This window comes from Chryseobacterium sp. HNCC26DJ240, assembly GCF_057180485.1.
Genome location: NZ_JBXUGK010000005.1, coordinates 229,459 through 287,129 on the forward strand (window position 1 = coordinate 229,459; position 57,671 = coordinate 287,129).

General features: G+C 35.9%; 51 protein-coding genes and 1 pseudogene (2 of these 52 only partly in view). 11 read left to right on the forward strand and 41 right to left on the reverse strand.

Features of this window, described 5'->3' with window-relative positions; translation table 11 throughout:
- Together AC2A1G_RS11665 and AC2A1G_RS11670 are read right to left on the reverse strand one after the other, a co-directional pair.
- Positions 1-410 carry the 5' portion of a hypothetical protein gene (locus tag AC2A1G_RS11665; RefSeq protein ID WP_484047090.1) on the reverse strand. Its footprint begins 499 nt before the window's first position, so 410 of the gene's 909 nt are visible here — the first part of the coding sequence; the start codon lies at positions 408-410; its stop codon lies off the left edge, out of view.
- A complete protein-coding gene (locus tag AC2A1G_RS11670) occupies positions 400-969 on the reverse strand; it encodes a cob(I)yrinic acid a,c-diamide adenosyltransferase (RefSeq protein ID WP_484047091.1) in 570 nt (189 codons plus the stop codon). The genes AC2A1G_RS11665 and AC2A1G_RS11670 overlap by 11 nt, the downstream gene beginning before the upstream one ends.
- A gap of 751 nt (positions 970-1,720) precedes the next feature.
- On the opposite strand from AC2A1G_RS11670, the gene AC2A1G_RS11675 reads away from it, so the two are divergent.
- Complete coding sequence (locus AC2A1G_RS11675; RefSeq protein ID WP_484047092.1) at positions 1,721-2,212, forward strand: DinB family protein; 492 nt, start codon at positions 1,721-1,723, stop codon at positions 2,210-2,212.
- A 396-nt stretch (positions 2,213-2,608) separates the two neighbouring features.
- On the opposite strand, the gene AC2A1G_RS11680 is transcribed toward AC2A1G_RS11675, so the two are convergent.
- The 9 genes and pseudogenes from AC2A1G_RS11680 to AC2A1G_RS11720 form a co-directional block, all read right to left on the reverse strand.
- The gene (locus AC2A1G_RS11680) at positions 2,609-3,562 is read right to left on the reverse strand and encodes a helix-turn-helix transcriptional regulator (RefSeq protein ID WP_484047093.1); all 954 of its coding nucleotides are present in this window, start codon (positions 3,560-3,562) and stop codon (positions 2,609-2,611) included.
- A gap of 148 nt (positions 3,563-3,710) precedes the next feature.
- Positions 3,711-5,438, reverse strand: coding sequence for an ABC transporter ATP-binding protein (locus AC2A1G_RS11685; protein WP_484047248.1), 1,728 nt, complete (start codon positions 5,436-5,438; stop codon positions 3,711-3,713).
- Between the two features lie 207 nt (positions 5,439-5,645).
- Positions 5,646-6,224 carry a hypothetical protein gene (locus AC2A1G_RS11690; protein WP_484047094.1) on the reverse strand — a complete coding sequence of 193 codons (579 nt, stop codon included), beginning with the start codon at positions 6,222-6,224 and terminating at the stop codon, positions 5,646-5,648.
- Positions 6,225-6,670: 446 nt separating this feature from the next.
- Positions 6,671-7,396 (reverse strand): annotated as a pseudogene (gene lptB, locus AC2A1G_RS11695) (LPS export ABC transporter ATP-binding protein); the annotation flags it as partial.
- A 99-nt stretch (positions 7,397-7,495) separates the two neighbouring features.
- On the reverse strand, positions 7,496-8,809 hold the full coding sequence (locus tag AC2A1G_RS11700) for an alkaline phosphatase family protein (RefSeq protein ID WP_484047095.1): 1,314 nt from the start codon (positions 8,807-8,809) through the stop codon (positions 7,496-7,498).
- A 12-nt stretch (positions 8,810-8,821) separates the two neighbouring features.
- Entirely contained in the window at positions 8,822-10,243 is a 1,422-nt protein-coding gene (locus AC2A1G_RS11705; protein WP_484047096.1) for a RagB/SusD family nutrient uptake outer membrane protein, read from the reverse strand.
- A 5-nt stretch (positions 10,244-10,248) separates the two neighbouring features.
- Entirely contained in the window at positions 10,249-13,188 is a 2,940-nt protein-coding gene (locus tag AC2A1G_RS11710) for a TonB-dependent receptor domain-containing protein (RefSeq protein WP_484047097.1), read from the reverse strand.
- Positions 13,189-13,263: 75 nt separating this feature from the next.
- A complete protein-coding gene (locus tag AC2A1G_RS11715; protein ID WP_484047098.1) occupies positions 13,264-14,073 on the reverse strand; it encodes a FecR family protein in 810 nt (269 codons plus the stop codon).
- A gap of 95 nt (positions 14,074-14,168) precedes the next feature.
- Complete coding sequence (locus AC2A1G_RS11720) at positions 14,169-14,657, reverse strand: sigma-70 family RNA polymerase sigma factor (protein WP_484047099.1); 489 nt, start codon at positions 14,655-14,657, stop codon at positions 14,169-14,171.
- A 359-nt stretch (positions 14,658-15,016) separates the two neighbouring features.
- On the opposite strand from AC2A1G_RS11720, the gene AC2A1G_RS11725 reads away from it, so the two are divergent.
- On the forward strand, positions 15,017-15,184 hold the full coding sequence (locus AC2A1G_RS11725; protein WP_484047100.1) for a hypothetical protein: 168 nt from the start codon (positions 15,017-15,019) through the stop codon (positions 15,182-15,184).
- A gap of 58 nt (positions 15,185-15,242) precedes the next feature.
- Here AC2A1G_RS11725 and AC2A1G_RS11730 read toward each other — a convergent pair whose 3' ends face one another.
- The 9 genes from AC2A1G_RS11730 to AC2A1G_RS11770 all read right to left on the reverse strand — a co-directional run bounded on the left by AC2A1G_RS11730 (position 15,243) and on the right by AC2A1G_RS11770 (position 25,950).
- Positions 15,243-16,586 carry a hypothetical protein gene (locus AC2A1G_RS11730; protein ID WP_484047101.1) on the reverse strand — a complete coding sequence of 448 codons (1,344 nt, stop codon included), beginning with the start codon at positions 16,584-16,586 and terminating at the stop codon, positions 15,243-15,245.
- A gap of 77 nt (positions 16,587-16,663) precedes the next feature.
- Positions 16,664-17,062: a hypothetical protein gene (locus AC2A1G_RS11735; RefSeq protein WP_484047102.1), complete on the reverse strand. Its 399-nt coding sequence runs from the start codon at positions 17,060-17,062 to the stop codon at positions 16,664-16,666.
- A gap of 194 nt (positions 17,063-17,256) precedes the next feature.
- On the reverse strand, positions 17,257-17,712 hold the full coding sequence (locus AC2A1G_RS11740) for a hypothetical protein (protein WP_484047103.1): 456 nt from the start codon (positions 17,710-17,712) through the stop codon (positions 17,257-17,259).
- Positions 17,690-18,967, reverse strand: a complete 1,278-nt coding sequence (locus AC2A1G_RS11745; RefSeq protein WP_484047104.1) for a hypothetical protein — start codon at positions 18,965-18,967, stop codon at positions 17,690-17,692. The genes AC2A1G_RS11740 and AC2A1G_RS11745 overlap by 23 nt, the downstream gene beginning before the upstream one ends.
- Before the next feature lie 11 nt (positions 18,968-18,978).
- On the reverse strand, positions 18,979-20,931 hold the full coding sequence (locus AC2A1G_RS11750; protein WP_484047105.1) for a type VI secretion system Vgr family protein: 1,953 nt from the start codon (positions 20,929-20,931) through the stop codon (positions 18,979-18,981).
- A gap of 185 nt (positions 20,932-21,116) precedes the next feature.
- Complete coding sequence (tssD, locus tag AC2A1G_RS11755) at positions 21,117-21,521, reverse strand: type VI secretion system tube protein TssD (protein WP_056035938.1); 405 nt, start codon at positions 21,519-21,521, stop codon at positions 21,117-21,119.
- A 498-nt stretch (positions 21,522-22,019) separates the two neighbouring features.
- Positions 22,020-22,424, reverse strand: a complete 405-nt coding sequence (gene tssD / locus AC2A1G_RS11760) for a type VI secretion system tube protein TssD (RefSeq protein ID WP_262148483.1) — start codon at positions 22,422-22,424, stop codon at positions 22,020-22,022.
- Between the two features lie 143 nt (positions 22,425-22,567).
- Positions 22,568-23,434, reverse strand: a complete 867-nt coding sequence (locus AC2A1G_RS11765) for a lytic transglycosylase domain-containing protein (protein ID WP_484047106.1) — start codon at positions 23,432-23,434, stop codon at positions 22,568-22,570.
- A gap of 23 nt (positions 23,435-23,457) precedes the next feature.
- Positions 23,458-25,950, reverse strand: a complete 2,493-nt coding sequence (locus AC2A1G_RS11770; protein WP_484047107.1) for an ATP-dependent Clp protease ATP-binding subunit — start codon at positions 25,948-25,950, stop codon at positions 23,458-23,460.
- Between the two features lie 160 nt (positions 25,951-26,110).
- Here AC2A1G_RS11770 and AC2A1G_RS11775 point away from each other — a divergent pair, with 160 nt between their 5' ends.
- A complete protein-coding gene (locus AC2A1G_RS11775; protein WP_484047108.1) occupies positions 26,111-26,839 on the forward strand; it encodes a hypothetical protein in 729 nt (242 codons plus the stop codon).
- A gap of 91 nt (positions 26,840-26,930) precedes the next feature.
- On the opposite strand, the gene hemB is transcribed toward AC2A1G_RS11775, so the two are convergent.
- Positions 26,931-27,920, reverse strand: coding sequence for a porphobilinogen synthase (gene hemB, locus AC2A1G_RS11780; protein WP_484047109.1), 990 nt, complete (start codon positions 27,918-27,920; stop codon positions 26,931-26,933).
- A 119-nt stretch (positions 27,921-28,039) separates the two neighbouring features.
- Between hemB and AC2A1G_RS11785 the strand changes: the two genes are divergently transcribed.
- From AC2A1G_RS11785 to AC2A1G_RS11795, 3 genes are all read left to right on the forward strand, one after another.
- On the forward strand, positions 28,040-28,390 hold the full coding sequence (locus AC2A1G_RS11785) for a T9SS type A sorting domain-containing protein (RefSeq protein ID WP_484047110.1): 351 nt from the start codon (positions 28,040-28,042) through the stop codon (positions 28,388-28,390).
- A gap of 100 nt (positions 28,391-28,490) precedes the next feature.
- On the forward strand, positions 28,491-29,402 hold the full coding sequence (locus tag AC2A1G_RS11790) for an ABC transporter ATP-binding protein (protein WP_484047111.1): 912 nt from the start codon (positions 28,491-28,493) through the stop codon (positions 29,400-29,402).
- A gap of 85 nt (positions 29,403-29,487) precedes the next feature.
- Entirely contained in the window at positions 29,488-30,798 is a 1,311-nt protein-coding gene (locus AC2A1G_RS11795) for an ABC transporter permease (RefSeq protein ID WP_484047112.1), read from the forward strand.
- Positions 30,799-30,894: 96 nt separating this feature from the next.
- On the opposite strand, the gene AC2A1G_RS11800 is transcribed toward AC2A1G_RS11795, so the two are convergent.
- From AC2A1G_RS11800 to AC2A1G_RS11845, 10 genes are all read right to left on the reverse strand, one after another.
- Positions 30,895-31,539, reverse strand: coding sequence for a porin family protein (locus tag AC2A1G_RS11800; protein WP_484047113.1), 645 nt, complete (start codon positions 31,537-31,539; stop codon positions 30,895-30,897).
- A gap of 100 nt (positions 31,540-31,639) precedes the next feature.
- Positions 31,640-32,512, reverse strand: coding sequence for a succinate--CoA ligase subunit alpha (gene sucD / locus AC2A1G_RS11805; RefSeq protein ID WP_484047114.1), 873 nt, complete (start codon positions 32,510-32,512; stop codon positions 31,640-31,642).
- Positions 32,513-32,535: 23 nt separating this feature from the next.
- On the reverse strand, positions 32,536-33,138 hold the full coding sequence (locus AC2A1G_RS11810) for a hypothetical protein (protein WP_484047115.1): 603 nt from the start codon (positions 33,136-33,138) through the stop codon (positions 32,536-32,538).
- 70 nt (positions 33,139-33,208) lie between these two features.
- Positions 33,209-34,111, reverse strand: a complete 903-nt coding sequence (locus AC2A1G_RS11815; RefSeq protein WP_484047116.1) for an LpxD N-terminal domain-containing protein — start codon at positions 34,109-34,111, stop codon at positions 33,209-33,211.
- A gap of 242 nt (positions 34,112-34,353) precedes the next feature.
- Positions 34,354-34,920 (reverse strand): elongation factor P, encoded by a 567-nt coding sequence (gene efp / locus AC2A1G_RS11820; RefSeq protein WP_056035970.1) that lies wholly within the window; start codon positions 34,918-34,920, stop codon positions 34,354-34,356.
- 21 nt (positions 34,921-34,941) lie between these two features.
- Positions 34,942-35,289 (reverse strand): hypothetical protein, encoded by a 348-nt coding sequence (locus AC2A1G_RS11825; RefSeq protein ID WP_484047117.1) that lies wholly within the window; start codon positions 35,287-35,289, stop codon positions 34,942-34,944.
- Between the two features lie 15 nt (positions 35,290-35,304).
- Complete coding sequence (gene lpxA, locus AC2A1G_RS11830) at positions 35,305-36,093, reverse strand: acyl-ACP--UDP-N-acetylglucosamine O-acyltransferase (protein ID WP_484047118.1); 789 nt, start codon at positions 36,091-36,093, stop codon at positions 35,305-35,307.
- The gene (locus AC2A1G_RS11835) at positions 36,094-37,491 is read right to left on the reverse strand and encodes a bifunctional UDP-3-O-[3-hydroxymyristoyl] N-acetylglucosamine deacetylase/3-hydroxyacyl-ACP dehydratase (protein WP_484047119.1); all 1,398 of its coding nucleotides are present in this window, start codon (positions 37,489-37,491) and stop codon (positions 36,094-36,096) included.
- Positions 37,484-38,515 carry a UDP-3-O-(3-hydroxymyristoyl)glucosamine N-acyltransferase gene (gene lpxD / locus AC2A1G_RS11840; protein ID WP_484047120.1) on the reverse strand — a complete coding sequence of 344 codons (1,032 nt, stop codon included), beginning with the start codon at positions 38,513-38,515 and terminating at the stop codon, positions 37,484-37,486. Before lpxD ends, AC2A1G_RS11835 begins: the two co-directional genes overlap by 8 nt.
- Before the next feature lie 84 nt (positions 38,516-38,599).
- Positions 38,600-39,817: an HD domain-containing protein gene (locus AC2A1G_RS11845; RefSeq protein WP_484047121.1), complete on the reverse strand. Its 1,218-nt coding sequence runs from the start codon at positions 39,815-39,817 to the stop codon at positions 38,600-38,602.
- A 297-nt stretch (positions 39,818-40,114) separates the two neighbouring features.
- Between AC2A1G_RS11845 and AC2A1G_RS11850 the strand changes: the two genes are divergently transcribed.
- The 4 genes from AC2A1G_RS11850 to AC2A1G_RS11865 all read left to right on the forward strand — a co-directional run bounded on the left by AC2A1G_RS11850 (position 40,115) and on the right by AC2A1G_RS11865 (position 45,320).
- Complete coding sequence (locus tag AC2A1G_RS11850; protein ID WP_484047122.1) at positions 40,115-41,932, forward strand: T9SS type A sorting domain-containing protein; 1,818 nt, start codon at positions 40,115-40,117, stop codon at positions 41,930-41,932.
- 380 nt (positions 41,933-42,312) lie between these two features.
- Positions 42,313-43,857: a T9SS response regulator signal transducer PorX gene (gene porX, locus AC2A1G_RS11855; RefSeq protein ID WP_484047123.1), complete on the forward strand. Its 1,545-nt coding sequence runs from the start codon at positions 42,313-42,315 to the stop codon at positions 43,855-43,857.
- 131 nt (positions 43,858-43,988) lie between these two features.
- A complete protein-coding gene (locus AC2A1G_RS11860) occupies positions 43,989-44,528 on the forward strand; it encodes a ribosomal protein L7/L12 (protein WP_484047124.1) in 540 nt (179 codons plus the stop codon).
- 27 nt (positions 44,529-44,555) lie between these two features.
- Positions 44,556-45,320 carry an exodeoxyribonuclease III gene (locus AC2A1G_RS11865; RefSeq protein WP_484047125.1) on the forward strand — a complete coding sequence of 255 codons (765 nt, stop codon included), beginning with the start codon at positions 44,556-44,558 and terminating at the stop codon, positions 45,318-45,320.
- A gap of 85 nt (positions 45,321-45,405) precedes the next feature.
- On the opposite strand, the gene AC2A1G_RS11870 is transcribed toward AC2A1G_RS11865, so the two are convergent.
- The 10 genes from AC2A1G_RS11870 to AC2A1G_RS11915 all read right to left on the reverse strand — a co-directional run bounded on the left by AC2A1G_RS11870 (position 45,406) and on the right by AC2A1G_RS11915 (position 56,597).
- Positions 45,406-45,786: a septal ring lytic transglycosylase RlpA family protein gene (locus tag AC2A1G_RS11870; protein ID WP_484047126.1), complete on the reverse strand. Its 381-nt coding sequence runs from the start codon at positions 45,784-45,786 to the stop codon at positions 45,406-45,408.
- Between the two features lie 319 nt (positions 45,787-46,105).
- On the reverse strand, positions 46,106-47,407 hold the full coding sequence (gene rimO / locus AC2A1G_RS11875; protein WP_484047127.1) for a 30S ribosomal protein S12 methylthiotransferase RimO: 1,302 nt from the start codon (positions 47,405-47,407) through the stop codon (positions 46,106-46,108).
- Positions 47,408-47,643: 236 nt separating this feature from the next.
- Positions 47,644-48,189 (reverse strand): dTDP-4-dehydrorhamnose 3,5-epimerase, encoded by a 546-nt coding sequence (gene rfbC / locus AC2A1G_RS11880; RefSeq protein ID WP_484047128.1) that lies wholly within the window; start codon positions 48,187-48,189, stop codon positions 47,644-47,646.
- A 10-nt stretch (positions 48,190-48,199) separates the two neighbouring features.
- Positions 48,200-49,144 carry a sugar transferase gene (locus AC2A1G_RS11885; RefSeq protein WP_484047129.1) on the reverse strand — a complete coding sequence of 315 codons (945 nt, stop codon included), beginning with the start codon at positions 49,142-49,144 and terminating at the stop codon, positions 48,200-48,202.
- A complete protein-coding gene (locus tag AC2A1G_RS11890; protein ID WP_484047130.1) occupies positions 49,141-50,202 on the reverse strand; it encodes a glycosyltransferase in 1,062 nt (353 codons plus the stop codon). Before AC2A1G_RS11890 ends, AC2A1G_RS11885 begins: the two co-directional genes overlap by 4 nt.
- 29 nt (positions 50,203-50,231) lie before the next feature.
- On the reverse strand, positions 50,232-51,044 hold the full coding sequence (locus AC2A1G_RS11895) for a glycosyltransferase family 2 protein (RefSeq protein WP_484047131.1): 813 nt from the start codon (positions 51,042-51,044) through the stop codon (positions 50,232-50,234).
- Positions 51,044-52,135 carry an EpsG family protein gene (locus AC2A1G_RS11900; protein ID WP_484047132.1) on the reverse strand — a complete coding sequence of 364 codons (1,092 nt, stop codon included), beginning with the start codon at positions 52,133-52,135 and terminating at the stop codon, positions 51,044-51,046. The genes AC2A1G_RS11895 and AC2A1G_RS11900 overlap by 1 nt, the downstream gene beginning before the upstream one ends.
- A gap of 20 nt (positions 52,136-52,155) precedes the next feature.
- A complete protein-coding gene (locus AC2A1G_RS11905) occupies positions 52,156-54,531 on the reverse strand; it encodes a GumC family protein (RefSeq protein ID WP_484047133.1) in 2,376 nt (791 codons plus the stop codon).
- Between the two features lie 228 nt (positions 54,532-54,759).
- A complete protein-coding gene (locus AC2A1G_RS11910) occupies positions 54,760-56,010 on the reverse strand; it encodes an O-antigen translocase (protein WP_484047134.1) in 1,251 nt (416 codons plus the stop codon).
- Positions 56,007-56,597 carry a sugar transferase gene (locus tag AC2A1G_RS11915; RefSeq protein ID WP_484047135.1) on the reverse strand — a complete coding sequence of 197 codons (591 nt, stop codon included), beginning with the start codon at positions 56,595-56,597 and terminating at the stop codon, positions 56,007-56,009. Before AC2A1G_RS11915 ends, AC2A1G_RS11910 begins: the two co-directional genes overlap by 4 nt.
- Positions 56,598-57,159: 562 nt before the next feature.
- On the opposite strand from AC2A1G_RS11915, the gene AC2A1G_RS11920 reads away from it, so the two are divergent.
- A protein-coding gene (locus AC2A1G_RS11920) for a prephenate dehydrogenase (protein WP_484047136.1) crosses the window boundary here: on the forward strand, positions 57,160-57,671 show its 5' portion. 331 nt of this gene lie beyond the right edge of the window; the window shows 512 of its 843 coding nt (coding positions 1-512); its start codon is at positions 57,160-57,162; its stop codon lies beyond the right edge, outside the window.

The following is a 57,671-nucleotide window of genomic DNA, read 5'->3' on the forward strand; positions in this document are numbered from 1 at the left end:
TTAGCTAATTCATTATCTATAATTTTATTAACCGAATCTTTGATTTCTGAACTGTTTTCTAAAGATAGATATTGTCCGTGTTCAGATAGCTTTAATCTTAGAGGTTGGTTTAGAATTTTTGTTGTAATTATATTTTCTAAATTACTTTCCTTTAAATCTACTTTTGCTGCAGAATAAATCCATGTAATTTTTATTTCCGTATCGGAAATTTCATTTACAGTAAATTCTGAATCAAATTTTGATTGAGTAAAAATCTTTTGTTTGTTTTTGTAATCAGTTATTTCTGAAACAAACTGAATTGGAAAAACATCATTTACTTTCCACTTGGCAACAATATCTATAGAATTTTGGGCAAAAACAGACGAGTAAAAAAGAACAAAAAGTGCTGTTAGAATTACTTTATCTTTCATTCGGGTTCCAGTATTCTTCGGTTTCGTTGTTGATTTTTGAGATGTATCTTGCTAAAACAAATAAGTAATCTGAAAGTCTGTTTAAATATTTAATCAATTCCGGACGCACCTCTTCAGATTCATTTAAGAAAACTAATGAACGTTCTGCTCTTCTGCAAATCGTTCTTGCAGCATGTAAAAACGTTGCTGACTTTCCACCGCCTGGGAGGATGAAAAATTGAAGTGGCTCGAGTTTTTCTTCAAATGCGTCCATCCAGTTCTCGAGTTCTTCGATTTCAGTGTCGGAAATGATTAATGGAAGTCTTGATTTTCCATTAGCCAACATCAGTTTGTCGACCGGAGTTGCTGCTTCTGAGCCGACTGTAAATAAATCGAATTGAATTTTTTTAAGTTGTTTTAAAACTTCCTCATCCGTGATGTGACTTTTTGAAATTCCGATGAATGAGTTGAGCTCATCGATATTTCCGTAGCTGTCTACTCTTGCGCTGGCTTTGGAAACTCTTGTTCCGCCGTATAATGCGGTTTGGCCTTTATCTCCTGTTTTGGTGTAGATTTTCATTGTTGTTAAGGTTTAAGTTTAGAAAATAATAAAACTGCGAAAACTATTCTAAATATTATTAGCCTGTTTAAACTTCATCAAAATTATTTTTCTGATCCTTCCTTCGACAAGCTCAGGATGACATGGGAGTTCATTTTGATGAAATCTTCGAGACATTTTTCCTCCCTTTAGGGTTGGGGAAAAGAAAAATGTATCGAAAATTTTGTTTTTAATAATTTTAAACAGTCTCTAGGATTTTTCAGATTTAAATGATCATTAAAATTCAGAGAAATCTTAGTTTAGCAACTCATTTCATTTCGCACGACTAAAGTAGTTCTTTTTACAAAAATTTGAAAATGAAATTCAATTGTTCTGAAAAAGCGAACTCCCCTAGCCCTGATAGGAGCGGCATCCTTTTTTGGTGGCGGAAGTAACGAAGTGGAGACCGACACCAAAAAAGATACAGCGGATAGCAGGATTAAGCTCTTAAAAAATAATCGGGATGCGGGATTCGAGGTTCGGGATTCTACTCATCACTTATTGCCCATTAAAAAAGACCAACCTAAAAAAGATTGGCCTCCTTCAAAATTATCTATCTAAACATCATATTTTACCTTCGTAAATTCATCCACATCTTCACAATAACGTGAAGAAATATATTTTATTTTAATGAAATTTAAATTATTTTAAAACTTAAAAATCCTACTGACAAACTGTTGTCATAACCTCGACTTACCTTTGTATCAACATTAACAAACAAAACAAATACGTTATGACAACTACAGCAACAAAAACAAAACAGTTTATCTCTGCAGACCAGATTCTTGAGCACTGGCAAGGGCACAGAAACCTTACCAGAAGGGTGATTGAAGCTTTTCCTGAAAAAGAATTATTCGAGTTTTCCGTGGGCGGAATGAGACCTTTTGCTAATTTGGCAGTAGAGTTAATCAGCATCGCCGGGCCGGCTTTGAGAGGAATTGTAAATGAGCAAATAGAAGCATTTTCTGAAGAGGCTTTTAAACCAAAAACCAAGGAAGAGCTTTTGGCAAAATGGGATTCTGAAACCGATGTTATCAATGAATATTTCCACAAAATTTCTGAGGAGAGATTCCAAGAGACTTTCAATTTGTTCGGACAATATGAATTTCCGGTGTATCAGAATATCTTGTATTTTATTGATAATGAAGTTCATCACCGTGGGCAAGGTTACACGTATTTGAGAGCGCTGGGAATTGAGCCGCCGTTTTTCTGGGAAAGATTTTAGGCATCATTAATCCTTTTATCTTGTAAATCTCTTGCGGATTTTTCGGATGCAGCAGATTAAATTCTGTGATAATCTGTGAAATCTGTGAGAGATTTTTGCATTAACAATTATTTTTATCATTATCCCTATTTGACAATAACTTAGCTTCAACAGTTTGTTTGTCATTCCGCAGGAATCTCAACACCCTGCAAATAAAGCAGTTTAGATTCCTCCGGAATGACAAAACGACTGCTAACTTATTATTATGGTTAAAAACTTAAAATCGTATAATTTTTAACATTTATTTACTTCAATTTTACTCGTTTCTTTGCGCATATATTAGAGCCCCAAAATTTTAGAAATTCAAAGATTTTAATTTATAACTATTTGACAATCTGTTGAATCTATGAGAGATTTTTACTTATAGTTTTTTGAAATTTTTGTGATAAGATCTTTCATCGTGGTTTTTAAAAATTCGGGTTCGATGATCTGGGCGTAATCGAAAAATGTGATCAGCCAGCGTGGGAATCCTTCGTCGATCCATTCGGTTTCGAAGGTCATTTCGGTACCGTTTTCGGTTTCTTTTTCTTCAGTTAATCCGTAATAAATCTTGGAATTATTCAGGTGACCGATAATTTTTTTATCTACCAAAAGTCTGACGATGGTTTTATTTCCGTTTGGGCTCTGGCGGTAGTCGTTGATTTGTCCGTACTCCTGCAGATAAGGATTTTGGGTTTTGGTAATGCTTAAAATCCGGTCGATTCTGAACTGCCTGAAATCATTTCTCAATGTGCAGTACGCAATCATATACCAGTAGCTGAATTCAAAAAATACACCTACCACTTCGAGGGTTCTTGTTGAGATTTTGTCGTCAACAGTTTTATATTCAATTGAAATCTGCTGTTTTTCTGCAATACTTTCTAAGATTGTCGGAATAATATTTTTTATCGTGTCTTCCTTCTTCGGATTGTAATTGTAAATACCAATCTGATTTTCAATATTCTGAATTAAGTTTTTATCTGAATTTCTTAAAACCGAACGCACTTTTTCCATAGCGGTCTGATAATGATTTCCTAAACTTTCGTGCGAGAATTTCTGCATCAGTTTTTCGGCAGTGATAAAACTCAAAACTTCTTCTTTGGTAAACATTACTGGTGGAAGTCTGTAGCCATCCATCAGAGAATAACCGCTCCCCGCTTCGCCAACAATCGGAATTCCGGCGTTTTCCAAGGTTTTCACATCACGGTAAATTGTTCTCACGCTCACTTCAAATTTTTCTGCCAAATCCTGTGCTCTTACAATCGGTTTTGACTGTAATTGCGTGAGAATTGCAGTGACGCGGTCGAGTTTTTTGAGGTAATGATCGTTCATTGAGGGTGAGTTCGAGAGTTTAGTGGTTTAGTGGTTTAGTGGTTTAGTGGTTTAGTGGTTTAGTAAAATTAATTTTTAATTTTTAATTCTTAGAGCCTGTTTAAAAATAATTAAAAAACAAATTTTAAACAGGCTCTTAATTCCTTAATCAATTATCTTTAAACGTATTCATCAGTTTATCCAGATTGAGACTCCTCGCAGATGCATCAAAAATCTCACGGTAAGTTCCGTTCATCTGAACCAGTTCGTCATGCGTTCCGCTTTCCACGACGTGGCCTTTTTTCATAACATAAATCTTATCTGAATCTAAAATCTGGGAAAGTGAATGTGAAATAATCACGACCGTTCTTCCTTCTTTGATCGCATCTAAAGAGTTTTTAATCTGTTCAGTCGCAATCGCATCGAGACTTGCCGTTGGTTCATCAAGGAAAATAATCGGTGGATTTTTGAGGAATAATCTTGCAATCGCAATTCTCTGTTGCTGTCCGCCCGAAAGCTGGGTGGCGTCATGCTGGTATTTTTCAGGCAGATCTGAAATCTGCTCGTGGAGATAGGCTTTTTTGGCGGCTTCTTCAATTTCTTCAAAACTCGCATTCATATTTCCGTACCGAATGTTGTCTTCGATACTTCCCTGAAAAATATGGTTTTTCTGTAAAACTAAACCTAGATCGTTTCTGAGATAAGCGTTTTCAAAATCGTTTAAGTCTACTTTATCAAGCAAAATTTCGCCTGAATCGGGAAGGTGAAATTTACATAAAAGATTGATAATCGTGGATTTTCCGGCTCCACTAAGGCCAACCAATGCTGTGGTTTTTCCGTTTTCGATGATCATTGAAACATTGTGCAACGCTTTTGTACCGTTGGGATAGGTGAAATCGATATTTCTGAGTTCAAAATTTCCTTTGATTTTATTTTCGACAAAAGTTCCGTTCGGCTCAGTCTCTGCGTCGGCATTTAAAATTTCAAAATATCCTTCGGCATAAATCATTGCATCATTCATATCATCATAAATTCTGTGAAGCTGTCTGATCGGCGACGAAACGTTATTAAACAACATGATGTGAAGCATAATCGCTCCCAAAGTCATCTGTTGATTTAAAACGAGATAAACCGTCAGCAAAATAATCAAAACCACCCCAATCTGCTCGATGAATGTTTTTAAACCTTCGTAAATAAAGCTGGTTTTTCGGGTGTACATCTGGCTTTCCATGAGCTGCATCTGGAGATCGTACTGTTTCTTACCTTCAAATTTTTCACGGACAAAACTTTTGATTACCAAAATGGAATTGATTAAATTTAATAATCCTGAAGTTTTCTGTTCACGCTGATTTCGGAGCTGCCTTCTTACGCCACCCAATTTCTTCGCCTGCATTGAAGTGACATAAAAATAAATCGGGACTATAATCGTAGAAACCAAACCGACATACACATTCTGCATGTACATAATCACCAAAGCAATAATGGCGTTGGAGAACATCGGCAAAATATCAATGAAAAAGTTCTGAACAAGTTTGGTTAAACTTTCAATTCCACGGTCGATTCTGGTCTGTAATTTTCCTGAAGCGTGGTTTTCGTCACTGAAATAGGCAACTTTATAGGTTAGAATTTTATCAATCGCTGACTGTGCCAAGACCGAACTTACATTAATCCTGATTTTTTCGCCATAAAATTTCTGTCCGAAACTGATAAAAATATTGGCAATTTCTTTTCCTAAAAGTATTGCGGAAATAATCAAAAGCACATGAATTCCTTCCGACATCGGACTGGGAAGCTTGGTTAATTTTTCAACCTTATCAACAGTATATTTCAAAACAACCGCATTGACCTGCGCCGTGATTGCTCCCAAAAAAGTGAGAAACAGCGTTCCGTAAATCATCAGACGGTAAGGTTTGATGAAGGGTTTCAGCTGTCTGTAGATCCCAAAAATACTGAGTGCGCGTGTGAAAGGTTTAGCCATGAATTGGTTTTAAATGAAAAACGTACCGTTTCTGTGAGAAAAGGTACGTTTTATAATATTTTTTGGCAAGTGAAATTTTACATCAATTGAAAGTGGTGCAACAATTTTCAATGTCAGGCAATACTCTTAATAACTCCATCTATATATTTTATCAATTAGAATCCAATTATCATTAATATTTTCGTACACGTCTAAACTACCACCACTATTTCCACGCTTAATTAAAATCATTGCTAATTTTTTATCGAAACTATAAATAACTTCAGAAAGCGAAATAGGAAAGTGTCGCCATTCGTTTAAATTTTCGTTATATCTATTAACTTTCTTCCAAATATTATTTGTTTCAATTTTCGATAAATTATTTTTTGAAGAATATATTATAATGCTGTCTTTCGAAAGTATATTTTTTTTATCATTTTTTAGAATAAAGAAGTTATTTCCAAGTTCCGTTTTGGTCCAATTTTTATTTTCGAAATTATAATTTTTAATTGCACTTTTCAATTCATCAAATTGATTTTGATTTAGGTTTTCGATTTCATTTTCATTCTCTAAAACTCTTTTGAAATAGTATTCAATATTTAGTTTTTCAGACATTACAATAAATCCATTTTCTTTCTGAACAGTTCCATAAAAATTTTGAGAAAAAATTACGTTAAAAAATAGCAATATTATAATCGCAAATAGTTTCTCTAAATAACGCTTCATATAGCACTGATTAACAATTAAATACACAAACTCCCAGTAACTTTTGAATTTGCCAAAATGGAAATTATTCTCACGAAAAAATCTCTATAAAAAACTTTTAAGATTATAATTTACCCTTCAAAAACATAAGTCGTCAGATAATGCAGTTCAGATTTGCTGGCTGCTTTGGAATCTGCTTCGGCTTGTTCTAATGAATAGTTTAGATTAATTTCTTTTTTCTGGAACACAAAAGAATTGTTGGCGTTTTTATCAACCACTTCACTGAAGATATGTTGAATATCTGAATTTCCTAATGAAGCAAAACTAATATCTTCAAAACCATACATCAGCCTCAAATCATCAAACTGAGCAAAATTTTCATCTACAAACCCCTGAAGCTGAGATTTCGAATCGAAATTTCCCGCCCAGATGTTGTAGGCATAGGTTTTCTTGCTCGGCTTGTCGAAAATACTTTGGTAAACGAAATTTTCTCCCAAATAAGCTTCTCTTACCTGCGGATCGTTTGCCAGTTCCTCGGGAAGACCTTCTTTCAGAATCTTTCCTTCGAACATAATGTAAGTTTTGTTGGTAATCGCCAAAGTCTGCTGTACGTTGTGATCGGTAATCAGAATTCCGATGTTTTTGTCGGTTAAGCTTCGTACAATTTTCTGAATATCTTCTACAGCAATCGGGTCTACTCCGGCAAAAGGCTCATCCAAAAGAATAAAGCTCGGGTCGGTCGCGAGACATCTTGCAATCTCAGTTCTTCGTCTTTCACCTCCTGAAAGTAAGTCTCCACGGTTTTTGCGGACGTGCTGCAGAGAAAATTCTTCAATCAACTCATCACATTTGATCTCCTGCTGCTTTTTTGAAAGTTTTGTGAGCTGTAAAACACCCATGATGTTGTCTTCTACAGACAATTTTCTGAAGATGGAAGCTTCCTGAGCCAGATATCCGATTCCTTTTTGGGCACGGCGATACATCGCATCGGTAGTGATTTCCTGCTTGTCGAGAAAGATTTTTCCTGAAGTAGGCTTAACCAACCCAACAATCATGTAAAATGAAGTGGTTTTTCCTGCTCCGTTCGGACCGAGCAAACCGACAATTTCTCCCTGCTGAACCTGTACCGAAACGCCTTTTACAACTTTCTTCGGGCCATATTCTTTGATTAAGTTTTCTCCGCGTAAAATCATAGAGGCAAAGATAAAGTTTTTTTGGATTGGAATGACAGTACAAAAAAACTGCACAGCCAAAAATTTTGACTGTACAGATTTGTAAAATTAAAGAAACTATTACTTTAGAAAGGGTTTTACCCTCGCCTGACCATCGTTAAGATAATCAAGCTTTAATAAAGATGCGATGATAGCGGGAACATCTTCAAGACCAATCTGATGAACATTCGATCCCGGTTTGAAACCTGCTCCCGAACCGATAAATCCGGTGTAAATATTAAAGAAATCCGGAAAGTATCCGTGCTTTCCGCCTGGTGCTTTTGAAAACAGGTCTCCGTCTTTTTTGTTGCTGAAAGAATATCCATCTTCTGCGGTGATGGCCAAAACAGCATTCGGATCAGGTTGAAATTCTTTCATCTGTTCGTCGCTGATGATTCTGAACATTTGCTTTTGAGCAAAAGGTAAATTATTCAGCATTTGCCTTACCTGAGCGGTTGTTTTCTTATCATTTTTATTTTTTAAATGTAAAAACGCCGAACCTCCGGTACTGAAAAAGAATGCTTTATCTGAAAGTCCTTTTTCTTTTAACCATAAATTAGCTGCAATGGAAGTGTGTGTCGTCACAAAACCATGATCTCCGGTGATGATGATGGCCGTATTTTCCATCATTTTTTCCTGTTCTAAAGTTTCGATGATGGTGGCAATCGCCTGATCAGCTCCTGCAATCGCTCTTTCCACAGGCAAACCTTCTCTTCCTACAGAATGCTGAGCTCCGTCGGTAATCGGTAAGTGAAGCGTAAGCAAATTCGGGTGGTATTTTTTGATGATATGACTGGCAATTCTCCCCAAATTCTGATCCATTCTTCTGGTCTGAAGGTTGAATTCTTTCATTTCCATTTCTCCCGTAGCTTCTTTTACCACTTCTTCAAACAAACCTTTTGGATTGGCATATTTACTCGTTGCTTCTCTTCGGTCTGAAGGATTGTCGAATGACCATATTTCAGGAATATTGTAATCGATATGCGGATTATTCACTGTTACCGGCCATGAAACCGAAGCAGTTGTTAATCCTTTCTTCTTTGCGGCTTCCCAGATTGTGGGAGCTTTTACTTCCTTGAAATCATAAACCCAGCCTTCATTATCGCCATTTTCTCCGATGGTGGTGTTGTAATAAATTCCGTGTTTTGCAGGGAAAACTCCGGTGGTTAAAGTGGTGTGCGAAGGATACGTTACCGATGGAAAAATCGTACGGACCTGATCTGCATACATTCCTTTTTGGGCAAGCATTTTAAGATTTACGGTAGAATATCTTTCTTCTGTGTAAAAATTAGGTCTGAATCCGTCGATGCTAATTAAGATTACATTTTTCACTTCCTGAGCAGACAGACTGATTGCCTGTACACCAAGAATTATTGCTAAAATATATTTTTTCATTTAATTTAAAATTTAAAAAAACGGAACAATATCCTGAGATGTTTTGTTGCTGATAATTACCTTGTTCATGTCATGCTTCATCGTCACCGTTTTTGTTACAGGATCTGTAGTAAAATCGTCGTAAGCTCCGTTTGCAGGTATAAATGTTGGGATTAAAGCTTTCTTGTATTCTGCTGTAACATTAGAATTATTATCGCTTTCAATCTGAGAAATCGGGAATTTTATTCCTAAATCCGTCAATCTTCTTCCTTCTGCAAAGAAAATTTCCTGACGCATCAGATAAATTAAATATAAAACCTCATCCTGTGTAGCTGCTGCCGTAACATCTGCCAAAACCACACTCGTTCCCGAAACTCTTTTCACCGTAATATTTGCCGTCTGTCTGTTTAAAACATGTCCTTGCTTTACCGGACTTGAAGCATCAAAACGAACTCCAACAGCTGTTAGCGGATAATCGGTACGGTTTCCTCCGTTTCTGGTTTCACCTTTATCGCTGATAGATGCGGTTGCTCTTCCCGGAATTACCGTTTGAATCAAAGTCTGAAGCTGGGTTTTTGCTCCAGCGATATTTCCTTCGCTTAGTAAAGCTTCAGCAAGAATTAGGTAAGCTTCTTCTGATTTCGCTAAAGTTACAGGCTTCTGATCTGTTGATGCAGTTCCCTGATAAAAATATTTCGGGTCTAAAAAATCTAATCTTGGAAGTGGAGCCAAACGATTCGGCAATGCATCGAAAGTTCCGTTTTGTATTTCATTTCCGGCTCCGTTTTGTCCGTCGAAGGTAATTTGACTTAAAAAATTAGCACTTTGAGAAATGATTTCATTAGACATTAATTTGGCATTCGCCACATCTCCTAAACCGTAATAGGCTCTGGCTTTTAATAATTTATATTTTAAAATATTGTTCGCATTAGTTTCCAAAGCAATTGCCTGATCCAAATCGCCAACAGCCCTTTCCAACAAACCCTTAGAATTCACCACCGGACCTAAAGAAGATCCTGGAAGTCCTACAAACAATTCTCCACCCAAAAGATTGGCGTAAGCACGGTAAAAATACATCGCTGCTTTATCGGCATTGGTCGTTGCAGGATCAGCCACTGCCACTTTCGTGATTCCGTAATCAGCCATTTCCCTTAAGGCAAGAATTTGCGCCTGTAATGTGTTTACATCCGGATCGAAATAATCGATCTGAAGTCTGTCGAAAACTTTGGTGTACTGCGTGTAATTGTTAAAATAATTATCTGAAGCAATCTCAACATTTATGGTTACGGCATTTGTTGTTAAAGCCAACTGTCTTTGCAAACCGACCATCCAGCTTTTTGCAGAGTTGGGTGTTGAAAGATAAATATCTTCGGTCACATTCGGGTTTTCTATACATGAAACGGCTGTAAGAGCAATTCCGGAAAACAATATGCTTGATAGAATAATTTTTTTCATGATGATTAAAAATTGAATTTTAATGATAAAATAAACTGTCTCGGCGCTGAATAGGTAGCGTAAGAAATACCTCCTGTACTCGCTCCACCCTGACCTTGGGAAGCTCCACTCAAAGTAGCTTCCGGATCAAATGATGAAGAGGTAAAATTGAAAGGATTGGCTGCAGAGAAACCGATATTTAAAGATTTAAAGAAGTTTGTATTTTTAGGAACAAAATCGTAGCTCATCCCGATGTTTCTCACTTTCAGGAAATCTGTTTTTTCCACAAACATATTGGTAAACTGAAGCCAGTTGACTCTTCCGTTGGCAGCAATTTCTCCTGCCGGAATATAATCTTCCGAAGCTCCGTAATTGTATCTGAACTGTGCATCCCAATTGGCTGCATAAGCTCCTGCCTGATAACTTGCGTTGGCAAATAAATTGAATTTTTTATATCTGAAATTCAAACCAAAACTTCCGAAAAGAGTTGGAATGGTATTTCCTAAATTCTGCTGTGGCAAAGATTCTTTCAAAACTCCATTTTCATCAAAAACACCGTAATTTCCTCTGATAAAACCAATCGACTGACCTTCCTGAACGACCGTCTGCAAAGTTCTTTCGCTAAATCCGTTGATGTTGAAAGCCGGAGCTCCTCCGGAATCTAAAACTACGTTATCTAAAGTATTTACTGATGCATTAAAGCTTAAAGTCACATCTTTTGTTTCGATTGGAGTGACATTTAAACTGAATTCAAAACCTTTGTTTTCAATTTTTCCGATGTTGTGAAGCTGGCTCACGTTAAATCCTGTAGAAGGTGCCGATCTGATGTAAAACAAAGCATCTCTGGTAAGTGAACGGTAATATCCTGCCGATAAATTAATTCTGTTTTTTAAGAATGAAATATCAAAACCTCCTTCTGCTGTTTCTGTTTTTTCAGGACGAAGATCATCATTCCCGGGCTGACCGAAAAACGCAGCCTGCTGACCACCAAAACCACCGAATTTAATGGTTCTTTCATTGGCATACGCCGGAGGTAAATTCCCTGCAATACCGTAACTTCCTCTTAATCTCAATGAACTCACGATTTTATTTTCAAACCATGGTTCAGAAGAAATCACATAAGAAACTCCTGCTTTTGGATAAAACTGAGTTCCGATATTTTTACCGAACGCCGGGTTTCTGTCGCCTCTTATCCCCAAATCAAGGAATAATTTGTCTTTGTAGCCAATATTTCCCTGAATATAAGCTCCGTAATTTAAAACCTGTGTTAAAAATTCATCTGATGTTCTTACAGCCGCATCGGTAATGGTCTGCGCCCCGTCTCTAATGTTGGTTCCGCTGAAAAGCACCTGTCTGTCTTCGTTTCTGAACAACTGACCACCAAAACTGGTGATGAATGAAAAATTGTTTAAATCTAATTTATGCTGACCCGTTAGTTCTAAAGTAATCCCAAGATAATTTCTTGAAATATTAGAAATACTTCCTTGATCCAAAATCGGTGTTCCTCTCGTTGCAGTTAGATATTCATTGGTGGTCACTGTATTTTGATCCTGAATTCTGTAATCTAAACCTCCTGTAAATCTGAAATTTAAATTCTTTAATGGTTCATATTTAAAAATCTGAGAAGTCGTGAAACGGTTGACTGTAATCTGATTATCCTGAAGACGTTCTGCATTATCTACAAAAGCTTTCATTGCCTGATATTGTTCTTCCGTCATTTCATCCAGACGGTTGTTGAAGCCAGGACCTGTAATTTTTGAAGCTCCCGATTCTGCAAACCAAAGACCGGTGTAGCCACCCTGATTTCCATTACGGCTTCTTTTGTACTGATTTCTGACGTACATAAATGAACTTTCATACTTTAATTTCTCAGCCAATTTTGCCTGAAAACCTGTGCTGAAATCTATTTTCTGATTTTCGTTCTGATCATGGATCTGTACTCCCGAACTGTTAAAGAAGCTTCCTGAAAAGTTGTATCCAAAATCTTTCTCGCTTTTTCCATTGATGTTTAATCGGTATTTTTGATAATATCCGTTTTCAAAAAGAAGGTCTTTTGTTCTTTTAAAGTGAAGAAAATCGTTGGTAGGCGTTTCAATACCGTTTTCAGCGGTTAATGAAAAGCTGGTTCCTCTTTTTCCTCCTTTTTTAGTAAAAATCTGAATAACTCCGTTGGCGGCATCAGAACCGTACAATGTTGTCGCTGCACCCCCGTTGATGTATTCAATTTTTTCAATGTTATCCATCGGAATATCGGCAATAGCACTCATCGAAGAACCTTGAGCAGAACCGCCCAATGCTGATCTTGTATTGAGGTTATCCATACGTACCCCATCCAGATAAATAATCGGTGTAGAATTTAAAAAGGCAGAATTCACCCCTCTTGCTCTGATGAGAGAGGTAGAACCAGCCTGACCTCCTGTCAAATTAATTTGAGCATTAGGAAGCTGTGTTGCCAAAAGCTGATCAATTCTCTGAGCTGGAAGTTTTTCCAGATCTTCACCATTGATCGTAGTTACTTTGGTAGAGATTCTTTTTTTGCTGATTGCACTACCCTGACCTGTAATCACAACCCCTTCAATCGCCTGTTCTCTCGGTTTGATCGTATCCCTAACAGATTTAAAAGAAAAAATCTGGTTCACATCAATTTTCTTTGATTTCCCTTTTCTGATGGTTACCGTATTATTTTTAATGAAATAATCGATTCCATATTGAGATTTCAGATAAGAAAGTGCAAGATTTAAAGAATTAAAATCTATTTTTCTTTCGTCTACATAGATGTTTCCGACATCCGAAATAGAATAGAAAAATTGTTTCCCTGTGGTTTTACTGAGTCTGTCGAAGACTTTGGGTAAAGAAACGGTAGCGTTTTTTACCTGATTGTTCGTTGTATCATTGTGCGTAGCAGCGTAAGTCTGTTGGAAAAATGCAGCTGCAACAAGCACAACGCTAATTGCTGTTTTTTTCATAAATTAGCGAAAATTAGTTTTTGTTATTACTAGTTTATCATTTTCAGGCATCGGTAATGTGGCGTTATCGATGCTTTATTTTTTCATTTCTATATTTTGATCATCTGTATTTTTAATATTCAGATCAAAAGGAAAACTGATGATGCTGAGTATTTCTTCAAGATTTCCGTTGAATGATCCGTTAACCATTTCATTTTTAAATTCCTGAGGATATTTAATTTTAATCAGATAAACCTCTTCCAAAGTTTCAATTACTTCGCTGTATTTCTGGTTTTCAAATGTGAACTGCTTCTTCACCGAAGGTTCCAGAAAAACGGAATGTTCTCCATCTTCATCCAACTTCCAGATTTGCTTTGGACTCAGAAAAACCTGCTGTTTTTTATAATCGATTTTTACTTTTCCTTCTGTAAGATGTACCGTTTTCTCCGATGATGTCTGGTCTAAATAAAACTGTGTTCCCAAAACCTCAACATCAAATTCTTCAGCATTAATTTTAAAAGGAAGCGCTTTATTTTTAGCAATATTGAAAAAACCTTTACCTCTGAAAACAACATTCCTGTTTTCTTCTCCAAATTTTTCACTGATAATCAGACTGCTTCCGGTTTCAAGCGTAATGATACTTCCATCTTTAAGCTTATAAACTTTCTTCTGTTGATTTGCAGAAATGGTAATCTCGCTATCTTTTTTTCCGAAATCATTTACATTCATCAGAAAAACTCCGGTCATTAGAGGAATTGCAACTGCTGCAGCCCAGTAAAATCTCGTTACTCTTTTTCTTTTCTGAATATACTGATCTACGTTTGCCCAGATTTCCTGATCGGTTTCTTTATCTAATAATTGCTTTTCTTCTGAAACGCTTTTCCAGCGTCTGTGTTCTTTTTCCATAAATTTTGGTGTACATATAGAATTACGCAGAGACAAAAAAAATTCCACCTTAAAAAGATGGAATTCATGATTTGTTTAAACGAATTAATATTGAATTAAAAAACAGACAGGTTTGAACGCAGAAATGTGATGGTTTTATTAATTCTCTTTTCTATTGCGGACTTAGAAAGATTGTAATCATCGCCAATTTCAGTAAGACTTACCTTTTCCACTTTGTTGAGAACGAGCATTTCTTTAGAATCTTCAGGAAGATTATTAAGAAGCAAATTCATTTTGTTGATTTTTTCTTCTTTTAGATTTTCTTCTTCGTCGAAACTTTCAAAATTTTCAGCAGAAATCCCTTCATCAAAAGCATCAAAATCTAATCTGTTTTTGCGGTAAAAGTTTGAAATTTCCTGATTGCAGGTTTTAAAAATTACAGATTCTAAAGTGTTTCTGTTTTTGAGCGAATCTCTGTGCTTCCAGAGATGGATGAAAATTTCCTGGGTAATATCGTTGATGTCGTCGCCGTTTTTAATGCTTTTCTTTATGTAGAAATAGACTTGGTGTTTGTAAAGGTCATATATTTCTTTAAAGGAACTCATTTTAAAGCATATCGATTGATGATAATGCTGCAAAATTATCCAAACTAATGTCGGCTAAAGAATGTTATGTATTAAATAAAAGTAAAATATTTTGAAATTTTTAGTTAAAAACAGGTTGTTTTCTTTTGATTTTTTTGAAAAGTACAATTTAAAGTTTATTTTTCTCAGGGATATTTGATTGGTTCAGCCTAAATGATTTTAAAACAAAAAATAACAGCAGCGCACCAACTATAAGATGTAAACCGGAAGCCGACAAAACTGCAAAAATTTCGTCCTGTGTAGAATAACTGCTCCAGGCTGAGACTCTGTCACTGAAAATACTGAGATTTCCCAAAAAAGAAAAAAAAAGAAAAAGGATAATGATAAAAGGGGTTATCAGTTTTTTCAAATTTAATTTATCTGTTACAAAAAGAATTATCGGTATAAAAACCGTACAAATAACCGAAAAAAACAATACTTCTGACCAGTACGAACATTCTGCGCATGAAGAGGAAACATCATCTGAAAATGACCTCATCGACAAATAAGAGGTTACATATAAAAAGACGAAAAAAATTAGGCTTACGGTAAAATAGTGTTTTTTACTCATTGTTTCACTGGTGTTTTAGATTTTTCAAAAATAAACATTCCTCCCTGAAGAAGCCCTCCTGGAGAGCTGCCAGATGTTGGCAGTAAAAATGCGCCATCAGAATTCCAAAGAGATTCATCCCATCTACTGCTCCCGAAAGTTGATCTGTACCAATCTTTAGGATTAAACGGACTGCTTACGCTTTCATCTTCTATCGTCATATATTTAGCTTTAAATTCTTTATTTCCGCCATCATTCCAAGTCGAGGTGTAATTACTTCGTCTGAGATAAGCATATACTTTTGCATCCAAATGATCCGCAAGCTTTTGTGCAAGACTTTCTTCGGGCTTCACAAGTTTCAGAGCTTCTGCGTCATATTCATATTTTGGATTTAGGGTCACATATCTGTCGTCAGAATTTCCTGTACGACAGGCATAAGAAAAAATTTCAGGCTTTACGGCAAAAGACTCTTTTTTCAACTGTGAAACATGTTCATTTTTAAAACGTTGAGCTTCTTCGTTATCACCATCCAGTCCAAAATCAAGAACTTTTGGAAGGCCATGGGCAAAAATCTTTAAAGTTGCCACTTTTATTTTGCCACGATCAACAGTTGTGTCACCATTATTGATGTAATTAATAAGTTCTGTAACTGTATTTATTTTTTTGAAATACAGATTGGAATTCCACTTTTTAGCATCTCTTTTAATGATACTCAACTGCATTTCAGTAAACTGATCACTAAAAATAACAATGTTTGCGTGCTTGTGACTTTTATAAAACTGTCTAATCTCACGCACAGCCTGCGCAGGAAACATGAGCTTGTTTCCATAGTTTTGAGAATGTTGCTCTGTACCTACAACAATCAGGATTTCACCTTGCATAATCTCTGCTTTGGCATGAACATCGGGTGTTTGCAGAAATGCAAAAATCTTTAAGTGATGAGCATTTGAAGGAGTCTGAACCTGATGCACAATTTCTTTCATTTCTTTGTTTGAAACATCATGCAGAATATTTTTTCTACCGGATGAATCATATTCTGAAGCCCATTTTAATATTTTCAGCTCATCCTTTTCAGGTTCTCTATTGAATTTTGCTTTGTAAGTATACCATTTGCCTTTTTCAACAGAATCAACGAGTTCATTTTTCTCATTAAATGGACCTTCTACTTTAATAACCTTCAATGTTTCCTTGCGCGGTTGATTAACATCATGATTTACTCCGCCACTTTGTCCGTTCTGCACCTGTCTTCCGCCGGCACTATTTTTTGTTATTTTGCTTTCCTCAAGAATGCCTCCGTTGGCATTTCCTCTTATATTTTTTGCGAAGACCTGTATTCTTCCTTTCTTCTGCTGATTTTCCATTCATTTTAATTTTAAAAATTCTTCCTTCCAGCGGTATAGAAATAGAATCTGATTTATCTTTTGAAAAAAAATCTTAATTACCTCAAGAATTTATAATTAATTTCTTTTCCATCACCACATTTATACAGAATATGATATTTGTAAAAATTAGGATGCAGGTGTAATTTATCAATTTCTGACTTTGTACCCTGAGCTTTATTTTTTAAACTTATTGTATCTGCATTGCATGGAATACCACTAACTACAACAGTATATGTTGTGGTGTCTTTTGGTGCAGTGATATTGTATTTAGGTTCTCTCCAAACTTCTTTTGCTGTATAATTTTGTTTGATCTTTTCAAACAGCACCTTCTCATCAGTTCTCAGTTCTCCGTCTCCCGGAGTTGTAAGCCATAATACTATTATAAATCCATACCTAATTACCAAAACAATAAAAATGATAAATAATGCAAAAATGATCAACGTCTTTTTTTTCATAATCTAAAACTTGTAATTTTCATATTCGTTTAGGGCATGATTATAAACTGATTTAATTGGTTTTAAATTTATAAAATATCAATTTCTTCTTTTGATTTAAGAATTAATTTATCATGTCGTATTCTGATTATTAAATAAGAATTTTAAAAATAGATCAGTAATGATGACAACTTACTATTTTAAGTAAAAGTGCACTATTTTAAGCTAAGATAATCTGATTCAAAATACTCGTTCCCATTAACTTTGAAACTAATAATTGAAGGTTTGGACGATGAAAAAGGTGAAAGACCCTTTTTTCTGCTGACAGCCTGATTTTTTATATCAGTTATAAAGTATTGTTTTGATCCAATTTTAAATGCAATCGTGTCTTGTGCAATAAGCTCTATTTTACCATTCTCGAATTTCATTGATGATAAAATAGGATTTTCTGAAGAAATTTCAAATTTTCCGCTATTGATATCTTTACCTTTTCTGTTTACTGAAATTTTACTGCCCAGCACATCACTTTTATTACTGTTTTCAATTACAAAAACAAAGTTGAAATCACTGGATAAAATCTTTTGAGAATCATTTTTTTGTCCGCATGCAATACAGAAAATAAAGATGCAAATAAAAAGAGAGCAGAATTTATTTATATTTAATATACCCATAAAAATTTGTATTAAAAACAATTGACCTGAATTGCTGTGCATTGTATTCCTGTGCCCAGCAATAATAAGAAAATGTATATTTTTTTGTTTTTGTATCTATAGATAATCCACCGTTGTACACAATCCAGTGATAGTTGGTGAGTGATCCTAAAAAACTTATACTGTCCTCAAGCATATCAGAATCAATCAGAAGAATTATTTTCCAGCCAGCATTAAAATCTGCCTCGATAGACTCCAGATCGCTTTGGTAATTTAAGCCTGTTATAATATGTGTTTTATCTTCTACTTCTGTTGCACCGTGCAGTTCTCTTGCAGCTTTCACCATATAAGACGGCCAGTTTATCGCATCCCAGTCTTCACCATCTTTGCCTGTGTAGCTCAGATTGTCTGAACTTCTTGTGCCCACCAAAGAAATCCAGTCCGCCTGAGGCATCAGAGTCCCACTTTTGAAGTGTGGGTAATCATCATTATCCTGAGAAGGCTTCATCTCATAAATTTCTTCATTTGGTTTCAGCTTAAATTGATTTATCTCTCCTTCACCAGTTCTGAAAAATTTTCTGTATATCTGATAATAAGCTTCCTGATTGATCTTCGCATAAATGTACAAGATAGCTGCTGTTCCACAAAGCGAAGTTGCACTTTGATTAATTAACCGTGGATTATTTTTTCGTATTTTTAATTCATTTTCAACAATTTGACCGTCAAACCATCTGAATCTGTTGTGCATAAAAACCGGAAATTTGCCTTCAGATTCGGCATTTTCTATAAATGCTTTAACTTCAAGATTACTTCCGCAACATTCATTGGATGAAAACCTAAGATTTATTTCAGGACCACGGCAATCTTTATTCTGAAGAATATTTTCGTCGACTCTTCCCGTTTCCGGATCAGTGTATTTCAGAGCCCAACGAATATTATTGGGATTTTTAGGTTCTCCATTTGTAAACTCTTTCGCTTTGAAGCGATATGTTTTATTAAAAAGAACTCCCTTTTTAGTATAAGTTTTTGAACCGTCATTGGCTGATCCATCATCCAATTCATCAAGACATTCAATAGTAATTACCCTTGTATCTTCAATTAATTTCCTTCCCTGATTAATGTCATGATTTACACCGCCACCGCGACCGTTCTGAACCTGTCTTCCACCAGCTACATTTCTTGTAAATCTGCTTTCTTCCAAGATACTTCCATTAGCATTACCTCTTATATTTTTAGCAAAGACTTGGATTCTCCCTTTTTTAGACTGATTCTCCATTGCAGTAAAATTTACGCGTTATGACCTTTCTCTCCGGACAGATTATGTATTGTCGTCTCACTATTCTGAATATAATCTCCTGATGCAGCAACTTCTATAGCTTCTGAAGCATTTTTGTGAATATCCGTAGCATCATAAGTGAAATTTTCGGATGCCATATTCATAATATTCGTAGCATTCAGATTATAATTTAAGGTTGCGTTTTGCCAGATATTGGCTCCTGCTGTTTCGGTAATATTCATTCCTACTGAATTACTCTGATTTTGTCCCACAGAAGTACTTTGATTGTTTCCAATCGTAGAAGTCATGCTTTCTGCAACATTAATAAACATATTCTTACAATTCAAAGTCATCGTCTCCGGAGCCGTAATATTGATATTGCTTCCCGTCGTATCCAGATGAATTTCATTGCCAGATTTATCGGTGATGATAATACTTTCATCTTCAGTAAAAACAACCTTATGGCCGCTTCTGGTCATAATAGATTTCACCCGGTTATCTGCAAAACCTCCCAAACCAACGCCGCCGTGGAACATTCCGCCCATTACGAAAGGTCTGTCGGGATGGTTGTGAACAAAATTCACCATCACCTGATCGCCCACTTCGGGAATCGCAACATAACCTCTGTTTTGAGTTACCTGATCTGTCCCCCCTGCATCGGGACTCATCATTCTGATGAAATTGGTGGTGTCATTCATCTGCCAGTCAAATCTTACCTGTACTCTTCCCTGACCTTCAGGATCGGTGTTTGAAATCACTGTGGCAATCTGTGGTTGGGCAATAGGAACCGTGAAATCGGGTTTTGGTAAAAATCCTGTATCGGCTGCAATACCCTGAAAACTTCCGCTGTAATGACCTATGGTGTCGATTTCGTGCGTAGTTTCGGTAATCATGATTTTGGTAAAATAGGAACTTTCGTTGCTGTCTATTTTTCTCATTTGAATATCAGCAACACATCCGGGATGAAGAAAAGGAACCGTCGTTTTTGCTGATACAGAAAAAACATTGACTGCCTCACTTCCAGAGGAGCTTTTCTGTGAATATTCAACATCAAGATTGGTAGTCGCTTTGATGGGAGCTACCTGCAACGAAGGTGTTTTAAATATAGAATCGTTATGCTGATAGGCAGTTTTTGCGAGATCACCTACGTGCTGTACTGGTGTTGCACCAGAAGTCAATTTTTCATTCTTACTGCTGTTGTAGCCGTAGTACTGTGGTTTTGTATGCAAAGCTTTTAATTCAACTTCTACATCCTGAGCACTGCTTCCATAAATCAGTTTTACAGGTGAGTTTTGTGGAGGGAGTTTCCCAAAATGCAACACTTCACCGTCGTAATAAAACTGTTCGCCATAAGCTTCAGCCATTCGAGCCAGATAATTATAATGAGTTTCGTTATATTGGCTGCTGTAAACTATCTGCGAGTAATCGTTGGTATCGATTCTCACATCAAATTTACTTTTGTCTAAGCCTTGTTGAATAACCTCATCAGCAATAATTCCGATGCTTGCAGACTTGCCGCCTCCAAAACTCTGAATATGAGGTGCACCATCCAGTAAAATTGTCGGACTGAAACCTTTCAGTACAATATTTCCAAGGCTCATCTGTTCCTGATTGAACGAAACTCCTGTTATCACGCCAACAAACGTTCTCTCAGGACTGTTCTGAACATCTTTGTAAGAAATTACAGCCGTTAATCTTTTTCCTAAAAACTCATTGGCATCTTCCAAAGTGTGCGTTTGTCTTCCACCTAAAGCGTCATGAGCAAGCGTAATTTTAAATTCATGATGACGGTTGGCACTTTGCTTCAGGCTGAAATGCTTGTAATATCGGATCACTTTACCGTCGATTACCAAAGAAAGTTTTACAAGACGGTTGATACCGGTATGCTGATGGGCAGATATATTTTCGGCGTTCTGGGACGGACGGAAACCGCTCCCGCTTCTGTTTTCCGGATTTGTAGTCATAATAATGTGATTGTGTGATAATAAAGGTAATTATTTTTAGCAACTCTTAAAAATTATGCAGCGACAATTTTCAGTTTTAAAAAAGATTTAACATAATTATTCATTTTAAGACAAAAAAGACTGCCTTTTTTAAAAATGACAGTCTTCGTTCCCTTAATAACTATAAAACTCTGATGATTTCTTTTTTAAGCTGACGGCCATAGACCTTCATAAGCAGAATTACCATAATTGATCTGCTCTGCACTGATAACGAAGCTGATGTACATTGAATTTTCATCTGTACCGTCAAAATCCACTTCGTGCTGGATTACGTAGCCGTTTTCCCAGTTTAAAGTGATTAATGTTCCTTCCTCGTGAGATTTGTTGAAAGTAATTTCTCCTGTTGTCGGCTTGTACTTTCCGTTAAGCAAAGATTCTAAAATATCAGACTTTTCTGTAGCTTCTACAGTTACTCTGATTAATGCATTTGAAGGATCTGAAGCTACTCTACCTGAAACGTCTGTAGATCTTGAAACGCTGTAGTTTAGTTTTAGTAATTTTTGTCCTTCGCCTCCGTTGAATTTTAAGATTCCTCTTGAATTAAGTGCCATAATGTAAATTTTTTAAAATTAATACTTTGTGATTTGTTGTTTTTGGTATTCCAAAGATAGAACCACATTTTTAAAAATTCATCCTAAAAATCGATTATCTCAGATTTTGTAGTAGTTCTACGATTTTGTGTAGTAGTTCTACGACTGGCGATTCAAAATTTAACGTTTAAGATTTAAAATTCAGGATGCGGGGTGCGGGATTGAAAAATTTATAATGATAAAGAGATATTTTTAAGCTTTTCAAAAACTTTGGATTTGCTAAGAGCCTATTTAAATTTCATTAAAATTAATTCCCCCGGCCCTAAAGGGAGTTAATTTTAATGAAATTTTCAAGGCATTTTTCCACCCTTTAGGGTTGGGGGAAAGAAAAATGACTTGAAAATTTGTTTTTTAATCATTTTTTTAACAGGCTCTAAAACTAATTTAACATAAAAAAGACTGTCAAAATAAATTGACAGTCCTGCTTTTGTATACATTAATACTGAAAAGATGGGTTTTCTAGCTTGTTGGCCAAAGACCTTCGTAAGCAGAATTTCCATAGTTAATTTTCTCTGCACTCACCACAAAGCTGATGTACATCGAATTTTCATCTGTTGCATCAAAATCCACTTCATGCTGAATCACATAACCGTTTTCCCAGTTTAAGGTAATTAAAGTTCCTTCTTCGTGAGATTTGTTGAAAGTAATTTCCCCGCTCGTTGGTTTGTATTTTCCATTAAGCAGAGATTCCAGAATGTCAGATTTCTCTGTTGCTTCCACTGTTACTTTGATGATTGCGTTGGATGGGTCTGAAGCTACTCTACCGGATACGTCCGTTGATCTCGAAACGCTGTAGTTCAGCTTTAATAATTTTTGTCCTTCGCCACCGTTGAATTTTAAGATTCCTCTTGAATTAAGTGCCATAACGTAAATTTTTTTTTAAATGAAACTTGTGATTTTTATTTTTCGTATTCCAAAGGTAAAACGTCCTGAAAAGATTTTCAAATATTTTGAAACAAATTTGAAAAAGTGTAGTAATTCTACGATTTGATGTCGTAGAACTACGATTATTTTGAACTGTTTTTGGAAGATTCTTTCACCGATCTTCCCAAAATTTTATTCTTTTTTAACAGGAAGTCAGGCATTAAATCTACAGGAAGTCTCAGAAAACCGTCGCCTTCTTCCTGTAATTGTCTTTCCAGCTCAGGATTCCATTCAGTAAGCTGAGAGTATTCTATTTTCAGTTCTTCCGCAACAATTTTCAGATTGAAACCTGCATTGATTTCCGCTTCTGTAAGTGATGAAATAGTTTTACCGCTTCCGCTGCCATCCAGAAACACTTTTTTCATTCGTGAATTATTGTAATCGGTGAGTACAGCATTCAGTTCGCCGGTGGCAAAACAGGCGTTAAGATATTTTTTCACATGATTAACGGTTTCTGTCGGAAGATATTTTGAAAAAACATGATACTGAGTAGAACCTGCATTTCTCATGGCTTTGGCAATGTTTCCCTCCCCACAGTTGTACGCAGCAACAACCGTTACCCAATTGTTATATTTTCTGTAAAGATCTGAAAGCGAAATCGCTGCTGTTTTTGTACTTCGGTATAAATCATTCCGCTGTGCTTCAGTAAGACCATACTGATTGGCGTGTGCGGTCATAAACTGCCAAACTCCCACTGCTCCGGCACTTGACGTAATATTTCTGTTGAAATTAGACTCAATTAATGCTAAATTTCTCAGATGTTTCGGCAGCCCTTTTTCAACCATAGAATATTCGATAAAGTTGACAATTTCTTTATTGGAACTGATGATATTCTGGTATTTCCTCACACTACTCTCGGAAGTATCCGAAGCATTTAAAAACTGCGAAAAAACCGCTTGCGAAAAACATGTAAAAATCACAGTTAAAAAAATTTTAAATCCCGTTTTCATCGGATGTGCGTTTTCAAAATGATTTAATTAACTGTCCAGACGGTTTTTTCTTCTTCAGAATTCCATTCTACATTGAGGGTTTGTCCGGCTTTTACCTCTTCTCTTACGATCATTTTTGAAATGGGTCTTGCGAGTTGAGAACGGATGACACCCGAAATCTGTCTTGCTCCATATTTACTGCTGAAACCACCTAACGCCAGACCTTTCACGGCTTCATCTGAAATTTTCAGACTCATTCCTAATCTTAATAAAGAGTTGTGAAGTGATTTTAGCTGAATATTAAAAATTCTTTCAGCCATCGATTCTGTAATCGGTGCAAAAGGAATAATTTCTGTAATTCTTGCCAAAAATTCCGGTCTGAAACGTCCTGAATTCGACATGATCTGCATCAAGGACTTTGATTCAGGAATTTTGCCTTCTTCAAACTGTTTTACGATTTCTTCGCTTCCGATATTTGAAGTAAATAAGATCAAAGCATTGCTGAAATCGCCTTCTTTCCCCAATTTATCATGTACTTTTCCTTCATCCATAATCTGCAGGAAAACATCAAAAACTGAATGATGTGCTTTTTCAATTTCATCAAATAAAACAACGGTATAAGGTTGCTGTCTGATTTTATTAACCAACATTCCTCCTTCCTCATAACCAACGTAACCCGGAGGTGCACCGTATAAAAGTGCTGCAGAATGTTCTTCTTTAAATTCTGACATATCAAAACGAACCATCGCTTTTTCGTCATTAAAAAGAAGTTCTGCCATCGATTTTGCGAGCTCGGTTTTTCCTGTTCCGGTAGGACCTAAAAGGAAGAATGAACCGATTGGCTGACCCGGTTTGTTTAATCCGCTTCGGTTTTCCACGATGGCATCTGAAAGGATTTTCAGCGCATGATCCTGACCAACTACTCTGTTCATCAGAAGACCTTCCATATTCAGAAGTTTCTCCTTTTCCTGAGCCTGAATTTTACCAATCGGAATGCTGGTTTTTGCAGCCATAACCGCAGCCAGTTCCAGACGGCCTACTTTTTCTCTTTTCACGGCTGCGTGGGTAAGAAGTTCGGCAAACGTCTGCTCAATAATCTTCTGAATCTCCTCTACCGCCATGGAATTGTCGATCTGCGGCTGCTCACTCAAAGAACCCCACAAAATCGGACTTATTTTATCTCTCAGTAAATTATAATTCCAGATTAATTCATCGGCTTTATCTTTTTCGTCAAGGTATTCTTCTGTTAAAATCTGATCGTAGATTGTTTTCCAGCTTTCCAGTTCTTTTTCTGAAAGCTCGTCAAGCATTTTGATGGCTGCCATTGTTCTGTCTAAAAGATCAATTGCGGCATCAGGAAGTTTTTTACCTTTAGAATAGCGTTTTGCCAAACGTACACATTCCGGAAGAGCAGTTTTATCCACTTCAATTCCGTGGTGTTTTTTGTAGCCGTCCAAAAGAACGTCGATCATTTTAACACAGGTCTTTTCATCCGGCTCCAAAACGGTTAAAACTTCAAATCTTCTGTTGAAAGCCTGTTCGGGCTCTATAATTTTTCTGTATTCTTCCTGAGTGGTTGCTCCGATAACGGTAATTTCCCCGCGCGCCAATTCAGGTTTCAGAATATTTCCGATATTTCCGATGCTTCCTTTAGGATCGAGAAGTGAGTGAATTTCATCAATAAACAAAACTGCTTTTTCAATTTTCTTGCATTCGTTGATTACTTTCTTCAGTCTGTCTTCAATTTCACCTTTATAGGACGTTCCAGCCAGTAAAGCTCCGGTATCAAGCTCTAAAAGTGTTGCATTTTTAAGCATTTCAGGAACATTTCCTTTAATGATTTCTGTTGCGAAACCTTCTACTAGGGCAGTTTTACCAACACCCGGTTCACCAATGATGATTACGTTAGGTTTTGTTCTTCTGCAAAGAATTTCAACCAACATTCTGAGTTCCTTATCACGACCGATGATGTTTTCAATTTCGCCGTTTCGGGCCTGTGCGGTTCGGTCCACACAATAATTTTTAATGGATGGAAACGAATTTTCCGAATGACTGCTGCCATTTAATAAAGAAGAAAAATCTCCGTTATCAATACTTTCGTAAGGGGTATCTTTTCGGTACAAATTAAAAATTTCATGCTCTCTCAAAGGAAGAGACTTCAACTGCTGAAGCGAGAATGAAACTTCAGGTTTTACGATTGCAGTAAGAATGCAGATTGGGGAAATTTCATCAAGACCTAATTTCAGTCTGATATCGTCTGCCTCGTCCATTAGTCGGTCTACAGAATCGCCTTCCTTTACTTCCGAGGGGAGATGCGATGTTTTGGGATATTCTTCAAGACGAACGTCTGCCCATTCGTAAAAATATCCGGGATCTTTATCAATGTTTTTTAAAAATTCATTCAGACCAATATCTTTGTGCATTAAAGCCTGCAGAATATGAGGCCCGTCGTAAGTTGCGTTGTAATTTTCTCTGGCGATAGACTGTGCAATATGAAACAATTGTTTTACAGTCTCGTTGGTAACAAGTACTCCCATTTATTTTCGAAATTAATATTTGTGACGTTAAAATTTGGTTGAACTAAAATAAGTTTTTTTCGCCAACCCATGAAATTTAATTTAAAATTTTTCATTTAATTAATAATGTCACTATTGTGGAAATTTTTCTATTTTTACTGTAACCAAAAAGCAAATTTTTATGCAAAACAATCAACAGCTTACCGAACTTCTCGCCCTCGATTTGGGAACTTCAATTATCAACAGACTTCCGTACGCAAAGGAGGTTTTTAAATGGCAGGACATCGATCTCCTTCCCCATTCTTCTGAAGACACCATGCTTTGCGAAATTTACGAAAGAAATGGAAGAAACTGGCGTACCACCAATAACAACCTGATTGGATATTTATTTGCCGGCGAAGAATTGGAAAGGGTTAAAAACCAGTTAAAAGAGGTAAAGAAATTCTCTGCAATGATTCCTGATTTTCAGTTTAATAAAGACAGTATGTTAGATTTCGGACTTTCGCTGCCTTCCTTATTTAATATTGATGTAAAGGGTGATCTGAAAAACGCAAAAGATTTTTCAATCAAAGTAAGTAATGTTACTAAATCCCGCATCACCAATATTGATGTTCCCGGAATTGAGATTTTAAGAAAATATTCTCAGTTTACGCAGGATGAATCGAAAGCGTACAGAAAAAATGTAAAGTTTAATTTTCTGAGTACCGCCCTTTTTTATGCTGAAAGTGTAGAAATTAATTTAGAAAAAGACAGCGGAGTAAATCTTGATGTAAGTTTCAGCACTCAAAATGTTGAAGTTCAGACTAATGTAAATACAGATACAAAAAAGAACTTTGTTTTAAAATATACCGGAAATCAGTCGCCTTTTGCTGCAAAATTTGTGAGAGGGAAAGATTTTGATATTCTTTAAATATTTTCTAAAATTCCCGCAGATTTTACTGATTAAGCAGATGAAAAATTAGAATCTGCTGTATCTGCAAAATCTGCGTGAGTATTTTAAATTATTTGTTCAGAAGCATTGCTGCTTCTTTCGCAAAATAGGTAAAAATCATATCTGCGCCGGCTCTTTTGAAGCAGGTGAGGCTTTCGATGATGGTTTTATCATTATCCAGCCAGCCGTTTTGGGCAGCGGCTTTTACCATGGCATATTCTCCGCTTACGTTGTAGACTGCGATGGGAAGATCGATTGCCTCACGCACTTTGGCAACAATATCCAGATAAGGAAGGCCCGGTTTGATCATGATGATATCGGCACCTTCATCCACATCCTTGAAAACTTCATTCAAAGCTTCCCTTGAATTATGAAAATCCATCTGATAGGTTTTTTTATCCTTCGGAATTTCGCCCATTTCTTTGGGAGCACTGTCCAAAGCACTTCTGAAAGGTCCGTAGAATGAACTCGCATATTTTGCGGCATAGCTTAAAATCCCAACATCATGAAAACCATTTTCCTCCAATGCTTCCCTGATGATGAGCACTCTGCCATCCATCATATCACTCGGCGCAACAATATCTGCACCGGCTTCAGCGTGTGAAACTGACATTCTGGCCAAGGCATCGTTGGTGGCATCGTTGACTATTTTTCCATTCTCAATAATCCCGTCGTGACCGTAGATAGAATAAGGATCCAGGGCTACATCAGGCATTACAATCATTTCGGGAACCGCGTCCTTAATTGCTTTGATAGTTTGCTGCATCAATCCATCTCTGTTCCATGCCTCTTTTCCGGTGTTGTCTTTGAGATGATCAGAAACTTTCATATAAAGATTTACTGCTTTCACTCCTAGTGAAAAAAGCTCTTTACATTCTTTCACCGTAAGATCAATGCTTCGTCTGAAAATCCCTGGCATTGAAGCGATTGACTCCTCCTTATTCTCTCCCTCCATCACAAAAACCGGCATTACAAAGTCATTTACCGAAAGGTGGCTCTCTCTTACCAGACTTCGCACGGCCTCAGTTGATCTGAGCCTTCTGTTTCTTGAATATATCATTTTTTGGAATACTTTTTGAAATATTGATACAAATTTAATACATCTGACTCAAAAAGATGTTGCACAGTAAAAAGTTATTTAATACTTTTGTTAATAGTTTATATGCAAAAATGCGTTTAATGAGAAAAATTTTACTTTTAATTATATTCACAGGCAGCTTTTTAGGGTTTTCAAATCAATTGAAAGCTCAACTGAGAGAGCCTTCCTCCGTATCTCAAAAATCTGATGACGGAATTTTGACCGCATATCCAAATCCGGCAAAAGACTTTTTGATGGTGAAAGCAAAGGATGCCAACTTAAAAATCAAAAACGTTACCTTTTACTCAATAATGGGAACTCAGGTAGCCAGCTATAACATCAACGCCAACAGAAGTGAAATTAATATTGAAAAGTTGAAACCCGGTAAATACATGATTCGCTATATTCTGAGCGACAACACTCAGAAAGTAACGCAAATCGTTAAACAATAAAATCTACTCAATCCTGATAATCATCAGGATTTTTTTGCACTTTATTCTGAGTTAATTATTCCGTAACTTTCGGCTTCTAATTTATTTCTAAAAATTTCTCATGTTAAAAGCTGAGCATATTATAAAGACCTACGATTCGGGGAAAAAAATCGCACTAGACGATTTCAGTATTTCGGTTCCCAAAGGCAGTATTTATGGACTTCTCGGTCCCAACGGTGCCGGAAAAACATCATTTATCCGAATCATCAATCAGATCACCAAAGCAGATTCCGGCGACATTCATATCGATGGGGAAAAACTCAATCCGTCGCACATCAGAAATATAGGATATATGCCTGAAGAACGTGGTTTGTACAAAAATATGAGCATCGGAGATCAGATTCTTTATTTTGGAGAACTGAAAGGAATGTCTAAAAATGATGCGCTTTCGGAAGCTAAAAAATGGTTTGAAAAACTTCATATCGACCAGTGGTGGAAGAAAAAACTGACAGAACTCTCCAAAGGAATGGCTCAGAAAATACAGTTTGTGGTGACGGTTTTGCACAGACCCAATCTTCTGATTTTGGATGAACCATTTTCAGGTTTCGATCCCGTGAATGCTAATTTAATTAAAGATCAAATAATAGATTTAAAGAACAATGGGACAACCATTATTCTTTCCACCCACAGAATGGAAAGCGTGGAAGAAATGTGCGACTACGTGGCTTTGATCAACCATTCAAAAAAAATCATTGATGGAAGGGTTTTTGAGGTTCGTGAGAAATTCAAGAAAAATATTTTTGCTGTAAAACTTTCTGAAGTGAATCAGGAAAATTTCAATGTATTTAAAGAAAAATTTAATGTTTTAAATCTGAAAAGTGAACACAGCCTGACAACATTTGACATTAAGAACGAAATTTCGCAAAACGAACTCATCACCGAAGTTCTGAAAACCGGAAACATAAGGACTTTTGAGGAGAAAATCCCAAGTATGAATGAGGTTTTTATTAGTGCAGTCTCTAATAATGGGTGATAAGTGATAAATGATGATTGATAAACGATCAAAGATCAGACATCCAGCATCAAACTTCCAGCACCCAACCTTTTAATAAAAATTTATGAACAATATAATCTTAATAACCAAAAGAGAATTTCTTACGCAGGTGAAGAAAAAATCTTTTGTTGTGCTTACTCTTTTGGCTCCTATCCTGCTTTTGGCATTCGGAGCAGTCATCGGGCTGATGTTTAAAGCCAATGAATCTCATACAAAAATTGAAGTTGTTGATAACAGCGGATTGTTTAAAAACGCATTGAAATCAGACGATAAAATCAATTACAACTTTATTACAGAGGCAAATCCGGCAAAGAAAGTTGAGTCTCTGAAGAAAAGTGAGGCGACTGATGGAATTTTGATTTTACCTCAGCTCAACGGATCTGATTATGCAGGTTTTGAAAAAAACACGCAGCTTCTGCTCAATACAAAAATTGGTTTTGACACCAAAAAAATGATTGCTTCAGACATCAATGAAGTTCTCAAAAAAGAAAAAATAAAAAAGCTCGGCATTCAGAATTCTCAGCTTGAAGATTTGGATAAAAGATTTTCGCTTACCACGATCAATCTTACCAACGATGATAAAGAAGATTCTGACATGGCTTTCGGTGTGAAAAGTGTGCTCAGTATGCTTTTGATGTACGTTACATTTATGTTTATCATTATTTACGGCGTTCGTGTGATGCGAAGCGTTTTGGAAGAAAAAAACAACCGTGTGGTGGAAATCATTATTTCTTCTGTGAAGCCATTTGAGCTGATGATGGGGAAAATTCTGGGCGTGACGTTGGTTGCCCTCACCCAGTTTATCGTTTGGATTACCATGTCGGTGATTGGCGCTTTGGTTTTAAACACAGGCTTTTCATCCATTCAAAAAAATATTCCCGGGGCGGATGAAGAGATGGTTTCAAAATTTGACATCGTGGAAATGGGAACTCAGATTTCCCACAGTCTTTTGGAACTGAATTTCCCGTTAATTATTTTTGTTTTTATTGTGTTTTTCCTTTTGGGATATATGTTCTACAGCTCAATTTACGCAGCTGTCGGTTCGGCGGTGGACAATGAAACGGAAACGCAGCAATTCACCATTTTTGCCATTCTTCCGCTGATGTTGGGAATGTACGGAAGTTTTTCGGTGATGAATAACCCTGACGGCCCGCTTGGTTTCTGGCTGTCGATTATTCCGTTTACTTCTCCCGTTGCGATGATTGCAAGAATTCCGTTTGGGGTTCCGGCGTGGCAGATTGCACTTTCTATTTTTCTGCTTTTGGCGACGACCATTTTTATGATTTTTGTTGCAGGAAAAATCTACCGAGTCGGGATTTTGATGTACGGAAATAAGGCAAGTATGAAGGAGATCTGGAAGTGGATTAAAGAGTAGTCTCTACACGAACAGCTATTATAACTAATCACTCACAAATAGAAAACGCCCGGTTTCCAATGGAAACCGGGCGTTTTTATCTTCTGATATAAAATATTAATTAAAGATATAGCTTAAGCTAAGACTTAAAACCTGCTCTGATTTCTTCTTTGCAGAATTCGGGTCAATCTTGCTCTCATCCAAATCTGGATAGGTATTTGATAATCCGAAATCGTATTTAAGAGCCAGTTCCAACTGTCTTTTGTAGCTGTAACCAATACCGGCACCCAATGCAAAATTAAAAGACTTTGCTTTTCCGAATCTGTCTGTACGGTAAATCTCTCTCGATTCATTTGTAACTTTCTGATCAATCAAAAAGTTGAATCTCGGGCCGACCTGTCCGAAAAACTCAGATTCAGCTTCAGAAAAATAGCCTTTAAATGAAACCGGTACGCTAATGTAATTATTTGCATACATTGCGTTGTAGCCTTGCATACCTTTTGCATCCTTATCCTTTCCCGATTCTCCTGCACCGTAATACACTACTTCCGGCTGAAGGAAAAACTGATTAGAACTTCCCATAGGAATCAATGCCAAAACACCACCCTGAAAGGAAAATCTTCCACCTGAAGGATTGTGCGCATTTTTTACTCTGGAATTATTAACTCCTGCAGTAAGACCGAATCTTGTGTTTCTGAAATCGATCTGTGCGGAAGCCATTAGGGAAAAGGCTAAAGCTGATGCCAATAATATTTTTTTCATATGTAGTTTTAATTATTTTTAAAGGACACATGTAATCGCCACATCTTTATTGTGTTCGTTTGCACTGTTTTATAAATGGCGATTTCATATCAATATGTTTTTATCCTAAAATTTTTGCGATAGTAGCGCCAATTTCTGCAGGAGAGTCTACAACGTTGATTCCGTTTTCTCTCATGATCTCCATTTTTGCCTGAGCAGTATCTTCATCACCACCAACGATAGCACCTGCGTGCCCCATTGTTCTTCCTTTTGGAGCAGTTTGACCTGCGATGAAACCTACAACCGGCTTAGTAGAACCACTTGCTTTGTACCATCTTGCAGCTTCAGCCTCAAGACCTCCACCAATTTCTCCGATCATTACAACCGCTTCAGTTTCCGGGTCGTTGATGAATAATTCTAAAGCTTCTCTTGTCGTAGTACCGATAATTGGGTCACCACCGATTCCGATAGCTGTAGAAATTCCGTAACCAGCTTTTACAACCTGATCAGCAGCTTCGTAAGTAAGAGTTCCAGATTTTGAAACGATACCTACTTTACCAGCTTTGAAAACGAAACCTGGCATAATACCAATTTTAGCCTCATCAGAAGTGATGATACCAGGACAGTTTGGCCCGATCAATCTGCAGTCTTTGTCAGCGATGTAAGCTTTTACTTTCACCATATCCGCCACAGGAATCCCTTCTGTAATACAAACGATTACTTTGATACCCGCTTCAGCAGCTTCCATGATTGCATCTGCAGCAAATGCAGGCGGTACAAAAATGATACTTACGTTTGCTCCTGCTTTTGCAACAGCATCAGCTACAGTGTTGAATACCGGCTTCCCTAAGTGCTCGCTACCTCCTTTCCCCGGAGTAACACCACCTACAACGTTGGTTCCGTATTCAATCATTTGGCCTGCGTGGAAAGTACCTTCGTTTCCTGTAAAACCTTGTACAATTACTTTAGAATCTTTGTTTACTAAAATTGACATTTTATTATAATTTATTGTTTAATTTACTGTTTGTTTGATTTTAATGACTCGTATTTTCTGATGATAGATTCCATAACAGCATTAATATTATTTTCTGCATGTCTCAGCGGACTGCTTTTGGACTCATCTATAAAAATGTTTATCTGTGGTTCATCAGAAAAAAATTCTTTGAGCTTTTTTTTGGGAATTCCTGTAAAGTAAGACAATCCTGTTCCTTTTTCTGTCTTTTTATTATACAGAAAATCTACCGCATTTTCACCACCTGTAGTTGATGAATAGTCTCTCCACCACTCCAGATTTTCGCCATTATACAATCTTTCCAAAAGAACTTTTTTGTCATCTGATTTATTAAAAAAAAATCTGTTTTTACCTGTATAATCTGTAAGTGTAAGTTCTTTCACGGTAGAAACCTCAATTTTAGATTTTGTCTTATTCTCATCTACCGTATTAATTTTTGTATTAAAACTTGTTACGTAAAGCAATGTAGGATCGAAAGCGTTGGTTTTCACCTTCATCTTTACCTGAAGTGTATCATTTTCCATCGTAATAATTCTTGCATCAAGTAATTTTTGAGCAAAAACAAACGACAGTGTAAAAATTAAGAATAGAGAAAAATATTTTTTCATTAAATCTATCTGATAACGCTCACAAATTTACTTATTTTTCTTTGATTTTAAATAAAACCGAGGCATTTGTTTATTCAAGATTTCTCATTTTCACCTCTTTTTTGAGGTAAGTTTTGTAATCTTCCGCAAACATGCCGATGTAAGTACCTTTTTTCAGGTCACGGTTGACTCCCGTTTTGCCTAAAAGTACGGAGCCACTTTCGATATTATTTCCTGAAGCAATACCAACCTGTCCCCATAAAGTTACCTCATCACCGATGATGCAGCATCCTGCAATACCTACCTGAGAAGCAATCAGACATCTCTTACCAATAACCGTATCGTGACCAATCTGAATTTGGTTGTCTAAAACTGAACCTTCGCCGATAATCGTGGAATCTGTAACGCCTCTGTCGATAGTACAGCCGTTTCCTATTTCAACATTGTTTTCAATTACAACATTTCCTACGGAGATTAAACGGTCAAAATTGCCGTTGAGTTTTCTGTAATAAAATGCATCGCCTCCCAAAACTGTGTTGGATTGAATGACAACATTATCACCAATCACCGTGCGGTCGCCGATGACAACATTTGGGAAAATCAAAGTGTTTTTTCCGATGGTAATGTTCTTTCCTAAAACTGCTGATGGATGAATTTTGGTGCCCTCGCCTATTTCAACATCGTGCAATGTTTCTGTGAAATTGTAAATTCGTGTGAAGTGGATATTGATTTTATTGAAATCCCCGAAAGGATCATCTGAAATTAATAACGCTTTTCCTTCCGGGCATTCTACCTCTTTATCAATTAAAATAATGGTGGCAGCAGAATTTAAAGCTTTGTCGTAATATTTTGGATGGTTGACGAAAACAATTTCACCGGATTTTACTCTGTGAATTTCGTTGGTACCAAAAACCTGAAAATCTTCTGAACCTACGAATTTTGCTCCGATAAGTTCGGCAATTGTTTTTAATTTTTGTGGCTGATGAAAGGTCATAATCTATTAGTAATAATCGATGAGTGATTTTTATGCAGTGGATCTTTTTAGTGTCTTACTGCGTAATAATTTGAATTTGAAAAGGTATTTATTTTGCCAAACTTTGCAGCCCGACCTGAGTGGAGCTCTTTTTGCTGCAGCGAAGCGGAGGCAAAAAAGCGGGAACGGAGGGCGGATAAAGCTGCCATAAAAAAATAAAAGCTGAAAGTTATAACGCTTTCAGCTTCAATATTTATGTGAAATTACTCTTTTACTCTTTCCAGGTAAGAACCGTCTTCTGTGCTTACTTTGATTTTGTCGCCAGCCTCGATGAACAATGGAACCATTACTCTTGCTCCTGTTTCTACGATTGCATTTTTCAAGGCGTTGGTTGCAGTGTTTCCTTTTACACCCGGATCTGCTTCTACTACTTCAAGGTAAACAGACTGAGGTAATTCTGCAGAAAGTGGAGTTTCGTCTGCCTCTTTCAAAATGATGGTTACTTCTTCACCTGCTTTCATCAGGTTTGAGTTTTCAATCATTTCTTTGTTTAAGTATAACTGAGAGAAATCATCGTTATTCATAAAGTGGAAACCATTCTCATCATCATAAAGATATTGGAACTTTCTTGTGATTACCTTTACCTCATCAATTTTGTGACCTGCAGAGAAAGTGTTATCTAAAACTTTTCCGTTGGTTACAGACTTCATTTTTGTTCTTACGAATGCAGGACCTTTACCTGGTTTTACGTGAAGAAATTCAATAATTTTGAAAATATCATTACTGAATTCGATGCAAAGACCTTTTCTGATATCGTTACTTGTTGCCATTATATTTTGTATGTAATTTTTTTATTTTGATCTATAAACCGGAACACTCAGCAGCGTTCTTCCAGCTCTGTCAACCGCATCAATTCTTGGTTTTGTAAATGTTCCTGCGGAAACCTGATCCACATACTGCCCATTGATAACCGTATTAAAATTGATTGTATTAACTAACAGCTGATTAAGATTTTTATTAATTTCTGATGAATTTTTAAAATCTGACTTTAAACCTGAAAAAGATTTCTTAGAATTTATGAGAATAGAATTTACATTGTTTACTGCAACCGAATCTTTTGTTGCCCAATCTGAGTTTCTTTTCTCCTGCCCAAAAGCAATTGCTGCAAAACCTGTAAAAATCAAGATTAAATTTTTCATCTTTTTAGATTTAAATTATTCTTTACTTGTTCCGTATCCTTTTACGATACCACCCGGAGAGTTTTTGATAAATTCTAAAATCTCATCTCTTTCAGCAGTCGGAAGCATTTCTTTTTCAATATGAATCAACGCCTGTGTAACATTCATTTTCATCTGAAAGATATATCTGTAAATTTTCTGAATTTCAAAGATTTTATCATTGGTAAATCCTCTTCTTCTTAAACCTACAGAATTAATTCCAGCGTAAGAAATCGGCTCTCTACCAACTTTGATATATGGTGGAACATCTTTTCTAATTAATGATCCTCCCGAAACCATTGTATGTTTACCAATTTTACCAAATTGCTGAATGGCAGAAAGACCACCCATCACACTAAAGTCGCCTATTTCGACATGACCTGCAATACCACATCCGTTGGCAATAATAACATTATTTCCAATGATACAATCGTGAGCGATGTGGGAAGTTGCCATGATAAGACAGTTATCTCCTACTTTGGTATATCCCAAGGCTTTAGTTCCTTTGTTTACAGTAACACACTCTCTCAAAGTAGTATTATCACCGATAATAGTCTGCGTATCTTCTCCGTCAAACTTTAAATCCTGCGGAATTGCAGAAATTACCGTTCCCGGGAAAATTTTACAGTTTTTTCCGATTCTTGCACCATCCATAATGGTTACATTAGATCCTACCCATGTACCTTCGCCAATTTCTACATCTGCAGCAATTGTGGTGAAAGGTTCTACCACTACATTTTTGCCAATTTTTGCACGTTTATCTACGGCCGCTAGTTGGTGAATCATTTAGTCAACTTTATTTTTAGCTACTTGAGCCATTAGTTCTGCTTCTACGGCTATTGTATCGCCAACGTATCCGTAACCCTGCATGTGCACGATACCTCTTCTGATTGGCGTGATCAATTCAATTTTAAAGACCAAAGTATCTCCAGGAATTACTTTTCTTTTGAATTTTACCTTATCTATTTTAATGAAATAAGTAGAATAATTTTCAGGATCCGGAACACTTGCCAAAACAAGAATTCCACCTGTCTGAGCCAAAGCTTCAACCTGTAAAACTCCCGGCATCACCGGTTCTTTAGGAAAATGCCCTACAAAAAACGGCTCATTGAATGTTACATTCTTTAAACCTACCACATGCGTATCAGAAAGTTCAAGAACTTTATCAATTAATAAAAACGGATATCTGTGAGGCATCAACCTCATAATTCCATTGATATCAAAAACCGGTGGTTTGTTTAAATCAAATTCCGGAACGTTTTTCTTCTTCTGAAGTTTCCACTGGCGGTTCAGTTTTTTTGCAAACTGCGTGTTGACGAAATGTCCCGGCTTGTTGGCAATTACTTTCCCTTTAATTTTCACTCCTGTCAAAGCTAGATCACCAATTACATCAAGTAATTTGTGTCTTGCAGCTTCGTTTGGATAATTTAAAGTTAAATTGTCAAGAATTCCGTTGGGTCTTATTGCAACGTGATCTTTACCAAAAGCTTTCTTTAATTTTTCTGTCGTTTCAGCAGTAAGATCTTTGTCTACATAAACGATAGCATTTGAAATATCACCACCTTTTATTAAACCATGATCCAGAAGCATTTCTAATTCGTGCAAAAAGCTGAATGTTCTTGCAGATGAAATTTCTTCTTTAAATTCTGAAATATTTTTAAGTGTAGCATTTTGAGTTCCTAAAACTTTAGTTCCAAAATCTACCATTGTCGTAATTTCGTATGTATCCGAAGGAATAATGGTAATTTCAGAACCCGTTGCAGGATCGCTGTAACTTAATACTTCCTTTACCACCAAATATTCTCTGGCTACAGCTTGTTCTACCACACCTACACTTTCGATAGCTTCCACAAAAAACTTCGAAGAACCATCTAAAATAGGTGGCTCAGAAGCATCCATCTCAAGAAAAGCATTATCGATATCGCAACCTACTAAGGCTGCTAAAAGATGCTCGCAAGTGTTGATTTTTACGCCTAACTTTTCAAGAGTAGTACCTCTTTCTGTAGCAACAACGTAGTTTACATCAGCTTCGACCTGAGGATGCCCCTCCAAATCTGTTCTTACGAAAATGAAACCTGTATTTTCTTTAGCAGGCTTGATGGTTAATTTTACTTCTCTACCAGTATGAAGGCCAATTCCAGAGAGAGTAACCTCTTCCTGAAGTGTTTTTTGCATATCACTCATTAGTATGATCTTTTGAGGAATTCTCAAGATTATTTATTCTTTTTGCCAATTCTGGCAATTTTCTGAAATGTACGTAGCTTCTTAAATAGTCGTTGTAAGCAATTGCAGGCGAACCATAAACGGTTTCCTTATCATTCACACTTGAGTTCACACCACTTTGTGCCTGAATTTTCACCTGACTTCCGATTTTTATATGACCAACGATTCCTACCTGACCGCCAATCTGATTCCAGTCACCAATCGTAGTTGATCCGGCAATCCCAGTTTGTGATGCGATGACATTATTGGCACCTATTTTTACGTTGTGTGCAATCTGGATGAGATTATCGATTTTTGTCCCTTTTCCAATAGTGGTTGAGCCAATTGTTGCTCTGTCTATACTGCAGTTGGAACCAATTTCTACATTATCTTCGATAATGACATTTCCTAACTGAGGAATTTTTTGAAAACCTTCAGGAGTCGGCTGGAAACCAAAACCGTCTCCCCCAATCACTGTATTGGAATGAATGATGCAATTATCACCAATAATACAGTAATCGTAGATTCTTGCACCACTGTCAATTTTACAGTTTTTGCCAATTTTCACACCTTTACCAATGTAAACCTGAGGATAAATCTGTGTACCTTCTCCTATTTTTGCTTTTTCTGAAACATAAGTGAAAGCACCAACGTAAACTTTATCGCCCAAAACAGCAGTTTCGTGTATAGAAGAACCGTCTTCGATGCCTTCTTTTCTGCCCTGCATTTCCTGATAAAGATTCATTAAAATCTGAAAAGAAAGGTAAGCATCCTTTACTGCTATTATCGTAGAATTATATTGATTTTTGCTGATAAGCGTCTCGGTGACAATAAGTACTGAGCACTTAGAACTATCTAAATGATGTGCAAAACGTTCTTGTGCTACAAAAGAAAGATGACCAGTCTCTCCGCTCTCAATGGGCGAAACACCAGTAATAAGTGCATTTTCGTCACCTATGATTTTTCCGTTGATAAAACTTGCAATTTGCGAAGCTGTAAATTCCATATTCTGCAAAGATAAGAATTTCTGTTATTCACAAACATAATTTGGATTTCCGATGTTAAATTTTAATAATATTTAAGATTTTAATCAGGAAATCTCACGTGGAAAAGTTAATATAAAACGCTGTGTTTTAGTAATTAACAAACCAGACAACAGCTGATCCTGCGATTGGTCTAAACGGATTTTTTTTCCGTTTTTCTGTAAAAGGTAGATAGGTTGCTTCTCACTGTCATAGGGCAGAAGTTTTCTTTTAATCTCGTGCACAAGAAGATCACCGTTGCTGATTCTGAAAAAATCGTTGGTAGTTTTTATTTTTTCGTTAGTAAATTGCGCATCAAATGGTTGAGAAGAAATAATGGTTTTAGGTAAATTTCTTTCTATTACACACTTGCAAAAATAGCTTAGTATATTATCGTCAGAATTTCTCCAGAGTTTCATTGCCTGAATAATATCATTATCGTCCAACTGCGTGAATCTGAAAATATCTTCATCCGTTGCCTCATTATTTTCACGATATAAAAAATACCTCAGATTCTCTGTTGCGGGAAGATCTACACCTTGAGAAACGAGAAATTTAGCCCTTTCAAGAATTTTCACCAAAAGAAATTCTGCCAACGCAGATGTTTTGTGATAATAAACCTGCCAATACATAAACATTCTTGCAGTAAGAAAGTTTTCTATTGAATAAATTCCTTTAGCATCGATTACCAATTCGCCTTCTTCACATACATTCATCATCGAAACAATTCTTTCGGCATTGATGTTTCCTTCAGAAACGCCTGTAAAAAAGCTGTCTCTTTTAAGATAATCCAGACGGTCAACATCCAGTTGCGAGCTAATTAACTGATTAAAAAACTTTCTGTGATATTGCCCCTGAAACATTTCCAGAGCAAGAGTTAATTCGCCGTTAAATTCATCATTTAATCGGTTCATTAATAATAAAGAAAGGTTTTCGTGATGCCAATCATCCATCAGCATACTTTCCAAGGCGTGTGAGAACGGTCCGTGACCAATATCGTGCATCAAAATCGCCAGCATCGCCGCTTTTTCTTCTTCAACGGATATAGAAATCCCTTTCTGTTTTAAAGTTTCCAGAGCAGTAAACATCAGATGCATCGCTCCAAGGGCATGATGAAATCTCGTGTGGGTTGCTCCAGGAAAGATCAGATTTAAAAGTCCGGTCTGCCCGATCCTTCTTAATCTCTGAAAATATGGATGTTCAATGACATCAAAAAGAATTTCGTGGGGGATTTTTATAAAACCGTGAACGGGATCGTTGATAATCTTGAGCTTGTTGATGTTCATTTAAAAGATGATTAATACTACAAAATTAGATAAATTTAGTTTAACAGATTTTTAATTTTAATTGGGAAATACTTTAGAAATTAAAAAGGACTTTTCGTAAATCTGCAAAAAATATTTTTCCACGTATCCAAAAATTTTGAAATAATAATTACATTGGTTTTGATTTCGGAAAAATTCATATAATACATTCTATATTTTAGAAAATAATGCACTAAATTTAGCTAATTATTATAAAATTTATATTAATAAACACATCTAAATCACAAATATTACGACTGATATATACTATTTAAGCCTATGAAAACAATTAAATATATTGCACTTCTGCTTGCAACAATACCATGTGACGCTCAAACGTTTAATTATCAAAGGGTATGGGGTACTTATTTGGGCGCTGTTGATAATGTAGTGTGCAGATTGTATGAAAATAAGGGTAATGTGGTTTTGGATGGTTACACTCAAGCTTCTGCTGCAGTACCATCCAACGCTTATTACAACCAATTCATTACACCTGGAGCACAAGGTTTTCAACCAAGTCTCAACACCAATCACAGAAATTATTATAGTTCAAAAATACAGTCTTCCACTTCGTCATTGCAGTTTTATGGCTATCAGAATAACGGAGTCATTCACCGGGATAGTAATGGTAACTATTTTAAAGTGGTAACCAGTGGAACACCTACTGCGGGGGCTTGGCTTTCATCAGGGGTAGAACCAGGAAGCCTTACTAATTATTTACTTGAAAAATACGATTCTAATGATAATTTACTATGGAGGACCTATACGCCACATATCAATAATCTGATTAATGACTATTACTATAATGACTACATTAAAACTGATAATGATGGTAACGTTTATCTATTGGGAAGAACAGAGTGGCAGACATTGGGAGATTCCGGAACAGCTTTTCCAACTTTCACCATTTTAAATACGCAAGGTATACCTAACAACTATATTATCAAGCTTAGCGCACAAGGGCAAAAGGTTTGGGCAACTTATATTCCGACAACTTTTTTATATCCAAAGATGTCTGTATATAACAATGATGTGTATGTACTCAGCCGTAATCAGAATGTCTACAATTCACCTTTGTTTGGCACGCCCGGTGCTTTTGATACTGTACCTTCAAATTCAAATATCGTTTTGAAATTCAACGGCAGCAATGGTACTAAAATCTGGGGAACTTATTATGGACCCGGAGGTAATTCAAATTGTTACGCACATACCATAATAGCTCAGGCAGACAGTGTATACCTAATGGGAAGAATTTTTTTCACAGCCTTGAGTACTGACACGAACTTTTATTTTGCTAGCCCAGGAGCCTACCAAAGCATTGAGAGTGGGGAAAACGATTTGTATCTTGCAAAGTTTGGTGTGCAGGGTGAAAGAATATGGGGAACTTACTATGGATCTCCCGATAAAGATTCTTATGACGGATATGAAACTACCTCAGTAGATGGCAGTATGGATGTGAAAAACGGCAAAATATTATTAACCCATGTACAAAACGGCACAACCAACATGTCTACTTCAGGTGCTTTTTCTACAAATAAACCGCAACAGAGTATTTCTGGATTCGATCCAGTTTTCACAATGTTTGACACTGATGGAAACAGACTTTTCACCTCATATTACGGAGGACTTCCCACCAACACAACCTTAAAACAGAGAATTTACGGCAAATTTTCAGACTCCGGTGATTCTTTTTATCTGTATGGCAGTACTATTTCACCAACCGGTTTTACAGAACCCAACGCTATCCAAAACAGTATTATCTATCCTTCATCTAATACAGGTTACTTTGTTGGTTTTCTGTCTAAATTCGCAAGCACAACGCTTAGTACAGAAGAAAGTGATAAAAAGCCCACTATACAACTCTTTGACAATCCAAACAAAGGTGAATTTTTTGTAAAAGGAAATATTTTCACCAAAGCACAATGCTATTTTAACATTTATGATATTTCGGGTAAAAAGATTTTAGATCAAAAGATGAATAGAGAGGAAACCCAACATTTTAATTTTAAAAACCAGATGACATCAGGAACTTACTTGTTGACAATAAAAAACGATAAAAATGAATCGCTGAAGACGTTTAAAATGATTGTAAAATAATATATAAAATCAAGTCAAACCACTTTATAAAATTAATACTGAGTAAAATATTGCAGGGATAATATTTATTTTTTTTTAAATATTCATCACTTAATCATGTAATCTAAACATTTTTTCTGTACCTATAATGCAATTTTTCAACATTGATTACGATAAAATGTAAATCACTTCTAAAATTGAATCCCATAATGGTTATTGAGCTAGGTTTACACTATAATTTTGCTAGAAAATAAACTAAAAAACACATTTTTACGTTCTACTTTTTTATAAGAATTTGTGATAACTTTATGCAATTCTTAAGGATGTTTTGGCGTAATTTTGGAACTGATACCACAGTTCAAAAACATTGAACTCTTAATTATAAACTTTGAATTTTATATATGTCAGATAAAATATTATGGATCGATGATGAAATAGATTTACTCAAACCTCATATCGTATTTTTAGAAAAAAAAGGTTATCATGTGACGCCTGTAAACAATGTGAATGAGGCTTTAGAACTGATGGATTCTGAGAAATTTGCTTTAACGCTGATTGACGAAAATATGCCGGGCATTTCCGGGCTGGAAGCGATTCCTATGATCAAACTGAAAGACAGCAGCCTGAAAATTGTGATGGTAACCAAAAGTGAGGAAGAGCACATCATGGAAGAAGCCATCGGATCTCAGATTGCCGATTATATTCTGAAACCTGTAAATCCTAACCAGATTTTACTTTCATTAAAGAAAAATCTTCAGGAAGACAACCTCGTAGAGCAAAAAACGATTTTACAGTATCAGCAGGAATTCAGAAATCTTTCGCTTGAACTTTCTTACCTGAGAACATATCAGGACTGGGCAGAATATTACAAGAAAATCGTGAATTGGGAACTGAAATTTGATAAAGTTGCAGACAATGAGTTTGCAGATCTTTTGCAATCTCAAAAAGAGGAAGCCAATATTCAGTTTGCTAAATTTATTGAAAACAATTACGAAGACTGGTTGACCGATACCGAAAAACCTATGATGAGCCATACTTTATTCAAAGAAAAAGTGAAGCCCGAGGTTGAGAAAGAAAAAGTACTTCTTCTGATGGTTGACAACCTGAGATACGATCAGTGGAAAGTAATTGAACCTTTGTTTACAAAATTCTACAACAAAGTTTCAGAGGAATATTACTACAGTATTTTACCGACGGCGACTCAGTATGCAAGAAATTCTTTTTTTGCGGGTTTAATGCCTTCTGAGATTGAAAAACGCTTTCCAGAAAAATGGTTTAACGACAATGAAGACGGTAATAAAAATGAATTTGAGAGAGATTTCCTTGAAGACCAGATGAAAAGAATCGGTTTGAGCTCAAAATCGATGAAATATCTGAAAATCCTGAATGCAGATTTCGAAAAGAAAATTTATGAAGATTTCAATCAGCATAAAAACAATGACCTTTTGGTAATTGTCTACAATTTTATCGACATCCTTTCTCATGCCAAGACCGACAATCACATTGTAGATCAGCTCATCAGAGATGATAAAACTTTCAGATCCTTAACCTATAACTGGTTTGAAAATTCTTCTTTAATTAAAATCATCAAGTTAGCTGCTGAAAACGGTTTCAAACTGGTCATCACTACCGACCACGGAACAGTTTATGTGAAAAAACCGAGCAGAGTTGTAGGCGACAGAGAAACTTCCACAAATATCAGATACAAAACAGGAAAGAGCTTAACGTATGAAAAAAGTGATGTCTGGGCAGTTACGAATCCGGAAAAATTATTTTTACCGAAAGGAAATTTAAGTTCTAAGTATATTTTCGCTAAAAACAACATTTTCTTAGCGTATCCAAAAAATTACAATCACTTTGTAAATTATTATAAGGAAACTTACCAACACGGAGGAATTTCTCTGGAGGAATGTATTATTCCGATCAGTATTCTTGAGCCGAAATAGCAGCTGGCTTTTGGCTGATTGCTTTTGGATTTAAGTATATTTAATATATTATTACGGGCGGAAAAAATCTTTGATTTTTTCCGCCCGTTTTTTTTGTATTTTCGTAAAACGAACATCAAATTCCAGTTAATATGAACGACTATCAAACTTTATTGCAGAAGCATAATATTCTTTCGGCGGTGCAGGAGCTTGTGCGCAAAGGAGAAGTTATTTCTGCTATTAAAACGGTAAAAGACTTTACAGGATTGGGTTTAAAAGAATCTAAAGAACTGGTTGATCAGCTTATAGAAAATAAGTTTAGAGAGACTGATAGCAGGTTAGAAAATAATTATTTGGAAGAAACTTCAGCGAAGAGCAACATCGAAGAGCAGGTTCGCCAACTTTTGCAGCAAAATAAAAAATTAAATGCTGTAAAACTTGTATATGAAACAACAGGAAGAAATTTGAAAGATTCTAAAGACTTTGTTGAAAGTATTGAAAGAAAAGAAACTAATTTTAATCCAAAACCAACAAATCATTTTGAAAGGAATGCTGTTAATCATCCAGTTGAGAATAAGCAAAGCACTTTATTTGTAGAAAGCAATTCTTCCGGCAAATGGATTTTATTTTTCGTCTTATTTTGTGTAATTATGCTGCTTCTATATTTTTTCTACTATAAAACTGATTATTAAAACCCATCAGCTATTTTTTTATTCATTATGAGATTAATTACATACAACGTCAACGGCATCAGAGCCGCTTTCACAAAAGATTTTTTAGGCTGGCTGAAAACTGCCGATCCAGACATCATCTGTATTCAGGAAAGCAAAGCGGGAAATGACCAGATTGATATTGAAAGTCTTGAGAAAATAGGCTACAAAAGCTTTTGGCATTCTGCACAACGAAAAGGTTATAGCGGAGTGGGAATCGCCTCTAAAATTAAACCAAAACACGTAGAATACGGTTGCGGAATTGAAAGTTATGATAACGAAGGAAGAGTAATAAGAGCAGATTTTGAAGACTTTTCTGTCATTTCAGTTTACGTTCCGTCGGCTTCCAATATTGAAAGGCTTGAATTTAAAATGCAGTTTTGTTATGACTTCCTGAGCTACATTAAAGAACTCCGCAAAACAATTCCTAACCTGATTATTTCGGGCGATTTTAATATTTGTCATCATGCGATTGATATTCATAATCCGGTGGGTTTAAAGAATACTTCAGGCTTTCTGCCGATGGAAAGAGAATGGATGACCGATTTCATCAATGAATGCGAACTGATCGACAGTTTCAGGCATTTCAACAGTGAACCGGATAATTACACCTGGTGGAGTTATCGACAAAACTCAAGAGCCAATAACAAAGGCTGGAGACTGGATTATAATTTTGCTTCCTACCCTATGAAAGACAAACTTTCGAGAGCGGTTATTTTAAAGGAAGCCGTGCATTCTGACCACTGTCCAGCGATGCTGGAATTCGAGATTTAAAGTTATTTGAAAATATTAAAGACATACTATTTCAGCAATAAAAAAAGCCAACTGCGATCAGTTGGCTTTACCATTTTTTATAAGTCTATTCTTCGACTTCTACAACTTCATATTCAATTGGAATTTTGCCGCTGGCAATATTTCCGATTTCGTCAAACGCGGCTTTAGAAAGGTCTAATGCTCTTGAAGAATGGTACGGACCTCTGTCGTTGATCTTTACTATTACTTCTTCTCCGTTGTTCAGATTGGTTACTTTTACCAAAGTTCCGAACGGAAGCGTTCTGTTGGCTGCGGTTAATTTGCTGTTATCAAATACTTCTCCGCTGGCTGTTTTTTTACCGTTAAATTTATCGTGGTAATACGACGCATAACTTGTTTTCTTGGCATCTGCAGTGTTTTCTGTAAAAGAATAAACACCGAGTGCAGAAATCATCATTATGATTACAAGAATAAATCTTTTCATCATTTTGAAATTTTTTGGGTTAATGACTTGGCAAAAGTATAGTGCAAAATAGTAGTGACCTATTTTTTTTGTTAACGACTGTTAATGAAAATCTAATAAAAAGTTAAATTCAGCCTAAAATCACGTTCTGATTCAATCGAGAGCACGTTTGTTAAATTGTGTTAAAAATTACACTTAAAAGTTAATTTAATTAACTAAACATTGTATATGAAACTATGATTTCATTTAAAAAACCACTATTAATCAGTGTTTTAAAAGTTTTAAGACAAAAAAAACCAATACTGAAATAGCATTGGTTTTGTATTAATAATCGAATTGTATTTTAAACTAATTCTCCATAAAGGTCAAATTCTTCAGCTGAAGTTATTTTAACATTGGCAAAATCTCCGATTGAAATATAGGTATCTTCAGCCGAAACCAAAACGGTATTATCAACATCCGGTGAGTCAAATTCTGTTCTTCCGACGAAGTAATTTCCTTCTTTTCTGTCAAAAACACATTTAAAAGTCATGCCTATTTTCTCCTGATTTTTCTCCCATGAAATCTGAGACTGCAGTTCCATAATTTCCTCTACTCTCGCCTCTTTTATTTCCTGCGGAACATTATCTTCCAAAACATAAGCTCCGGTATTTTCTTCGTGAGAATAGGTAAAACAGCCTAAGCGGTCGAACCTCTGCTCACGAACCCAGGATTTTAATTCCTGAAAAATTTCTTCAGTTTCTCCCGGATAACCTACGATTAAAGTAGTTCTGATCGCCATATCAGGCACTTTTTCCCTGAATTTACCTAACAACGCATTGGTTTTTTCATGGCTGGTTCCTCTTTTCATCGATTTCAAAAGCTCTGAATTGATGTGCTGCAAAGGAATATCAATATAATTACAAACCTTTGGTTCTTCTCTGATGATATCCAAAACATCCTCAGGGAAACCGCTTGGAAAAGCGTAGTGAAGTCTGATCCATTCGATTCCTTCCACTTTTACGAGCTCTTTTAAAAGTTCGCCCAAAGCTCTTTTTTTATAAATATCTAAACCGTAATACGTTAAATCCTGAGCGATAAGAATCAATTCTTTTGTTCCTTTTTTAGCCAGTTTTGCAGCTTCAAGTACCAGTTTTTCAATCGGTGTTGAAACGTGACCACCTCTCATTAAAGGAATTGCACAAAACGAACAGGGTCTGTCGCAACCTTCTGAAATTTTTAGATAAGCGTAATGTTTTGGAGTCGTGGTTAATCTTTCACCCACCAATTCATGCTTGTAATCAGCACCTAAATGCTTTAATAAAATCGGAAGATCTCTCGTTCCGAAATACTGATCAACATCCGGAATTTCTCTGATCAAATCCGGCTTATATCTTTCTGAAAGACAACCTGTAACAAAAACCTTCTCCACCTCACCACGGTTTTTCGCATCTACATATTCAAGAATTGTATTGATGGATTCTTCTTTGGCATTATCGATAAAACCACAGGTATTGATTACCACAATATCACCACGGTCTTCGTGCACCACTTCTTTTCCGTTTGCTTTTAGCTGACTCATCAGAACCTCCGAATCGTAAACATTTTTGGAGCATCCGAGAGTGACCACATTGATTTTTTTCTTACCTGTTGATTTTGTACGCATCTTTCTATTTTTCAGTGTGCAAAGATACAAAATTATAAAAAGCCTGAGCCATAAAAAGAAAACCACCTTAAAAAGATGGTTTTGAGTATTTTATTTTAAATATAGCCTGAATCTGATTTCACATCATTGAACACGAAGCTCACTAAGAAATTTAAAAATGATTTGCTTTAAGTTTCACAAAGCCGTTTCACTTATATTAAGCTGAGACATTTGAATACAATTAATCAATTCAGTTCCTAAAAATTCTTTTCGCTGAACAATGGTGCAGTTTTATCTTTTTCTGAAAGTACAGCTTCTTCAGAACTTATTTTCCAATCGATATTCAATTCCGGGTCATCAAATTTTACGGCTCCTTCAGATTCTTTATTATAGAAATTATCGCATTTATATGAGAAAACTGCAGTTTCGCTTAAAACTGAAAAGCCATGACCGAAACCTCTTGGAACGTACAGTTGCAGTTTATTTTCCGCTGTAAGCTCAATCCCGAACCATTTTCCGAATGTTGGAGAATCTTCTCTGAGATCTACTGCCACATCCCAAACTTTTCCTTCAAGACAAGAAACCAGTTTTGCCTGGGCATGTTCTCCTTTCTGTAAATGGAGACCTCTCAAGACACCGTAAGACGACTTTGAAATATTATCCTGCACAAAATGTCCGTTCATTCCCGTTTGCTCCTGAAATTTTGCTTCGTTGTATTTTTCAAAAAAATAACCGCGTTCATCTTCAAAAATTGTAGGTTCAATAATGTAGCAATCCTTAAGCGGAGTTTCTTTTATCTTCATTCTGTTTATTTTAATGGCTGTTTAAGGTAAAAACAACCTGTATGGTTTTAATAAGAATTAAAAAATCTAATTTTAAATTGTAATTTTTGATGTAGTAAAGATCGTATTCCAGTTTTTTAAGATTTTCTCTCGGCGTTGCTTTTGGTAAATGCACCTGTGCCCAACCGCTGATACCTGGTTTTACAAGATGTCTCAGGTCAAAATAAGCGTTGTCTTTTATAGACTCTGTAACAAACTTTGCTCTTTCCGGTCTTGGCCCGATTAGGCTCATGGAACCGTTGAGAACATTAAATATTTGCGGAAGCTCGTCGATTTTTGTTTTTCTGAGAAATTTTCCGACTTTTAAAAGACGATGATCATTTTTTGTAGTGAAAGTGCCGTCGTGAAGTTTCGTCATTGTTCTCAGTTTAAAAATTTTAAACGGAACAGAGTTTTTTCCTACACGCATCTGAGAAAAGAAAACATTACCGGGCGAAGTGAAAAAAATAAGCAGAGCACCAAAAGCAATAAGCGGCAGCGTGAAAGGCAAGAGAAGCAAACTCATTACGATATCAAAAACACGCTTAAAAAAAATATCTTCCTCATCCAGACCGATACTGAAAACATTGTCTGCAAGATATTCGTTGGAAGAGAATTTCACTAAAGGAATTCTTTTGCTTACAACTTCATAAAAATTTTGTGCATCGTAAATTTTCACTCCCTGTATTTTCAAATCGATGATTTCGTTGGTCACCTTTTCGGAAATATGATTAACGTTGGTGGTATCAATAATCACATTTTTTATTTTTAGTTTAACGATGTAATCTGAAATGCTTCTGGTCTCAACATTCGTATCAAAAAAAATTACCTTATTATTATTCAAAAAATCTGTTTCTTTCAAGATTTTGTAAGAAATATCGCTGACGTTTACAATAAGATATCTTTTAGGAAAGTTGGTTAACTTAGAAACTTTCATTTTTTACCTATAACAGAATACAATTCTCTATATTTATAATACATTATCTCAACATGGAAGTGTTCATCAAACAATTTCCTTGACTGATTTGCAAATTTGTCATAAATATTTTGATTATTCAGCATAAAAGTAATGGTTTTTTGTGTTTTGTGCAAATCATCATTACTTACAAGAATTCCGTTTCCGTTAATCAATTCAGAAATCCCTCCTACATCTGATGCAATAATTGGTTTTGAAAAACATATTGCCTCAATGAGTGATATGGGAAGTCCCTCATAATTAGAAAACAAGACGGCAACATCAGCATTTTTATAGTATCTGAAAGCTTCTTTCTTCTCGCCTAATAGAATTACATTATGCGGAATATTTTTTTCTATTTTTTTATTTCCGATCCACACGAAGAGTATATTTTGATCTAAAAACTGATTTGCCAATGCACAAAAAACATCAAATCTTTTGGGTGGAGCCAATCTTGAAATAGATAAGATAATTTTTGTATCAGCATTTTGCCTCAAATCTGCAAACAAATCTTCTTCAGAATTGAAATCTTGCTGGGCAAAATCTTTGATTCCGTTTTGGATGACGTACGTATTTTCTGTAATACCTTCTGCTTTCAGGTTTTCAAAATCATAATTGCTCACACTTACGATCGCTCTGCATTTTGATTTTAACATTTTCTCTAAAGGCAGAAACTTTCTATAACGAAGCCGAATCGAATCGAAACCGTGAATGGTATAAATAATTTTCGCTGACGGAAAAACCAATCTTCCTAAAATCCCGATTTTCGATGAATGAAGATGAATGACATCTGGCTTAAACTTTTTGTAAATTGAATAAAGTTCCTTTAAAACAGTAAGATCGGCTAAACCTAAGCAATGTTTTAAACTTTTGATTTTAATCTGATAAACTTTCTCATGAAGCATGTCCCACATTTCGCCATGTTCGGAAGACGCTACAAAAACCTCATCGCCATCCTGCACAGATCTTTCTGCGAGATTGATGACAACAGACTGTGCACCTCCAAGTTCGGCTAAAGTAATGACATGTAGAATTTTCATCTATAATTAAAGCAATTTGTCTTAACAATCTAAGTAAAATCTGAATAATGACAATCTGAAATTTTAACCTGATTTCTATTCTGAATCATAGAATGCTCCCTTCCAATAATATATAACAGAAAATAAACAAAGCTGGCAGCAAAATATTTAAGGCAAAATTTGATGTATGACACTTTGAAAATATTTTTTCTCAACATATAAAAAACTCCGGGGAAACCTTTAAAATATCTTTTGTAGTATTTGTTGCCAATCTCCCTGTAAAAAAACAGAGGCTCACCCATTGTTCTGAAAGTGCTGAAGTCTTTCGTTCGCAACCAAAGTTCTGCGTCTTCTACTCTCACAGCTTTTTCATCGTAGGGATTTTTTTTAAACCATTCTGACCTAGCCATTACTGTAGGATGCATTACTGGAAAAATTTCACCTAGAAAATTATTATCCCTGTCGAATCTTTTTCCCTGAACAATATTATTTTCATCTATAGAATAAAGGTTGGTAGACAAAATATCAATCTCCGGATGAGATTCTAAAACTTTAAGCTGTTTTTCTATTTTTTCCGGGTGCATGATATCATCACTATCCATTCTCAAAAGAAATTTTGTTTTTACGTTTTGAGAAATCATGTTAAGGCGTGAAGATAATTTACGGTTTTCTCCGTCAGCAAAAATTTTCACCCGGTTATCAGATAAAAATTTCTCACAGATTGCAACTGAAGAATCTGTAGAACCATCATCCACCAGCCACAATTCAAAATCCTGAAAAGTCTGAGAAAGTACGGAAAGAATTGCTTCTTCAAGATACTTTTCAGCATTGTATATTGGTATTGCAACGGTTACTTCTGCCATTATTTTGAACTGTAATAAATTGAAAAAGAAACAAAAATGAGGAAGAGAAACCCGAGTGTTCCCATGCTGAATTTTGCAGTTTTGTTAATACTGAAAAGCGGTGCCAGCAAAAACGGAATCGTGATCCAGGACATCATTCCCCAACGGTCTGAAAACGGAATCTGAAACATCAGAAAAAAGATGGAGCTCATTACCATGTAGTACTTGAGCAGTATCTCATAACTTTCGTTTTCGTAATGTAGTATTTTAGCATTAATAAAAGTAAAAACACCCAGAAACACAGTATTGAAAATTGCAAACTGTGTTTTGAAACCAATTTCATACCCGAGGCCATTCTCGTTGTTAATATAAAAATCCGCTCTTCTGCTGTCAACCAAAAAGAAATAACTGAGTAGAGAACCAAATGACAAAACACTTCCCCCCACAGCAGAGATAATCAGAATTAAAAAATATAAAGCATAAAAATACATGATTTTAAGCTTTTTAAAAATAATTACCACACCAAAAATTAACAGAACAATAATGGTTGTGATATGAAAGCCAACCCCTAAAAATAAAGGAATCAGCCAGTATTTGAACTTTGAGGGTTCTTTAAAATAGAGACTTACTGCCAAAAGAAAAAACGCCAGCGAAACACCCTGACGCACAATATTAATCCCTAATTGCTCAAAAAAATAAAAACTGACAAAACTGAATGAAACCAAAAATATATTGAGGTCTATTCTCTTTGACAGTACAACTATTGACGAAAATATCAAACCTGTAAACAGTAAGCTCAGTACCAATAGGAAAATATGGTAATTATCTGTAAACTGGCTCACCAGCACAATGAGAAAATCAAAAACAAACTGAAATCCAAAATCTAATCTGTCGTGATATTCAAACTGAACACGTACAATATCCGTGTCTGTACCTACATCTAAATCTCTGAGACCAAAAAGTAAGGAAACTATCAAAAACAACGTCAGCGCCAGCACGGTTGAAATCGAATTGTAGTATTTCTTTTTAATATCAACATACATGGAAAAGATAATTGCCACAACAGCAAAAACTACGTAAATGACGTAAAATTTCAGTTTAAACTCCTCCATCAGATTTTATAATCAAATCTTTACGATTGTCTGAACCATGATTTTATCTTTCCGAAAAAACCTGCGTCGATATCTTGATTATACCCATAACCTTTCTGATTTCCATATCCGAAATTCTGGGCTTTCACATCATTCAGGACAATGTTTACTTTGTTCAGTTTCTTTTCTGAAGCTGTATGGTCAGCATATTCGATATAGCTTTTTTCGGTTTTTTCTGAACGCATAATGTACAGCGTCATATCTGCAAGTTTTGCAATAACATAAGTATCTGTAACCGGCATCAATGGGGCAGAATCAATGATAATATAATCGTACAGTTCTTTTGCTTTTTCAAGCAGAACTTTATAACGGCCGTTGTCTAAAAGTTCCACAGGGTTTGGTGGAATAATCCCCGAATAAATAAAATCACAATGCTCGTTCAGTTGACTCGGATGGATAATATCCCGGATATCAGAGACAGTTCCGTAAAGGAATTCCGTAAGACCTTTGGCAGATTTCATCTCAGGTCTGTATCTCTGCAACTGCGGATTTCTGATATCTGAACCAATCAGCAAAACGCTTCTCCCTTTTTTAGCTAAACTTAAAGCCAAATTCATAGAAACCAAAGTTTTTCCCTCTCCTTTTACACTTGAAGTAATTAAGATAACATGATTTTTCTGATCCAAAGGCAACTGAAGATTGACGTTGGTAGCTAAAATTCTGAAAGACTCAGCCAAAGCCGAAACATCATTCTGCTGAATAAGATTATTCTTCTGAGATTTAAGATGCGGAATTTCTGCCACCACCGGAATTGAGGTGTGTTTTTCAACACTTTTCTTGTCAGAAATTCTTGTATTAAAGAAAAGTCTCAGAAAAATAATTAAAAACGGAATACCGAAACCTAAAAATAACGCCGCACCCAACGAAATCATTTTTTTTGGTGCAACAGGTTTCTTCTTTTTGTAAGCTACGTCTAAAACTCTTGCTTTATTAGAAGACATTGCAAGCATAATTGCCGTTTCTTCTCGCTTTTTCAGCAAAACAAGGTAAAGTTCTTCTTTAATCTGCTGTTGTCTTTCTATATTTCTGAAAAGACGCTCCTGAGCAGGCACTTTCCTCATTCCTATGTTCGATTTGCCTTCCAAAGATGAAATACTGTTAATCATCGATTGGATGCTTGATCTGTTTTTGTCCAGACTCTCTTTGATGGCGGTTCTCTGCTTACGGATTTCATCGTTCAGCGTTTTCACCATCGGATGTTCTGAGGTGGAGTTTTCCAAAAGTCTGTTTCGCTGGATAACCAATTGATTATATGCAGCAATATTACTTGAAGATTCAGATTCTTTATCGCTTCCTAACTGGTTGGTCGGAAGAATTTCGTTGAATCCTTTGTTGTTAATGTAGCCGGAGTACATGTTATTGATTTCCAACTGAGTGTAGAGTTCCAGTTTTTTCTTTTCAGCTTCCGCACTGGTCTCCAATTCTATACCGGCCTGCGCGCGAATATCAACAAGATCATTGGCTGTTTTAAAATCCTGTTTTTGTTTCTCGACATCTCCTAATTCTCTTGAGATAAGCGCAACACGGTCATCAATAAATTGCTTGGTTTTTTCAGATTCTGTATTTTTTTCATCTATCGCTTCAAGGTTGTACTGTACAACCAAAGTATTAAGAAGATCTTTTGCTTTTGCAATATTGGGATGATTTACAGAAAGATCAATTACCGTTGCGTCTTTATTGCTCAGTTTTACTTTTACCAGCTCCTGCAGTTCATCTATCAAACTGATTTTATCTGTATAAGTAAAAAATAATTGATTGACATTGAGTTTTTTAACTAAAATGGGATTGAATGTCTCATTTTTCAGAAACATAATATTGGCGAAAGGAAGACTTACCGTTTTGTTAAACTGTGTTTTTAAAGGAGATGAAAATTCCTCTGAATTAAGCGTAATTTCATTTCCTTTGATGCTGATATCAATTCTCTTCTTTGGAAGTTCACCGAAAGGCTTTTCATTAATCACCTGAATTTTGATTGGTGATTCTGCTTTGTACAATTCTACGTTGTGAAAATCACCTTCCACATAAATAGGACAGTGCAAAGGCAATTCGTCTACCAGTTGACTGAGCAGTTTTTTGGAAGCCAAAACTTCCATTTCATTTTCTACCGTATTTGAGTTGAAACCTGTAAGACCAGCCAAACCTTCCATTCCGGGAATTGCGTCTGCCGGATTACCTGATTTTTTAGCGTCTTTAATTAAAATTTTGGTAACAACTTCATATACAGGAGCCGTAGTTTTTATATAAAACAAAGCCAGCAAAATCATCAGCAAGATACTGATGGCAAACCAATACCATTTTCTTTTATAAGGTTTTATAATTTCCTGTAGAGAGTCTTCTTTATTAAATTCAGTCTTCAAATTTTCCTCATTTATTTTAGGTCAACGAATATAGATATTTTGAGAGGAATATAAAAACAGATGGCTCATCAAATAATGAATTATTGCAAAAAACACATTTATTATCAATACTTTAATAAAATATCCGCAAATGAACTGAGTAAAAATTTTATTTTTGTCTATACAGATTCCGAATAGGAAACTTTGAACTGTCAAACTAAATTTAAAGTAACCATCTTTCTGAAATATTTATCTGCTGAAAACAGTTTTTCTAAATATTAAAATCATCATGAGAAAACTTAGAAAATAGGTAATAAAAAATGCAATGGAACTACCCTCCAATCCAATTTTACGAATGAGTATTAAACTTAAAATCACGTAAGATGAATCGAATAAGACTTCTGTAATGATGTAAGCTTTGGTCATCACCTTAGAAATCATCAGATAAGAAAATACCAAAGAAAGCACCTTGAAAAAATCTCCTGCCAGCTGCCAGAAGAAAAGACTTTCCATAGCTGAAAAATCTTTGGTATAAAGTATTTCTATGATGTAGAATCTTGTAAAATAAATTCCTGCACACATTGCCAAAAATAACGGAGCCAGAAATTTCAATCCATCCAAAATTTCTATTCTGACTTCATTTTTACCATTTAAAGAAGATAATTTTGGCAGAAAATAGGTTCCTAAAGTTATATTAATCATCAGAAGATAACCGTCTGAAATCCTGATCAATCCCTGCCAGATTCCTGCGCTGTTGAGATCAATTTCTTTGGTGATAAAATTCCTGATGATGATCTGAGCCAGAGGCATTGCTGAAGAACTCACCACTGCCATTACTGTAAAATGACTGAGGTTTTTTATGGTTTTAAAATCAGGTTTAAAAATCGATGGACTGATGTTTTTAAAAATCCTCTTCCAAATCAAAAGTACCGCAACAAAAAACACCACAAACTGCGTGATGACCAAAGCATACAAAGCCCCTGAAATGTTGTAATAATAAATAAGTACAATCGTGAGAAGCAGGGTAATTACACTGCTTATTCCATTGATAACTGTATATTTTTTAATGTAGCCCAACCCATTCAGGAAGGCTAAAAGAATCGTGTTCAGAGAATAAAAAATCACTCCTCCTCCTAGAAGATAAATCACCGAAATATATTCTGTGCTGTGAAAAATACTTCTGCTCCAGTGCTGAGCGAAAATAACAAGCCCTAAAAAAACCAGTGCCGAACAAACCAATGATACAAAAACAGATGTATCATACAAAATTTTAGATTTCCTTCTGTCATTTTTAAATTCAGCGGTATATTTTACAATTCCTGAAGTGACAGATCCGTTGGCGAGGCTCAGTACAACAGCCATAAAGTTCGTGAGTGATCCAACCAGAGCAACACCCGCAGGTCCCGAAAAAGAGGAAATTACTTTCGTTGCAACAAATCCTGCCGAAATTTTTACAAATGCCGTGATGCCCGAAAAAACCGTTGTACTCAGAAGTTTCATAAGTGTTTTTCGGATTTTAGATTTAAAATAACTCCGAAAGCTTTTAAAATCAGCCTGACATCGTTTTTTAAAGAAAGATTTCTGTAATATTCCAGATTCATTTTCACTTTATCCGGAAAAAGAACCTCATTATTATATTTCAGTGGGTTTTTCTGCTGAGATAGAATTTTGTCTTCGTGTCTGTATTTAAATCCTGCTTCACTGATGAGTCCGGGTTTTAGGTTTAAAACCTCACGGTCATCGCCTTCCAGTTCATCGTAATAGCCTTTGATATCTGGTCTTGGTCCAATGAAAGACATTTCGCCTTTTAAAATATTAAACAATTGGGGAAGTTCATCAAGCTTGGTTTTCCGCATCCATTTTCCGAAAGAAGATTTCTGATGAGTGGCAGAATGATAAGTTTTAAATTTAAAAACCGTAAACATTTTTCCGAATCTCCCTACCCTTTCCTGAGTAAAAATCCCGGGAAAACCGGTATCTGCAGACGCCAGAATAAAAAGTACGAAAAAAAGCGGAAGAAAAATTACTGCGGCCACGAAAGAGATTCCGTAATCCATCACCGACTTCCAGACCGGATATTTTTTCACAAAGATGTTCTTATCGGGCAAAGATAACAAATTCTCTTTTAGCTAAAATTATCCTGTCGCAAAGACGCTTCGTTAAGCTAATAACAGCAGAAGCCATTATTGATGAAAGCACTTTACGAACAGAAAATATGAAGTTATATCTTATTTGGAGCCAACCTTGTCAAGGTTTAGCAGGCATTTTTTTTATAACTGTTTAATTTTTTTATGTGATTTACAGATTGTCTTAAAAGAGTATACAAAGGGTACCTCGAGGGTATCTCGATACTATAACAAAAATTCACTCAAAAAGTAAAAAAATTTACTACTGTTTAATTTTTTAAATGCAATCAAGTCATCCTTTATCCGTCATGGTTTGTCACTGCAAAAAATTAATCTTGATTAGTTTTTTACAATCGTATTTTGCTTGCTTAAGAAATTTTCAATACTTTAGCCTTATGAAAATAACTGCACAAAACTATTATTATCCATCTGAAAAGGTTTTCGGATAAGGATTTTGTGCTTCAAAATAAGTAAAAACCCCGTCCGAAAAGACGGGGTTTTTCGTTTTTAAAATAAATAAATTATGAAAATCAGCATTATAGGCGTAGGATTGATTGGAGGATCGATTGCTTTAAAATTAAAACAGAAAAACATTTCCGATTTCATCTACGGAATCGACAATAATATTGAGAATCTTGAAGATGCTTTACAATTAAACATCATCAACGAAAAAGCAGATTTCAAAACCGGAATTGAGGCTGCTGATCTCATCATCATTGCCGTTCCTGTAGATTCAGCGATCAAAATTCTGCCTCAGGTTTTAGATTTAATTTCAGATCATCAGACGGTTATGGATGTGGGTTCCACGAAATCAGGAATTGTAAAATCGGCCGAAGATCATCCTAAGAGATCACGGTTTGTAGCATTTCACCCGATGTGGGGAACGGAAAATCACGGGCCGAAATCTGCGCTCGCCGAAAGTTTTGCAGGTAAAGCCGGTGTCATCTGCGACGGTGAAAAATCCGCAAAAGATGCTTTGGAACTGGTGGAAAACGTCGTCCAAAATCTCGATATGCACATTGTTCAGATGTCTGC

Excerpts from the sequence above, each read along its gene's own strand:
- AC2A1G_RS11700 (WP_484047095.1), bottom strand. The coding sequence starts at position 8,809 with ATGAAAAAATATATTTTAGCAATAATTCTTGGTGTACAGGCAATCAGT.
- AC2A1G_RS11885 (WP_484047129.1), bottom strand. The coding sequence starts at position 49,144 with ATGAAAGTTTCTAAGTTAACCAACTTTCCTAAAAGATATCTTATTGTA.
- tssD (WP_262148483.1), bottom strand. The coding sequence starts at position 22,424 with ATGGCACTTAATTCAAGAGGAATCTTAAAATTCAACGGTGGCGAAGGA.
- AC2A1G_RS11745 (WP_484047104.1), bottom strand. The coding sequence starts at position 18,967 with ATGGAGAATCAGTCTAAAAAAGGGAGAATCCAAGTCTTTGCTAAAAAT.
- AC2A1G_RS11865 (WP_484047125.1), top strand. The coding sequence starts at position 44,556 with ATGAGATTAATTACATACAACGTCAACGGCATCAGAGCCGCTTTCACA.
- lpxA (WP_484047118.1), bottom strand. The coding sequence starts at position 36,093 with ATGATTCACCAACTAGCGGCCGTAGATAAACGTGCAAAAATTGGCAAA.
- AC2A1G_RS11870 (WP_484047126.1), bottom strand. The coding sequence starts at position 45,786 with ATGATGAAAAGATTTATTCTTGTAATCATAATGATGATTTCTGCACTC.
- AC2A1G_RS11770 (WP_484047107.1), bottom strand. The coding sequence starts at position 25,950 with ATGGGAGTACTTGTTACCAACGAGACTGTAAAACAATTGTTTCATATT.
- rfbC (WP_484047128.1), bottom strand. The coding sequence starts at position 48,189 with ATGAAGATAAAAGAAACTCCGCTTAAGGATTGCTACATTATTGAACCT.
- AC2A1G_RS11815 (WP_484047116.1), bottom strand. The coding sequence starts at position 34,111 with ATGACCTTTCATCAGCCACAAAAATTAAAAACAATTGCCGAACTTATC.
- lpxD (WP_484047120.1), bottom strand. The coding sequence starts at position 38,515 with ATGGAATTTACAGCTTCGCAAATTGCAAGTTTTATCAACGGAAAAATC.
- AC2A1G_RS11680 (WP_484047093.1), bottom strand. The coding sequence starts at position 3,562 with ATGAACGATCATTACCTCAAAAAACTCGACCGCGTCACTGCAATTCTC.
- AC2A1G_RS11705 (WP_484047096.1), bottom strand. The coding sequence starts at position 10,243 with ATGAAAAAAATTATTCTATCAAGCATATTGTTTTCCGGAATTGCTCTT.
- AC2A1G_RS11710 (WP_484047097.1), bottom strand. The coding sequence starts at position 13,188 with ATGAAAAAAACAGCAATTAGCGTTGTGCTTGTTGCAGCTGCATTTTTC.
- AC2A1G_RS11910 (WP_484047134.1), bottom strand. The coding sequence starts at position 56,010 with ATGAAACTTCTGAGTACAACGGTTTTTTCGGGCATCACGGCATTTGTA.
- AC2A1G_RS11730 (WP_484047101.1), bottom strand. The coding sequence starts at position 16,586 with ATGGAAAATCAGCAGAAGAAAGGAAGAATACAGGTCTTCGCAAAAAAT.
- AC2A1G_RS11670 (WP_484047091.1), bottom strand. The coding sequence starts at position 969 with ATGAAAATCTACACCAAAACAGGAGATAAAGGCCAAACCGCATTATAC.
- AC2A1G_RS11690 (WP_484047094.1), bottom strand. The coding sequence starts at position 6,224 with ATGAAGCGTTATTTAGAGAAACTATTTGCGATTATAATATTGCTATTT.
- AC2A1G_RS11735 (WP_484047102.1), bottom strand. The coding sequence starts at position 17,062 with ATGAAAAAAAAGACGTTGATCATTTTTGCATTATTTATCATTTTTATT.
- hemB (WP_484047109.1), bottom strand. The coding sequence starts at position 27,920 with ATGATATATTCAAGAAACAGAAGGCTCAGATCAACTGAGGCCGTGCGA.
- tssD (WP_056035938.1), bottom strand. The coding sequence starts at position 21,521 with ATGGCACTTAATTCAAGAGGAATCTTAAAATTCAACGGAGGCGAAGGA.
- AC2A1G_RS11740 (WP_484047103.1), bottom strand. The coding sequence starts at position 17,712 with ATGGGTATATTAAATATAAATAAATTCTGCTCTCTTTTTATTTGCATC.
- AC2A1G_RS11800 (WP_484047113.1), bottom strand. The coding sequence starts at position 31,539 with ATGAAAAAAATATTATTGGCATCAGCTTTAGCCTTTTCCCTAATGGCT.
- porX (WP_484047123.1), top strand. The coding sequence starts at position 42,313 with ATGTCAGATAAAATATTATGGATCGATGATGAAATAGATTTACTCAAA.
- AC2A1G_RS11795 (WP_484047112.1), top strand. The coding sequence starts at position 29,488 with ATGAACAATATAATCTTAATAACCAAAAGAGAATTTCTTACGCAGGTG.
- AC2A1G_RS11835 (WP_484047119.1), bottom strand. The coding sequence starts at position 37,491 with ATGAGTGATATGCAAAAAACACTTCAGGAAGAGGTTACTCTCTCTGGA.
- AC2A1G_RS11720 (WP_484047099.1), bottom strand. The coding sequence starts at position 14,657 with ATGAGTTCCTTTAAAGAAATATATGACCTTTACAAACACCAAGTCTAT.
- AC2A1G_RS11900 (WP_484047132.1), bottom strand. The coding sequence starts at position 52,135 with ATGGAGGAGTTTAAACTGAAATTTTACGTCATTTACGTAGTTTTTGCT.
- efp (WP_056035970.1), bottom strand. The coding sequence starts at position 34,920 with ATGGCAACAAGTAACGATATCAGAAAAGGTCTTTGCATCGAATTCAGT.
- AC2A1G_RS11790 (WP_484047111.1), top strand. The coding sequence starts at position 28,491 with ATGTTAAAAGCTGAGCATATTATAAAGACCTACGATTCGGGGAAAAAA.
- rimO (WP_484047127.1), bottom strand. The coding sequence starts at position 47,407 with ATGCGTACAAAATCAACAGGTAAGAAAAAAATCAATGTGGTCACTCTC.
- AC2A1G_RS11860 (WP_484047124.1), top strand. The coding sequence starts at position 43,989 with ATGAACGACTATCAAACTTTATTGCAGAAGCATAATATTCTTTCGGCG.
- AC2A1G_RS11775 (WP_484047108.1), top strand. The coding sequence starts at position 26,111 with ATGCAAAACAATCAACAGCTTACCGAACTTCTCGCCCTCGATTTGGGA.
- AC2A1G_RS11750 (WP_484047105.1), bottom strand. The coding sequence starts at position 20,931 with ATGACTACAAATCCGGAAAACAGAAGCGGGAGCGGTTTCCGTCCGTCC.
- AC2A1G_RS11715 (WP_484047098.1), bottom strand. The coding sequence starts at position 14,073 with ATGGAAAAAGAACACAGACGCTGGAAAAGCGTTTCAGAAGAAAAGCAA.
- AC2A1G_RS11685 (WP_484047248.1), bottom strand. The coding sequence starts at position 5,438 with ATGATTTACGGAACGCTGTTTCTCACTTTTTTGGGAGCAATCACGGCG.
- AC2A1G_RS11895 (WP_484047131.1), bottom strand. The coding sequence starts at position 51,044 with ATGGCAGAAGTAACCGTTGCAATACCAATATACAATGCTGAAAAGTAT.
- AC2A1G_RS11765 (WP_484047106.1), bottom strand. The coding sequence starts at position 23,434 with ATGAAAACGGGATTTAAAATTTTTTTAACTGTGATTTTTACATGTTTT.
- AC2A1G_RS11825 (WP_484047117.1), bottom strand. The coding sequence starts at position 35,289 with ATGAAAAATTTAATCTTGATTTTTACAGGTTTTGCAGCAATTGCTTTT.
- AC2A1G_RS11890 (WP_484047130.1), bottom strand. The coding sequence starts at position 50,202 with ATGAAAATTCTACATGTCATTACTTTAGCCGAACTTGGAGGTGCACAG.
- AC2A1G_RS11725 (WP_484047100.1), top strand. The coding sequence starts at position 15,017 with ATGATAAAAGGGGTTATCAGTTTTTTCAAATTTAATTTATCTGTTACA.
- sucD (WP_484047114.1), bottom strand. The coding sequence starts at position 32,512 with ATGTCAATTTTAGTAAACAAAGATTCTAAAGTAATTGTACAAGGTTTT.
- AC2A1G_RS11850 (WP_484047122.1), top strand. The coding sequence starts at position 40,115 with ATGAAAACAATTAAATATATTGCACTTCTGCTTGCAACAATACCATGT.
- AC2A1G_RS11845 (WP_484047121.1), bottom strand. The coding sequence starts at position 39,817 with ATGAACATCAACAAGCTCAAGATTATCAACGATCCCGTTCACGGTTTT.
- AC2A1G_RS11675 (WP_484047092.1), top strand. The coding sequence starts at position 1,721 with ATGACAACTACAGCAACAAAAACAAAACAGTTTATCTCTGCAGACCAG.
- AC2A1G_RS11785 (WP_484047110.1), top strand. The coding sequence starts at position 28,040 with ATGAGAAAAATTTTACTTTTAATTATATTCACAGGCAGCTTTTTAGGG.
- AC2A1G_RS11810 (WP_484047115.1), bottom strand. The coding sequence starts at position 33,138 with ATGAAAAAATATTTTTCTCTATTCTTAATTTTTACACTGTCGTTTGTT.